The sequence below is a fragment of the Paenibacillus sp. GYB006 genome, assembly GCF_036577645.1.
Lineage (GTDB): Bacteria > Bacillota > Bacilli > Paenibacillales > Paenibacillaceae > Paenibacillus.
This window is the reverse complement of record NZ_JARBDA010000012.1, coordinates 57672-106116: the sequence shown is the minus strand read 5'-3', so window position 1 is coordinate 106116 and position 48445 is coordinate 57672. Positions and strand designations below refer to the sequence as shown.

At 39.4% G+C, this 48445-nt stretch carries 35 protein-coding genes and 3 pseudogenes; 21 read left to right on the top strand and 17 right to left on the bottom strand.

Going from position 1 to position 48445, the window contains the following annotated elements; all coding sequences use genetic code 11:
• The first annotated feature begins 220 nt into the window (after positions 1 to 220).
• Entirely contained in the window at positions 221 to 520 is a 300-nt protein-coding gene (locus PV403_RS20085) for a hypothetical protein (RefSeq protein ID WP_332085765.1), read from the top strand.
• Between the two features lie 75 nt (positions 521 to 595).
• Positions 596 to 1225 (top strand): histidine phosphatase family protein, encoded by a 630-nt coding sequence (locus PV403_RS20080; RefSeq protein ID WP_213536193.1) that lies wholly within the window; start codon positions 596 to 598, stop codon positions 1223 to 1225.
• A gap of 208 nt (positions 1226 to 1433) precedes the next feature.
• Here the strand turns inward: PV403_RS20080 and PV403_RS20075 are convergent, their stop codons facing one another.
• Complete coding sequence (locus PV403_RS20075) at positions 1434 to 2237, bottom strand: hypothetical protein (RefSeq protein WP_213536191.1); 804 nt, start codon at positions 2235 to 2237, stop codon at positions 1434 to 1436.
• Positions 2238 to 2530: 293 nt separating this feature from the next.
• Here PV403_RS20075 and PV403_RS20070 point away from each other — a divergent pair, with 293 nt between their 5' ends.
• Entirely contained in the window at positions 2531 to 6379 is a 3849-nt protein-coding gene (locus tag PV403_RS20070) for an S-layer homology domain-containing protein (protein WP_332085763.1), read from the top strand.
• Positions 6380 to 6921: 542 nt separating this feature from the next.
• On the opposite strand, the gene PV403_RS20065 is transcribed toward PV403_RS20070, so the two are convergent.
• Positions 6922 to 7482 (bottom strand): DUF6241 domain-containing protein, encoded by a 561-nt coding sequence (locus PV403_RS20065; RefSeq protein ID WP_332085762.1) that lies wholly within the window; start codon positions 7480 to 7482, stop codon positions 6922 to 6924.
• 1657 nt (positions 7483 to 9139) lie between these two features.
• Here PV403_RS20065 and PV403_RS20060 point away from each other — a divergent pair.
• From PV403_RS20060 to PV403_RS20040, 5 genes are all read left to right on the top strand, one after another.
• The gene (locus tag PV403_RS20060) at positions 9140 to 9592 is read left to right on the top strand and encodes a hypothetical protein (protein ID WP_332085761.1); all 453 of its coding nucleotides are present in this window, start codon (positions 9140 to 9142) and stop codon (positions 9590 to 9592) included.
• 168 nt (positions 9593 to 9760) lie between these two features.
• On the top strand, positions 9761 to 9886 hold the full coding sequence (locus PV403_RS20055) for a hypothetical protein (protein WP_332085760.1): 126 nt from the start codon (positions 9761 to 9763) through the stop codon (positions 9884 to 9886).
• Positions 9887 to 10051: 165 nt separating this feature from the next.
• Positions 10052 to 11212 carry a hypothetical protein gene (locus PV403_RS20050; protein ID WP_332085759.1) on the top strand — a complete coding sequence of 387 codons (1161 nt, stop codon included), beginning with the start codon at positions 10052 to 10054 and terminating at the stop codon, positions 11210 to 11212.
• Positions 11196 to 11435 (top strand): hypothetical protein, encoded by a 240-nt coding sequence (locus tag PV403_RS20045; protein WP_332085757.1) that lies wholly within the window; start codon positions 11196 to 11198, stop codon positions 11433 to 11435. Before PV403_RS20050 ends, PV403_RS20045 begins: the two co-directional genes overlap by 17 nt.
• A gap of 103 nt (positions 11436 to 11538) precedes the next feature.
• Complete coding sequence (locus PV403_RS20040; RefSeq protein WP_160036752.1) at positions 11539 to 11694, top strand: hypothetical protein; 156 nt, start codon at positions 11539 to 11541, stop codon at positions 11692 to 11694.
• 226 nt (positions 11695 to 11920) lie between these two features.
• On the opposite strand, the gene PV403_RS20035 is transcribed toward PV403_RS20040, so the two are convergent.
• Positions 11921 to 12646 (bottom strand): DNA/RNA helicase domain-containing protein, encoded by a 726-nt coding sequence (locus PV403_RS20035; protein WP_332085756.1) that lies wholly within the window; start codon positions 12644 to 12646, stop codon positions 11921 to 11923.
• Between PV403_RS20035 and PV403_RS20030 the strand changes: the two genes are divergently transcribed.
• The gene (locus PV403_RS20030; RefSeq protein ID WP_332085755.1) at positions 12635 to 14557 is read left to right on the top strand and encodes a non-ribosomal peptide synthetase family protein; all 1923 of its coding nucleotides are present in this window, start codon (positions 12635 to 12637) and stop codon (positions 14555 to 14557) included. The genes PV403_RS20035 and PV403_RS20030 overlap by 12 nt on opposite strands.
• Positions 14558 to 14883: 326 nt before the next feature.
• Here the strand turns inward: PV403_RS20030 and PV403_RS25355 are convergent.
• The 5 genes and pseudogenes from PV403_RS25355 to PV403_RS25335 all read right to left on the bottom strand — a co-directional run bounded on the left by PV403_RS25355 (position 14884) and on the right by PV403_RS25335 (position 17016).
• Positions 14884 to 15240, bottom strand: a pseudogene (locus PV403_RS25355) (Tn3 family transposase).
• 17 nt (positions 15241 to 15257) lie between these two features.
• Positions 15258 to 15769: pseudogene (locus PV403_RS25350) on the bottom strand (Tn3 family transposase).
• A gap of 111 nt (positions 15770 to 15880) precedes the next feature.
• A complete protein-coding gene (locus tag PV403_RS25345; RefSeq protein ID WP_442951782.1) occupies positions 15881 to 16204 on the bottom strand; it encodes a hypothetical protein in 324 nt (107 codons plus the stop codon).
• Between the two features lie 357 nt (positions 16205 to 16561).
• A complete protein-coding gene (locus tag PV403_RS25340) occupies positions 16562 to 16786 on the bottom strand; it encodes a DUF4158 domain-containing protein (protein ID WP_442951783.1) in 225 nt (74 codons plus the stop codon).
• A 95-nt stretch (positions 16787 to 16881) separates the two neighbouring features.
• On the bottom strand, positions 16882 to 17016 hold the full coding sequence (locus tag PV403_RS25335; RefSeq protein WP_442951781.1) for a hypothetical protein: 135 nt from the start codon (positions 17014 to 17016) through the stop codon (positions 16882 to 16884).
• Positions 17017 to 17610: 594 nt separating this feature from the next.
• Between PV403_RS25335 and PV403_RS20020 the strand changes: the two genes are divergently transcribed.
• Complete coding sequence (locus PV403_RS20020; RefSeq protein WP_332085753.1) at positions 17611 to 17775, top strand: hypothetical protein; 165 nt, start codon at positions 17611 to 17613, stop codon at positions 17773 to 17775.
• A gap of 153 nt (positions 17776 to 17928) precedes the next feature.
• On the opposite strand, the gene PV403_RS20015 is transcribed toward PV403_RS20020, so the two are convergent.
• On the bottom strand, positions 17929 to 18792 hold the full coding sequence (locus PV403_RS20015; RefSeq protein ID WP_332085752.1) for a hypothetical protein: 864 nt from the start codon (positions 18790 to 18792) through the stop codon (positions 17929 to 17931).
• Positions 18793 to 19080: 288 nt separating this feature from the next.
• Between PV403_RS20015 and PV403_RS20010 the strand changes: the two genes are divergently transcribed.
• Complete coding sequence (locus PV403_RS20010; RefSeq protein WP_332085751.1) at positions 19081 to 20079, top strand: site-specific integrase; 999 nt, start codon at positions 19081 to 19083, stop codon at positions 20077 to 20079.
• Positions 20080 to 20346: 267 nt separating this feature from the next.
• Here PV403_RS20010 and PV403_RS20005 read toward each other — a convergent pair whose 3' ends face one another.
• The 3 genes from PV403_RS20005 to PV403_RS19995 all read right to left on the bottom strand — a co-directional run bounded on the left by PV403_RS20005 (position 20347) and on the right by PV403_RS19995 (position 24716).
• A complete protein-coding gene (locus PV403_RS20005) occupies positions 20347 to 20712 on the bottom strand; it encodes a hypothetical protein (protein WP_332085750.1) in 366 nt (121 codons plus the stop codon).
• Between the two features lie 102 nt (positions 20713 to 20814).
• On the bottom strand, positions 20815 to 22812 hold the full coding sequence (locus tag PV403_RS20000) for a nuclease domain-containing protein (RefSeq protein WP_332085749.1): 1998 nt from the start codon (positions 22810 to 22812) through the stop codon (positions 20815 to 20817).
• 5 nt (positions 22813 to 22817) lie between these two features.
• A complete protein-coding gene (locus tag PV403_RS19995; RefSeq protein WP_332085748.1) occupies positions 22818 to 24716 on the bottom strand; it encodes an McrB family protein in 1899 nt (632 codons plus the stop codon).
• 559 nt (positions 24717 to 25275) lie between these two features.
• On the opposite strand from PV403_RS19995, the gene biuH reads away from it, so the two are divergent.
• Genes biuH through atzF form a run of 4 tightly spaced genes read left to right on the top strand, consistent with a single transcriptional unit; the run spans position 25276 to position 30823 of the window.
• Positions 25276 to 25977 carry a biuret amidohydrolase gene (gene biuH / locus PV403_RS19990; RefSeq protein WP_332085747.1) on the top strand — a complete coding sequence of 234 codons (702 nt, stop codon included), beginning with the start codon at positions 25276 to 25278 and terminating at the stop codon, positions 25975 to 25977.
• Between the two features lie 33 nt (positions 25978 to 26010).
• Entirely contained in the window at positions 26011 to 27312 is a 1302-nt protein-coding gene (locus tag PV403_RS19985; protein WP_332085746.1) for a cytosine permease, read from the top strand.
• Positions 27313 to 27328: 16 nt separating this feature from the next.
• A complete protein-coding gene (locus tag PV403_RS19980; protein ID WP_332085745.1) occupies positions 27329 to 28990 on the top strand; it encodes a PucR family transcriptional regulator in 1662 nt (553 codons plus the stop codon).
• Between the two features lie 36 nt (positions 28991 to 29026).
• Positions 29027 to 30823 (top strand): allophanate hydrolase, encoded by a 1797-nt coding sequence (gene atzF / locus PV403_RS19975; RefSeq protein ID WP_332085744.1) that lies wholly within the window; start codon positions 29027 to 29029, stop codon positions 30821 to 30823.
• Positions 30824 to 31084: 261 nt separating this feature from the next.
• On the opposite strand, the gene PV403_RS19970 is transcribed toward atzF, so the two are convergent.
• Complete coding sequence (locus PV403_RS19970; protein WP_332085742.1) at positions 31085 to 32428, bottom strand: jacalin-like lectin; 1344 nt, start codon at positions 32426 to 32428, stop codon at positions 31085 to 31087.
• A gap of 361 nt (positions 32429 to 32789) precedes the next feature.
• Here PV403_RS19970 and PV403_RS19965 point away from each other — a divergent pair, with 361 nt between their 5' ends.
• The 4 genes from PV403_RS19965 (at position 32790) to PV403_RS19950 (ending at position 40632) form a co-directional block, all read left to right on the top strand.
• On the top strand, positions 32790 to 35132 hold the full coding sequence (locus PV403_RS19965; protein WP_332085741.1) for an AraC family transcriptional regulator: 2343 nt from the start codon (positions 32790 to 32792) through the stop codon (positions 35130 to 35132).
• Positions 35133 to 35221: 89 nt separating this feature from the next.
• Positions 35222 to 36103, top strand: coding sequence for an ATP-dependent DNA ligase (locus PV403_RS19960; RefSeq protein ID WP_332085740.1), 882 nt, complete (start codon positions 35222 to 35224; stop codon positions 36101 to 36103).
• A 474-nt stretch (positions 36104 to 36577) separates the two neighbouring features.
• Positions 36578 to 39298, top strand: coding sequence for an S-layer homology domain-containing protein (locus tag PV403_RS19955; protein ID WP_332085739.1), 2721 nt, complete (start codon positions 36578 to 36580; stop codon positions 39296 to 39298).
• A 602-nt stretch (positions 39299 to 39900) separates the two neighbouring features.
• Complete coding sequence (locus PV403_RS19950; protein ID WP_332085738.1) at positions 39901 to 40632, top strand: Fic family protein; 732 nt, start codon at positions 39901 to 39903, stop codon at positions 40630 to 40632.
• A 569-nt stretch (positions 40633 to 41201) separates the two neighbouring features.
• Here the strand turns inward: PV403_RS19950 and PV403_RS19945 are convergent.
• The gene (locus PV403_RS19945) at positions 41202 to 41504 is read right to left on the bottom strand and encodes a hypothetical protein (RefSeq protein ID WP_332085736.1); all 303 of its coding nucleotides are present in this window, start codon (positions 41502 to 41504) and stop codon (positions 41202 to 41204) included.
• Between the two features lie 284 nt (positions 41505 to 41788).
• Here PV403_RS19945 and PV403_RS19940 point away from each other — a divergent pair, with 284 nt between their 5' ends.
• Both PV403_RS19940 and PV403_RS19935 read left to right on the top strand, forming a co-directional pair.
• Positions 41789 to 42445: a hypothetical protein gene (locus PV403_RS19940; RefSeq protein WP_332085735.1), complete on the top strand. Its 657-nt coding sequence runs from the start codon at positions 41789 to 41791 to the stop codon at positions 42443 to 42445.
• A 139-nt stretch (positions 42446 to 42584) separates the two neighbouring features.
• Positions 42585 to 44171: a hypothetical protein gene (locus PV403_RS19935; protein WP_332085734.1), complete on the top strand. Its 1587-nt coding sequence runs from the start codon at positions 42585 to 42587 to the stop codon at positions 44169 to 44171.
• A gap of 391 nt (positions 44172 to 44562) precedes the next feature.
• Here the strand turns inward: PV403_RS19935 and PV403_RS19930 are convergent.
• From PV403_RS19930 to PV403_RS19920, 3 genes and pseudogenes are all read right to left on the bottom strand, one after another.
• Positions 44563 to 45101: pseudogene (locus PV403_RS19930) on the bottom strand (GNAT family N-acetyltransferase).
• Positions 45102 to 45400: 299 nt separating this feature from the next.
• A complete protein-coding gene (locus tag PV403_RS19925; RefSeq protein WP_332085733.1) occupies positions 45401 to 46792 on the bottom strand; it encodes an allantoinase in 1392 nt (463 codons plus the stop codon).
• Between the two features lie 48 nt (positions 46793 to 46840).
• Positions 46841 to 48238: an NCS1 family transporter gene (locus tag PV403_RS19920; RefSeq protein ID WP_332085732.1), complete on the bottom strand. Its 1398-nt coding sequence runs from the start codon at positions 48236 to 48238 to the stop codon at positions 46841 to 46843.
• Positions 48239 to 48445: the final 207 nt, after the last annotated feature.

The following is a 48445-nucleotide window of genomic DNA, read 5'->3' as shown; positions in this document are numbered from 1 at the left end:
TAAACTTCATGTTAGAGCGACCTCCTGATGTGGATTTTAAGGGCTTTTGACCCGTTGCGTACTCCCATCGTACAGAGGCGCTCTTTTTTATTCAAACTCCAAATTTTTCGTTTTACAGGAATTCTAACGGAAAAACGATAGTTCAAGAAGAACAAGTAAGCAACCGATCAACAGCCCAGTTGCTTTTTTTAAACTATTGGAGCAGAAACCTGCTAAATATATGTGGTATTTATGGGGAGAGAATTTAAGTCGTAAACCATTTAAAGTAATTGGAATAAATACAGATACAAAACAAGAGGTAGTTATCTTTAATGATAAAGTTTTAGGTTCAGAGTTAAATGATGCTGATGCCCATACTCCCAGTACAATGGAATTTCCTACTGCTGGTATATGGAACTTAGATGCGTATGTTGGTGAAGAACTGTTTGGAAATATTGTTGTGGAATTAAATAAATTCACTCTTCTTGCACTAACGAGTGCTTTAGTGAAATGTAGGGCTGATAATACAGCTCACTTTTAAGAAGCACGTTACTACAATAAGGAAATAGACTTTAAAGTAGTAATGTAGTAATACCATTGTAAAGGGGAAAAGCGAATGCGTAACATAATCTTGATACAGCATTGTCAATCAGAGCATCATATAAATAATATGTCAGGTGGATGGACAGATACACCATTAACAGAGTTAGGTAGAAAACAAGCACAAACTGTGAGTGAAAAATTAACAAGAATGGTGGGTAATACTGACTTTACATTGTATTCATCTGACTTGTTGAGAGCGTCACAAACAGCAGATATAGTTGGTACACAATTAGATTTAGATGTGATTCAAGATAAAGGTTTACGTGAGATTAATACTGGAGTTGCCGCAGGAAAAACCAAGGATTGGGCAAGAGCTAATAGAAACCCACGATCAAAAAGTAGATTTGATATAGATTATCAGGAATTTCAAGATGGCGAGAGTTGGAGGGAATTTTATATTCGAGTTTGTAATTGTATGGATAGAATATATGATGCAGAAAAAGACAATAATTTATTGATTGTAACGCACGGGGGAACTTTAGGTTACATAATTGCTTGGTGGATGAAGTTTAAACCAGAGATGATAGAAAATGCGTACTTTTCATCGTCAGTAGGTGGAGTTACAGTTCTAAGTCAAAATATTTTTGAGCAAAATGTTATAAAGAAATTTAATGATACATCTCATTTTGACTTATTAAACTAACGAGAAAACGATAATTTAATTAGAAAAAGTAAGCAACCGATCAATAGTCTGGAATACTGTTATTTTCCTCCAGACGCTCTGCGAACGAACCGCTGCTCCGTGCTGAAGCACCCCACTGGAGATCAAGAAAAGGCATAGATTCTTCAATAGATGAGAATCTATGCCCTGCTATTCTTTTAAATGACGAAACAATCAATAAAGAGCGAATTCAGCTGTCCACGGGCTGATAAGGAATCTCTCTGTACAAGTCAAATTTCTCCATAATCTGATTATAGTCGTACACAACTTCGCCTTCATCTACCCTTCCGGAAGCAACTAAGCATGAGGCAGAGGCCCGGCATATCTTATAGAGATTGTTCTCTTCATCTTCTTTTCTGGTTTGCTCAATAATCTCAAATTCATCAGGACTCATGTAGTAGAAAGCGATCATTACATCCTCTATCCCTTTTTGCAGCAAGCTTCTCTGGATTAGGTCAATGTTTTTTGCCTCAGCCATTTTATCTATGCTCTTCGTTTGCTTCACATATACGTTAACAAGAGCAGAGTAATCATAATCCCCGGTTAATGTAGCGGGAGTGTATTTAGTATCCGGCATATTTCCCCAGGCCCCATTATCATATCCGGCGTCGATTTTAATGTCCCTGCCCAAAATGGGAGATATGAGCTCCGATAATTCGCTTTTCAATTTCTCAGCCATAAGGTGATTTATGTAGTCATCCTCAATGATGTCCTTTTCTTCCCAATACTCTATCTTAAACGTTTTTTCGGGCGCATCTACCGGATAAGCCTGTGTTTCAAAGCCCACTACATCTCCAGTGAGTTCTCCAGGAACGTGTATAAAGAGATCATCAGCTGTTTCCACTGTAAATTCCTTTTCATACTTTTCTACAAGGTGTTTTTCGATCTTCGCGGTTGCTGCTTTTTTTTCTGATGTCGAATGTCTGTCACAGGCTGTTAATACTACTGTAAATATCAATGTGATTACAGCCAGAAACCAAATTCTCCGGTTCAAAACCATCCCTCCGCGTATTCGTTATCCCATGTGCGATGTGCTCAAAAATACAGTCAAGTTATAAGGTGTATCTTTTACCATTATATACTACATCCTTAAATGATTTACAGTACTCGATATCTATAATGATAGTCGCAGCAACTTTAAAAATAGTACTGGGGATATGCTCTTTTAATGCATGCATAAATATGGAATTAATTGCATTTACAATATTTATTAATACTGGTAACCTGATCCGGTGTCATTTTTTAAATGATTACAATATTTTATATTTATTGGGAGGTAATGCGTAGGTGGGAAATTTAGGATTAAGAATTCAAAGAAACATGGCAGCTCTATTAGTATTCATCTTATTTGTAGGGTTGTTGCCAGCACAAGTTTTTGCTGCAGAATCAAATGATTTTGGTGACATTAAAGGTCACTGGGCAGAAGAATCTATTTCAAAGGTAGTACAAGCGGGGCTATTTAAAGGAAGTTCAGAAAGTAAATTTGAGCCACAGGGTTCAATGACAAGAGCAATGTTTATTACTGTTTTACATCGGTTATCGGAAAAGTTAGATGGTCCTGATGTTGTACTAAAAGATCAGAGCTTTACTGATGTTCCTCCGAATGCTTGGTACGCGAATGCAATAACTTGGGCTAAAGGGGCAGGGCTTACTGAAGGGTATGGCAATGGAACTTTTGGTCCAAATGATCTACTGAATCGTGAGCAAATTACAGTATTAATGATTAGATTTCTTACTACATATATGGGTTATGATCTAAGTAACTATCAATCTAGCGATTTATTTGCTGATAATGAACAAATTAGTTCTTGGGCTAAGGAAGCAGTATATCAAGCAGTGGCATTAGGACTTATTAAAGGTGAAACAGAAAATACGTTTAATCCTACAGGAAAAGCAAGTCGGGCAGTTGTAGCAGTAATTACTGAGCGTTTTCTAGAAAAGTCTGCTGAACTTAAAGTTGATAAACCAGCACCAACACCACCATCAACACCAACGACACCGCCATCAACACCATCAACACCATCAACACCATCAACACCATCAACACCATCAACACCAACGACACCATCAACACCAGCACCTACACCACCAAGCGGTGAAAGTAACGGAGACGATGAAGGTAGTTCCACGATTAAAGTAACAAATGCAACAATTCAACGTAACGATAAGGAAGTAACAGGTGCAGTTATTCGTTCTGGTGATGAGTTAACGGTTGCTGTAACACCATCTGATGCAACAAAAACTGTGAAATGGTTTGTTAGTGATAAACTTAAAAAAGAAGCAGACACGTATACTGTTGAATCTCTTGATGTAGGCTCAGTCATTACTGCAGAGGTGACTGGTACGGGAGCATATAGTGATACAGTAACTAGTTTGGCGACGGGTACAGTTATAGCGTCCGTATATCTTACTAATAAGGATGTAAATAGTACACCGGTTGTTGTTTCCGATGATGTGATTTATATGGATAAGGAAGGAAATGAGATTACTCTAAATGATACAGATCCTGTTTCTTTCTCCATAACAGCTTCTGAGACTGAAGTTCCTCAAGAGGAAAAAGAAAATGTAGCAGCAACTCTTGAAAATGAATTTGCAGATGCAAATGCCGCTGATCTTGCTATTAATTATTTTGCAATAGATGCTAAATTATTAGTAGAGTCAGAAGACAATACATCTACTGAAATTCATCCGGTTGGAAAAACGACATTAACGCTTTCTAAAGCGAATCTAGGATTGAAGTCAGACGAAGATATTAGTCAGCACGTATTCCTAATCGGACATACAAACAAAAAAGGTGAGCAGGAGAATTCGCTTGGAGAGGTTGTTGAGATTAACGGTGAACAATTTGTTCGAGTTGAGCTTAATGGTCTAAGCACAGTGTATATTGGAAATATTCCTCCATTGACACTTACTTTCGATACAGATGGCGGAAGTTTAATTGAACCTAAAAAAGTAAAGCTTGGCGAGATAACTCCAGCAGTTGACGCTCCTACAAAAGATGGCTATTTCTTTAACGGTTGGAATGTTGATTTGAATAAAACTCCAATCTATATGGATATGACGATTAAAGCTTTATGGCTTGAGGGAGCATATGTTCCAGAAAATCGCTTATCACTTGTAGATGCCAAAGGGGATAAGGTTAAAGATTACAGCTTTGGTGCAAATGGTATAGTTAAGGTTCTTTTATCTGAATCAGTTTCTTATGATGCTGATCTTAATTATATGCTAAACATTACGGCTGCTGATAATGCAGCGAAGTATGCACTTCGGGATTCAGCCGAGGCTGCTACTAGTGCAAAGGTTGAAGATGCTGTTGATGTAAATGGATATATTATTGTTCCAATAACAATTACGGATAAAGATGCTAAAGTAATTACAGGTAATCATTCTTCATTTGTAAAGTGGTTCAATGAAGATGGACAAGTAATTAATTTAGAGTCTGTAACTGTTGCTGTAGAAACAGACGAACGCGCAGCTACTAGAGAACAAACTTTTGCTGTGAATCGCGGAGTTGGAACGGTAGAGGCAGTATTACTAGCTACAAGTGATGAAACCGAGGATTATTATTCCTATTTAAATGGCTACTTAAGCGGAGATGCAGTATATAATAACTATGCTCTTTCTTTAAATGCTTCATTTGAGAAGAATATTTATGGGCAATCCGAAAAACCTGTACAAATTGATTATAATAATTATTCTGGCTTAAAACTGACCTTTACTCCTTTTAAAGATGAATCATATGAGAATGAAGGAGTTAAAGCTAGCGGATACTATTGGGATGAAAATGGTAAACAACAATATATTGATTTAGACGCGAAAATAAGTAATGAAGGCCTTCTAGAAGTGACAACGAAGGCTGATCAAAATCTTAAAGAGATGGCCGGAACATCAAATTATTTATATCTATATATAACGGCTGAGGCTAATGGTCGTAAGCAACAAGTGAATATTAATATTCAAGTATTATCTGAAAATGTAGGAGCAAATCAGGAATATATTAGTACAGACGAGTGGACTGAAGTAGTTGCAGCATTGGAAGAAAACTCACCTATTTATATTTCATACTACGGAGAAGCTATAACCTTAAACAATTTGTTAGAGCTGAAAAAAAATCAATACCTTTCTATTACAAATTCTAACTTTACGATTGGTTCAGGAGGAGAGCTCCAATTAGTTGGAACTGATAACGGAGGATCATATGTTAGTGTCAATAAAGATATCATAGTAGCTAACGGTGGGAAGATTACAACTAACTCGCAGCTAGATTCACAAAAAACTTATTACGGGACTTCTGTATACTCGGATAGCACAATAAGAGTAGAACAAGGTGGAGAAATTTCTGTTCCAGAGCGCGGATTTTTATCTATTCAAGGTAAATCCGGCTTACTTGTACAGCAGGATGGTGCCATTAATGTAAAAGGTAATCTTAGCATTAGAAATAATGCAGAACTTAATGGTGCGCTGAACATCATTGGTTCAAATGAGAATTATACGACCTCTCTTAAAGGTTATGTTAATGTTTATGGAGATCTTACAATTAATAAAATGCTGGACTTAAGTAATAATGGATATGTATCAGTTTCTGGAATGACAACTATCCAAGAAAACAGTGAGCTTCGTTTAAGTAAGGGTAACATGAGTTTAAACGGAAAAACGTATAACCATGGAAAGATTGCTGTACAAGAGGGAGATTTAACGTTATCAAACGTTGGGTACGCAGTTAATAATGATGGTATCATTGATCTTGCAGCAAGCGCTAGATTAATAGTGCCAGGTACTACACTTGTGAATAATAAAACCATTTCAGGCTCTGGTACAGTTATTTTGAAAGAAGAAATTAATGCAGCTGCAAATTATAAAAATGGTATTGAGTATGTGACAATACAAGGAGCTCAGTCTCCAAGTAAATATAGTCGCTATCAGTTTGTGAGTGACCCAGCTGCAACGGTAACAGGTATTATTTATGAAAGTAAAATTTCTGGAACAGGGATTGTAGCTCAGGAAGTAAACATTAATGAAATTAAAATTCCTGAAAATGGCCAAACGGGTATAGCACTTAGTTATGAAGATGATATTTCTACAACAGACATTGAGGATCAACAAATACATGTTATTGAGGTTAAAATTCCTGAATAGTATTGAAGTATGAATAAGGCACGAGCTCTGTATGAAGAGCTCGTGCCTTATTTTATATATGTTTGTAATTGTGGACTACGACCCATTTCTAGATAACCTCTAGTAAACGGAGGTGAAGCCTCCTATCGTACTTGTTTAATTCTCATCTTTCTTATGAATAGACTAGCTAAGCTAGGTAGAGTGTTTGACTAGGTAAAAAGGCCGGGTGTTCAAATCTCTCACGGCGTGGGCATTTATATAACGGGATGTAGCTTTGTATATCAACTGGTTTAAGACCAGGGGGGGAACGCTCATCACGGATTTTCTTAGCTTTCCGGAACGCGTGCCTATCGAGCTCTTTGTCTGGATGCTCACCAGTTCGTACGATACAATCCCATTGTTGTATAAGTCTTTTACTGCTGGGAGATATCTAGCGTTCTTCGGCTTGGTATTACGCTTATTTTGCTGTCTGGCTACACACCTTCAGTCTACAATCAATCTAAAGCAACGAAAGTGGAGTGTGATAGGGCATGTTAAAGGTGGCTTACTCTTGTATAGATGGTTCACCCCCATGTTTTCTTAATAAATTCCTTTTCTTGTTCTGGCGTCGCTACTGCTACCGCTTCAACGTGGTTACTGCTCTCTAATTCACATAAATAATTATGATCTTCGTTAATCTTCAAAAAATCTCCGGCTCTCCATTTCGATGCAATCTCCATTAGTTCACTATAATGGTCCCATTCGACTGTACCTTCTGATTCTAGAATACTGATTAGTTGTTTAATACGTTCTGGTGTCATTTGAACTGAGTTGAGTTTATCGTTAGAGATAACTTTTTGGTGTGTCATAGCATGCATTAAGCTGATCACGTCTTTTTGCGTTGCTTTTGTACTCCCTGCTAACGCGCGTTCCATTACTCTATCAATTTCCTTATCGTTTGATTCTGTCTTGATCTCTTTAATCGTATTTGGCTTTTCTGTATCTATCCGTCCGTGAAGTTCTCCGGCATCACCGCGAATGGTTTGGGTCATGTTGAAATTAATAAGGTTATATGCGGTAAGTGATCCAATCGTGACTACGGAAATGGAAGCAACGATAATCATAATTTTTCTTGTAATCGACATTTTAGATTCCTCCGTAAAGTTCTGGTTGTTGTCTACTTTGTAATAGAGCCAATTTACTATCAGACTATGTGCTGTCAATAATCTAGATAGAGAATGAGAAAAAGCTAATCCTGAAGGATAAGCTTTTGTGAAATTTATTGCACACTGCGGTTTTTATAGCTTAAACAGGAGGTGATAGATCAAACCCATATACAGGGATTTCTCCCTTATTTCAAAGGTTATTACCTGGTAGTTCATTACCAATTGTATATGGGACTTGATCAATACTACATGAAAGTGCCGCTATGGTAAGCTACTGGCATCCTGTTTTCTTCATTTTTGTTGTGTTAAGGTAACGAGCACTTCGTTTCATGTAAATCTCTTTCCTCGTTTATAATATCTCATCCTTTTAACGTATAGCAGGATAGAAATGTTTCATATTTACAAAAATCTGTTTCATAGGAATGAATCTATCCTGCAAAGTAAGATACCATACCTGAACTGTTTGTATTAAATATTACTGGATTAAAAATAATTACATCTATAGATCTATGAATGAGATGATGCTTAGCATCTTTTTACACTAGATATATGATTAATACACTATATGAATATTTCATAATAGAAAGCATACATATATCGCATACGAATTGAACTTACCCATACTTTTGAAGTCTCACCATACATTAGAGTGGAAAAAGGATCGTAAATAAGCTCCGGTATTAGTTTATCTATTCTACATATTAAGGCAAAGATATAGACAGTATTGGTTATGGGAGAGACTTGTTAAGTAGCCGGGGATATTAAATATATAGAGATTTGATATATAAGGGAAGTAAAAAGAGTTAGCAGCTTTAAGATCATCTCTACATAAAGAGTGTGAATTATTAAGAGGGAGTGGAATAAAGCAGCTAGTGGTAGTTTTTCTCTTTTGATCTTTTGAAGAAAATCAGTCAAGATAATAAACTGCGTTTATTTCATTAAGTAATTAGTGAAGTGGGCTGATACTACCCGCTCTAAAACGGCTACGCCGCTAAAGAGCGGATACGCACCGCTGGCGGGTTACTTCAGTCGATAACAAGAGCGCCTAAGCCGGAAAAGTCGTCTTGGCTAAAGCGCTCTAGGTTCCTGTCTGTCGCTTAACACCGCGCCACGGGGCCAAAAAGCTAAGGGATTTTGAGGGTAGTTCATAGAAGGCATGGCTGCATCATGAATGTTCCGCGCTGCTCCACTTATCATCAAGCCGCCACGCAAGATGAAGCACCATGATCCGCTGCGCTCCTTCATCGTGCAAAGGATAAGAGATATAGAGAAGGAAAAGGGGAGAACCGGCAGCTGCCGGTTCTTTTTTAATCTAGCGTTTTACGCCTTTTGCCTTCCGCATGGTAACAAGGGCAAAGCGACTAACCTTCCAGGAGGCCGAGCCTCTGGCTTCACCTCTCCACCTCCTGAAAGCTAAGTCGCTAAAGCGGCATGTTCAAGGGGCCGAAAAGTTTTTTCTTCTTCTAGCAAGAAAATGCAGATGAAAAAATTTTTCGGCTGAAACCCTTGATCATACCGCTATGCCCTTGTTTCCAAGCTACGCGTTAAAAGGCGAAAAAACGCCCTTTCGGGACCTGATCCCATGCGGTAGGCAAAAGAGTGAGTGCTACGTAGCACAAGAAAAGGAGAGGTGAAAATGATATTTAATAAAGACTTCATGAAATTTTCTAGTTTGTATCAAACAGTTGAACGCACCTGTGAATGTAATTCAGCAGAAGACTGTGCGATCTGTGAGGGAGAGGGAAAGGTTACAGTACTGGATGGGAGGGACGAGTCTCAGTACTGGCACAGGATGCAAGAGGAATTGGTATACCGATTAGAGGCTGATTTTTATGAATCCAATTTTGTAACGGACATTTACCGAAAAGAAGACAAGTTATGTATTACTTATGTAGGCGGAAAATTTCATCCAGCCCAAACGTTCTGGTTTGATATTAAGTTTTTAAATAAACTAGCATGCCACAGTGAAAGTCAAGTACATTTATGGACGGTATCGATTGGTGAAATACATGCTTTGTCTTCTGATGTGTATAACGAGGTCATCGTTCCTTTTTTTAAAGATGAGTTAGCAGGAATAGGACATTTATAGAGTTTTTATATTTCACGATGGATGAGCTAAATGAATCCGCTTGGAAGATAATAGCTACTGTTAAGCAAGGCATTGTGATTTTTCGTCTAATAACGAGCCGTAGGTAAAACTTTGACTTTAGTGCATTTAAATAGATTATCCAAATAAATGAAGAGAGGGAGATTAGAGATGAAGGAAAGACAAAAAGCTTATGCACGAAAAGCGCTGGATAAAAAGTTTGTTCAATTAGTGCCAGATGAAGAAGAGCAGCTAGATATCGGGTATTTCAAGTATGTTCAATTACAGAGATCCTAAGAGAAGTAGACCACTTATCTTTTCTATTAAACAGCCCATTACAAAAGTTAAATCTCCATGGAGGATCTTTGTTATCTGTGTAATGAGTAGAGTTCAAAAAATAAGCTGTGATTTATAAGTATATGCTACAATATGGTAGATTTTAGATTAAGGGAGGTACTATCTTTGCCTGGTGAAGATAAAGATCCAGAAAAACGAAGCGAGATGCTTTTTTGGCTAAATTTAATCGAGAGAAACTTTGATGCTCCTCTTTTAAAGGGCCGTAATCGTTTTAGTGAAGCCCAGGGATGGGTTGGAATTTGGCTGATTCGATCACTAATCGGAACAAGCTATAAAAAGGTTCCGGAGGATAGTGTAAATACAGTATTCTCTTTCTTCTCGAACCAATGGCAAACATGGATTACATATTTGGGTTTAATCGGTGTATGGGGTATTTCCGGAACGTTAAATCTGCAATTACCCGCTTGGCAGCCCGCAATAGCTTATGGAGTTATCGCCATTTCTTTGTTAATGTCGATGGTCGCAAATTTGATGCGTATGCTAAACCTTAACGATCCCTATTTTAACTCAAATGCATACAAGCTATTTAAGCGTCAGGAATACAACATGTTTCTTCCTTACTTCAAAGAACATAAGTTAACTTTTAAAGATGCTCAAGAATGGGTAAAGCTCATGTACAAAGAGAATAACCTTGATGCAGTGGTCGCTGAACACAAAGATATGAACAGACGATATCGAGGTATTATAGAAGATCTCAAGGTTTCCGTACAATCAAGTGATGATAATTTAAAAGAAATGGAAGAGCGGATAAATGAGCTTGACCAGCAAATCAAGCTTCTGCAGCGGCTTGCTAAGGTCAACGAAGATGGTTTTAATAACGCGATTAGCACGATATACCGCCTTCGCACTGAGGACCGATTATTCAACACTTCTGACCTTAGAGTGGTGACAGACTTTTCTTTATTTGAGTTAGAAGGGACTTTATTACGTAGACTTTGCGAGCTGGGGACAACCGAGACCCCAAGAGAAATAGACATATATGATTCAGATTATGAACATTACTCTTCTATTAAATTGGTACAAGGAGAAAACACAATTGAATATGCAACCAGTGATCGTGAAGGCAGGACTGTTGCTAGTTATTGGATTGAGTTGCCATCAAAAAGAATACTGATATATAATTTTCACTATGAGTCTACAAATATGAATATGAATGATATAATAGAGACAAAAGAGATGTATCGCTATATTAAAGGAATTTGTATGCATCTAGATGAAAGAGGACTTATAAATAAGGAGGGACGCCGCCATGTTGCAACAAACTAATGTTTCAACTAAACGCTCGACTCAAGGACTCAAAGCAAGTAATGAACGATTGCAAGCCATTACTAAAAATATTAACCGAATCCAAAAACAGAGCGCGCGGGCATGGACTTCCGCAGAAATGAATATGATCCGTACAAAAGAACTGCGGGAAGACTTGGATAAATTACTAATTGAACAAGAAGAGAGTCTTATTAGACTTACAACTCTTGCAGGTAGATCATAAATAGTACCATTTAAACAAAAAAGGAGCCTAGTAGGGCTCCTTTTTTGTTTAGTTTTCATAAATTCGTAAATACTGATCCTATTACCATAAAGGGGTAGAGATCATGAGGACGAAAAATAATAAGGTAATTCGTGGTAAGTTTCGATTAGGTGAAAATGCCTTTCCTTCCTCAAAAGAGAAAAGGGAGAAAATCGAAAGTGAAATCGCAAGTATTAATAAAAAGATAGCATCCATTAGAAAACAAAAAAGTAAGGAATAACAACAAGCTATATCTAATGAACAACTTTACTTTGAGGCTCTTGAGTTCTAACTATGTTGATCCGCTGCCACTCTTCTATTCATGGGTCAATATTTACTTAGAGGGAGCAGCTACATCTCATTTTGAGGGCGTATGAGTTCGATAACGAACACCATTTGGCAACTCAAATTCATTATATGATTTTTCAATTGTATCAAGAGTATAAGTCATATGGTTACCCTTCTAGTTATAGAATGGGTAATTCTAATACTTCTTTCAGCAATGTCCAAGTTTGAGCGAGCTGTGGTTTCGGTGGAATATAAATAATTGTTGTATCGCGTCCACGCGTTAAGAGGACACGGTATGTATTTAATTTCATTTGTACCGGGCTTTTTGCGCCATTTTTAGTATGAGTGGCTATCCAGTTTTGACCGTTCCAGCACAAATCTTCATCCCAATGAACAATTGCACAATCGAGCTCTAATCCTTGTGTTTGAAATTCTGTAGCTGCATATTGCAAATTCTTACAGTAGTAAGGGCTAGCAGGATAATTAAAATAGGCTGTGGCTGGTTTAGGTAATTCATTTCGATTCCCAAAAGGTATAACGGGTACTTTTTTTAACCCATCTGCACCTGAAGCACAAATCAAACCAAATGTTTTATGATCCTCTGCATAGAGCCCTCTAATGTGAGCTGTCGCTTTTCTTAAACTATCTGTTATGAGTACAGGGTAACGCTGCTTTTCTAATGGTTTCTTGTAGTAGTTCGCTTGATGAATATCACCATCCAGCAAAGTATTTACAAACGCATAGTGATTCAGCGCGGCATGTGAACGTAGAGAACAGTTTAAATGAAGATGTTCATGTTGTTCATAATGTTCAGCGTTCCTAAATAACTTGTTTTCATGTTTTGCATGTATGTCATTTACACATCCGGAACCACAGGGAAGCCGAAGGGCGTAATGGTCGAGCATAAAGGGCTACCTAATGTAATTCTGCATTGCCAGAAACTTTTGAAATTGTCCATTGAAGACCGTGTAGGTCAGTTCGCTAGTATTTCTTTTGATGCTTCAGTATGGAATATTTGCTTGGGCTTACTAACAGGTTCAACTTTAGTTTTAATTCCTGAAAAGGTCATCAAGGACAAGCCATCTTTTGAGGACTACATCGATAAAAAGAAAGTCTCTATTCTTATGCTTCCCCCTTCTTATTTGGGACATTTAAGTATTAATAACATGATTACATTACGACATGTGATATGTGGAGGAGAGGTAAGTTCTACAAAATTGGTGCAAAAATGGAAAAATATATATATCAATGCTTACGGTCCCACAGAAGCAACGATTATGAGCACACTATGGATGGCTGATAAAGAAGAGGATATACAATTGAGTGTCCCAATTGGCAAATCAATTGATAACACTCAATTGTATATCCTAAACAATAATCTACAACTGCAACCTATAGGAGTGCCGGGTGAACTTTATATCAGTGGTGTCGGGGTAGCAAGAGGATATCTAAACCGTCCAGAGCTGACTGCAGAAAAATTTGTTTCAAACCCATTTGTTCCAGACGAACGCATGTACCGAACGGGAGATTTGGCAAGATGGTTACCGGATGGAAACCTTGAATACCTTGGGCGTATAGACCATCAAATTAAAATCCGCGGATACCGCATTGAGCTAGGGGAAATTGAAAATGTCCTCCTAGGTCACAAGCAAGTAAAAGATACCTTGGTACTGGCGAAGTATGATCCGGAGGGGGAAGCTTACTTATGTGGGTATGTTGTGACGGAAACACCGGCAGATATACATGAGATTAAGACGTATCTTGAAAAGCAGCTGCCCAGATACATGGTGCCCGCTTTTATTATCCCAGTTGTCGAAATGCCGCTGACCGCTAATGGAAAAGTAGATCGTAACGCTTTGCCGGATCCCGTAGTGTCTAACCTTGGATTAGACGAATATCAGGCACCCGAGACAGCATTTGAAATTGCCCTTACTGAGATTTGGCAAAAGGTCCTGGGGATGGAGCATATCGGAGTCACTCAAAACTTTTTTGACTTGGGCGGCAACTCGTTAAAAGTAATTGATTTGATTAGCAAGGTACAAACGAAATTAGAAATTAATGTACAATTACAATCAATCTTTATTCATCCTACTATACGGTCATTCTCTAATTATATTCAATTACAATCAGATTCTCGAATTCAGCCTTTGTTACTAAATAAAGAAAATGAATTCTCTGTATTCTGTTTTCCACCTATAATAGGCGATACTACAATTTTTAGAAATTTGACTAACCATATTGACTCACATTCATTTTGGGGATTAGATTTTATTGAAGATGAAAATCGTTTAGATTGGTATGTAGATTGGATTTATGAGAAACAGAAAACCGGACCCTATAAGCTTCTAGGCTATTCAGCCGGGGGACTATTAGCTTATGAAGTTGCAAAAAGGTTAGAGGAAGAAGGTTCTTCAGTAACTGATGTCATCATATTAGACACTAATCCAACTACATCAGATATATATGAAACTGATAAAGAACTGCTAAAAGATGCGAATGATCAAATTGAGTATTTTTTATCTGAGCAAGGTTACGCTGAATACTTTGATGAAAAATTAAAAAAACAATATACAGAGAAGGTAGTTAATTATCTGCGATATATAAATAAACTTGAAACTAGCAAACGTATAAAAGCTAATATCCACCATATAAGCTCTGTAACAAGTTCATTAAGTAAAGAGAAGTGGGCTTCCATATCTGATAAGTGTATGTTTTATCAAGGATATGGAACCCACAACGAGATGTTGTCGGAATCAAATTTGTATCACAACGCCAGACTAATAAATAGTGTACTGGAATCATGTCTTAAAGTATAAGTTTAGACCTATAACAACCAAACTAATTAATAAATAGCCGGTGGTTAAAAATCATCGGTTATTTATATTGGAAGAGAGAGGGATTGTGTTTTTATGAATGATTTAATGAAAATATTAAAGATTAATGATGCAATTTAAAAAACTTAATATTCATCCCTTTTACAGGAGGATATTCCCTATTTTTAAGGGAACTGAAAAGTTATTTACAAGGTGAATTTGTACTGTATGAGGTCCGGTTTACAACGTTAAGGGATTTTTCCTGACGGAAACGCCTATTTTAACAACATTACGGAATTCGTAATGGTCGAAGTTCTTTTGGATTATTGCTACTTTCCTCTAAAATGGTATTCACCTAAGAAATTAATATGCTCCCAACCGAGTGGGGAAATATGAGGTAATAGTTCTCCTTTGAAATGTCCTTGGCTCTTTTGGCGCTTAAGTGCCTCTGTTAAATAAATCGTATTCCATACGTTAATCGCGTTGATAATGATATTTAGGACGCTGGCACGTTATAATTGATGCTGCATTGTTCGTTCTCGCATCTCGCCTTGTTTCCCAAAGAAAATTGCACGTGCTAAAGCATTCATAGCTTCACCTTTGTTCAAGCCCTTCTGAATTTTCCTTCTTAGTGACTCATCTGAAATATAATTTAAAACAAAAATTGTTTTTTCAATCCGTCCCATTTCTCTTAAAGCTGTGGCTAAACTATTTGTCTTGAATAAGATCCTAGCTTGCCCATGATGAGGGAGGCAGACACCATTCCTTCATGTAAAGAATGTGCTAAACGTAGGCATTCTGTGTAATAGGATGAGAACTGGTCACTTGTAAAGCGATAAATTGTTGTGCCTTTCCTGTGCCATAATGTGGATTGGCTTCTGCGTGTAAGGAAGAAACGCTTACTTGCATAGTATACTACGGATGCAGATGTCGTACCGTCTCCCCAATACGAAGCCATTTTTAACCTGTGTTGATAATTCAATAAGGTCGCTTGTGCGCGATTCATTGTATCTTCGCGCATGCGCCAATGAGCGATAATGGCCAACTGTTTATAGTTACACCCGGCGTTGCATCAGCCATTTTACTTAAGCCAATATTTGTTCCCATGCCAATTAAAGCAGCCATGAGTAACACCGTTTCCTCTTTATTGGGCTTTCGATTTGACGAAGCATGTGTAAATTGCTCATGAAATCCTGTTAAATGTGCAACGTCCATTAAGAGATCGGTTAATTTAATACGTGGTAACGGCTTATATAAACTCACGCTATACGTCTGTGCCTCTGTTGAAAAATCTTTTCTAATCGAGCCAACGATAATCGCCCTTTTTCAAGTGAAACGCTGTCTCTCTAAGCTTGCCATTTGCTCTTGCAAGTACTCTTCATAAGCAATGGGGACAGCGAGTCGTGTTTGTTGTTTATCAGCCTGCCACTGTTCAGCTGTATACAAATACTCCTCGAAATCTCTGTATTGCTTACTTCCCTCAATAGAAATATCACCAGCTCGCACGTGTTCACGTAATTCGATTAAAACAACCATTTCATAATAGTGACGATTAATGTACCCATCTTCATATAAATGCTTTTTCCAACGTGCAGAAATAAAATTGATGGGTGCATCGATCGGTACTTTTCGTTTTCCAGAATCGTTCATCTCACGTAATAGCTCAACAGCTTCTAATAGAGGCTCGTTTGCTTTTGTTGAACGAAAGTCCAGTACACGTAGTAGCGTTGGCGTATATATTCGAAGGGCGTAAAATCATTTTTGTAGTAAATCAAAATAATCGTAATCCGGGTCGTGCTAAGCTCCTTTGCTTCTTCAATGGATGTAACAAATGTATCCCCCACTAACACGGATTCTAATACATCAAAAACGTTCAGATTCTCTTGTCTTGCCTTAATAAGTGCCTGCCCAATGTTTGTGAAGTGAATAATTTTTTCATTTAATTTCTCGTGTTTCCCATACAACCCGTTAAAGCGTTGTTAAGGCAGGAAAAATGATTTTCTGTTGTCATAAATATTCAAAACATGTATTTAATAAATACAGCAAATCCCCATTCTCTAAGGCAAGGGGCAGCAGATACTTTAAAAGTTGCAGATATCCCTTACTTGTGAATTCCTGATAACTGTACACTTTGCGAATTTCTTTTAAGTGATCCCATAATGTATTTTCTTTTTGCCCATAAGAATGAATGGCTGCTGCGGGGACATGGATTTGTTGAGCAATATACTGGATAACGCTATGTGGTATGCTTTTAAGATGCGTGTAAGACCAACCTGGATAGCGTAAAACCGCTGTACGGCAAAGCTTAAGCGATTGTCCTCACTTCTTCATTTTAAAATGATGGCTAAATCCTGCTCTGAAAACGTATAGTATGATCCTAAAATCCATTCGTCAGCAGGTATTTGCATCAACTCATTTCGTTGATTTTCTGTTAATAGTTCCCGTTCTCTTGAAGTTTTCATGATTCACCAACCTTATTATTAATAATAAGAACAGTAAGTCCACTGTCATTTTAAATGATAGTGGACTACTTAGGGTCCTGCCGACAAAACGTGGGTATTGTACGCTATGGTATTTTTAGAAGGATAAATTCCAATTTCTTTTACTTTAAGAGGAATATAAGCATACAAAACATATGAACGTCACTTGCATTTGTAATATAAAAATCCCCCTACTTTTTATGAAGTGCACCCCTTAGAATAAACATTGGAAAAACCCCTGGGTTTAACCGATGAAATTATAGGGGGTGTATTTTTCATGGCAATGAAAGGTCAAAAGTTTAAGACATATTCTAAGGAACTCAAGATGGAGGCAATTCGTTTGCACGTAGAGGGTTTGTAGTTCTATTCATCTTCCAAAATAATTTCTCCTGCTTCAATTCCTTTTAGAACTTCTTTCCAACTTTCCTTTGAAAACTTATTCTTATCCGACAATTTAACTGCAGAAATCTCTGAATATCCGTTTGGACTTTCTGTTTTATTTTCTTTTTCTGAGACTAATGTTGCAATCTTATTTTTTCCTGATCCACTTCTTTTGATACAGATGGTGTATTTTCTTTGGCTAATGCAGAACCTACTACTCCAATGCTTCCAAGCGTCGATAATGCAACAGAGGAATCAACTTATATTAATCTGAACAACGTCAGTGAAATTGTTGAAATGAATGGAATTAGTCGAGCTACGATTTATCGCTATTTAAAACAAGAGCAGCACAACATTTAGAGTTGAGCATTCTCTTATTTTGTATCCAATTTTCCTTAACGTTGTAAATCCGCATTTTTCTGACGGGACCCATGTATGGACACTATTCTCGCTTTAAAGATTCGATAACAAATCATTGTGTGGATTAGATCTAATGGAACAACTCATTAAGCCTCATTTGTTTGTTTCTTTCTTCTCTGTTATTGCTTCATTGCTATTTTCCTGTTTCTTTACATTATTTAATTCATATATTTTTTGAATCTTTTCTTGCCAATTCATTTTTTCTTCTAATATGGCTTCTTTCAAAGATAAAGCATGCTCTCGCTTTAAGTTTTCCATAACTTGTGTGAATTCAGATTTCTTCCGGTCTAGTTTTTCTTCAGCCTCTCTGATCTTCATCTCATTCTCTTTTTGAATTTGAGTAAATTCCTCTTTTTGCTTACTAAGTGTTTCCTCTACAGAGTTTATATCTTCTATATGTTTATCCTTCAGCTTCTGTATTTCAATTTTCAATTGTTCATTCTCTGATGTTAAACCATCGTACGCCTTCATCTCTTTTTGCAGCAGTTGATTTTTATCAGTTAAGAGCCGGTTCATTTCTTCCAAGGTTTCTGCTGCTTTAACATGCTGATTCATTTTAACCTGAAGATCTTTATTCTCTAAAGTAACTCTCTCTAACTCTTCGGCATATTTCTTGTTTTCTTTTGTCAGTTCTGCTACCTGATCTTTAAGATCATTCAATTCATTTTTTGAAGCATCAACTAACTTCTTAGCTTCCTCTTTACTCTCACTTACCGCCGTATCTCCACGCTGATAAACCCTAATAAACAAATTAAAAATAATATTCATGTGTTTCTCCAGATCTTTTAAATCGTACTCCAACTCTGGATTCGTTTCACGGATATTATGTAATGTTTCTAAAGTCATGAGAGACCTAAGCCACTCAGCGCCTTCCATACCTGATTCTGCAATCTTCTCATTTACTAATTTTTTTAAATCACTATCCATTTTGAATGATTTCACATCATCTTTAGCCATCCCTAATTCTCCTTTTTGGTAAACCCGTAAACCCTTGATATGTTGTATAGTTTACCGGTTTACCGTAATATATAGTATAACTATAACATAAAAATACGAGGTAAATATAGCATGAAATGTGCCTGGAAAGGTGGTATAATAACGATAGATTTCTAAGTTCCGATAAGATAAACGTATCGGAACTTAGAAATGGAAAGAAAAAGAGGGAGAAGAGAGAATGATGAAGAAGTAAGAGAAGTAATAATAGTAAAGTAAAAGATGAAAGAGAGAATTAAGAGGTGATAAATAATGAACGACAATATACATAGTAATGGTTTTTCCTTAGCCAGAGATCAGGATAGCAGAATACAAGAAGCAAGCGAGATATTGCACGCTCTTATGGATGAGGCAAATACATATGTCTCTAATGCAAAAGCGAAAAACACCGTGCGTTCCTACCAATCTGATTGGAGACATTTTACATCATGGTGCGAAAACTTTGGATTATCTTCGTTACCTACTACCGAGGAGACTTATGCGCTCTATCTAACGAGTCTTGCTAAAGAAGGAAAGAAAGCAAGTACAATCCAAAGGAGGATAAGTGCAATTAGCCAGGCGCATACGGCTGCAGGATATGAGTCGCCTAATACCAATAAGATTCGTATGGTTTGGGCTGGTATTAAACGTACGATCGGAACAGAAGAGAAGGGGAAAGATCCTATAATCCTAGATACACTTAAGCAGATTCTGGATGTCATCCCTGATCGACTTCTCGGAATAAGAGATCGTGCGTTACTTTTACTTGGATTTGCAGGTGCTTTTAGGAGAAGCGAACTTGTTGGCATTGATGTAGAGGATATTAAACCGGTTAAAGAAGGAATTGTAATTTCTTTAAAGACTTCAAAAACGAATCAAGAAGGGAAGAAGGAAGTAGTTGCTATTCCATACGGAGAGAATCAAGATACCTGTCCTGTTCATGCGATTAATAAGTGGTTAGATGCAGCGAATATATCCGAGGGAGCAGTATTTAGATCCATTAATAGGCATGGACAGGTTTCTGGAAAAAGGTTATCTGATAAAGCGGTGGCTATTACAGTGAAGCGATATATTGAAGCTGTAGGCCTTAATGAAGAAAATTATTCGGGGCATAGCTTACGATCTGGATTTGCGACAACTGCTGCTATGCTAGGAAAGAGTGAGAGATCTATTATGAAGCAATCTCGTCACAAATCTGATTATATGGTTCGTAAGTATATTAGGCATACCTCGCTGTTTGAAGAAAATGCAGCAACAGATATAGGGCTATAGAAGTAAGTACCCATCTTGATACTCAAATATAAGCTCGTTGATTCGAATGTACGTCCAATCTTTTTCTAACGGCTAACAAAAAGTGTTTTTCTTTCTTCGTTTCTTCATTATATCGATTAGATGTTTGATTTTTCATTGTCGGCGTAAAAAAAGAGCCCCTCAGGTTCTCCAGTGTTTGAGTTCAGTTCATGTAACATGTTCTCTTTTTTCACTGTTTACCATGAGGGGATAATACCACATGCACTACGGGCTGCCTGTCTTTCTAATTTAATTGTTCAACATATATGATTCCATGTTAGCTCCCTTAAATTCACATGATATAGATACCATTTTTCTATCTCCAAAAGCAGTAGCGACGGAGAAGCCTACAGTCATATCATAATTTTTTTCTTGCAATTCCGATACAGTCACATCTGATATATCATCGAACTCAGCTAGTTCAGGTTCCGTAGCATACGATTTTCCTGCAGCCACACAAATGTTATATGCCGACTGCTTATCGAACTCTTGTTCTCTTAATACAATGCTAGGATCCCTAAGGAGATTTAGCGATTGTACAAGATGTGGCCCTTTAAAAACTACGACTATCACAATGATCCCTATAATAAGTGATAAATTAATGGATTTTCTCATATTTTCTGGTTTCATCCCTTGTTATTTATTATCGGGTCGATTGTTTTTCGTGTTTTTCTACACTGATATTTTAGATTTTGATCTGCTTAGAACAATTCTTATTTAGTTGATATTATCAATAGTTCTACCAAAAATATCTAAATTAATCACCTGACCATTAGCGTCCCTTGAACAAGCCGGACAATAAACATTCCATTCATTTCCGACTCGAATATTAAAATTACCTGAAGCATATTTTAACAAACTGACATTTTCACTTGAATTAGGATGATATTTTTTTTTACAAGTGTTATTAACCCATACTTCATTGCATGCTTCGCAAATATATGTTTGTTTATAAAATTTCTGGTCTATACAAGTTGCGTCTTCCCCACAACTAGGACACTTGTTTAAACGTTTGCCAAAGTAGTGAAAGATTCGTTTTATATAAATCTTCAGACCATCTGTATTCCCGGGTACGACATGAAAATGACTAAGAGAATATAGCACCTTTTTTTCAATATTCCAGTTACACGTTCGTTGATCCATGTGGACTAATGCAGCACTCTTCATAATGATTTTATCTTTTACAATGTTAAGATATCGCCGACAAGACCGCTCAATATCTTTCTCAAGTACTTTTTTATCCATATTAAAGTAAGGTTTATATTTGGCATCTAAAGTATGAGCGTGCCAAGTACCGGTGCTATTCTTTACAAGCAGCAGATAATCGGGTTTTACAAGTTTCCCGTCGGCGAGCATCAACTCGGGCTCATAATAAAGACCAACAACCTCGTCTCTGTTTTTAAATCTTCCGCTCCAACCGCTTAAGCTATGGGTCATATGAAAGTGTGATACGAGAGATCCAATTATATCCTCGCATACGAACTGTAGCCGCTCTAACTCACGTATCAACTGAAGGAGCATCCATACTTCGAACAAATGCGGAGAATTGGTAAGTGCTTGTTCAAATTCACGCTCTCTCGGTGTTAGTGTCGGTACCAATTCCGACATTTTTTCATGGATTTCAAATACGGCGTAATACTTAGGATCACTTGAAAAAAGATGTGTCCATTCGGGTTCTAGTTCGACGGTATCAAATAGATCGCTGTTCAGATAAGTTTCAATGAGTTTTTCTAAATGTAGCCAAATCCCGTTTCTCTCTGTAAGAAGAACCATGTCTTTTTCTACTCGCCTAATGCGTTTATCCAATGTTTCTGAAATTCTTTTGTTTTCTCCTATACTGGAAAACGAATCTATGAGTTCCTTTCGATTCTCAATGAGTTGCTGAAGGGCAAAAGCTTCTGTTGACCGCTCCTGCACAATTCGCTCAATTGTACGTTCAAGCATCCATTTAATCATACCATGTTCAGGCACATGGTTCTCCTTGATTGTTACTTTAGCAGATAACCTTTCTCTCTCCGGAAACATTGCATGCTCAATTATCGCTTTCCTGTCCCACTTTTTCATTTGGCGGATAGTTTTTCTCTCACGCAATGAAAAAAGAATTTCTGCTGGATTGGCTTCAATTTGATTAAGCCACTGTATCCAGTCATTGATCAGACTTTGAATTTTCTCGATTGGAAACAAGGGCATTTGCAACTCACGGACGACAACACGATTATCCTTCTGTCCAGGTCGATAAGAAAGATCCTCTATTATTTTTTTGATTTCTAACTGCATAACACGATACTGCCCATCTGATAGCAAGCTCGGAATGATTCTAACCTTTACTGAGTCGAGAAAACTCCCATCTATCCTATAAGCTACAATCTCCCATTCTCCGCATGAATTTGAGCCAAATATCGTTTCCTTTGTCGTCTCGTATCCATTCTCCATCCAACTTTGGGAAGAATCGTACCATAAATTTGAGTCATGGTCAGAAGGGGTCAAATTAATTTTATTCCCCCAAGCATCTTTAGCAATGACTTGACCGGCTCCACTTAACTTTACACCAATTCGTAGTAAAGTTTTTCGTTCACGGCTATATTCTTGCATTATGTAAGTATTGCTAACAAAATCTAACAAATCATAAATACGGACCTCCACTTCGTTATATTGGAACTCTCCGGTTGATAAGAGTTGTTTATTTTCTTTTACTTCTATTTTATGTAATTTCATGCTCATCACCAAAATCGAACAATTCGTTTATTTTCAAGCATCCGGGCAAGTTTTTTTGCAGAACGAGGATACTTATTAATCTCTTCATGAAAGCCACGCAAGATATTCATTCCTTGTTCGTCACGGATAGACAACTCAATCCTAGGAAGTATTTTAGTCATAATTAACTGATCGTAATATCTTTCTAGAAATTGTTTAGTCAATTTTTTCTTTGGGACAAAGTCCAAATACTTTGTGAGTTGTTTGAATCCACGGCTATTTAATGGCGCGTTGGAAATCAACTCAAGTCTACGTGATAATTCTATTAAGACAAGTGCTTCATTCAGAAAAGCATTTTCCACAGTATAAACAGAGCTTAATTGTTCCACAGAAACGTCTATGTTTCCGGAAATATTTCTTTGTTTTACTTTATTCTCTAATTTTACTTTTTCCTTTGTATCCAGATGATCAATTTCAATAACAAAGCTTCTATCAATAACTTTAGGACTAAGTGACTTAACTGTATGATCCATATTAAGAGTTCCTATAAATCGTACGTTTTTAGGAATCTCAAACCGATATGGAAAACGTTCGATTAATTCTAGAGCAGCAAGTTGTTGATCTCTAGGTAGGCTATCATCACTGTTTTCAATTAATTCCTTAGCCTGCTGATAGAATCGTTTATTATAAAGAGAAATATATTGCTTTTTTTGTTCCCTAATACTGAGAAACTCGGAAAAATAATGCTCAATATGCGCAAGGTTCATTTCATCTAGGCAAATCAGATGTAAATGTTCCTTTTCCTCGTCCAGAGAGGCATCTGCTAAAGCCTCCATAAAAGGAGAAGCAACAAATGATTTATCAACGGGGTTAAAATAACCGATCAAATCCTGGGTGTCCGTCCACCCCGACTGAATCGGAACAATTTTGACTTTAGCTCCTTTTATAGCATTAGCCATTTCCGTAACTAGAGTTGATTTCCCGGTTCCTGATGGTCCGCTTAATATGACAAGCGTGTTGGTCTGCAAAGCTCTGAAGAACATTTCAATGGTCATTTCATCATATAAGAGATCGTCCTCAGAATTGTGGTAAATAATAGACTGCAGCATCTCTACAGCTTTTTCTGGTTCCCACTTATGCACCTGGAGAGGAACATCCTCTTCACTATCATCTTCAAGTCGCATATTCCGGTCGATTCTATCAAGAATACGATTCCATTGTAACTGCTTCTCATTCAATTGCTGTAGTCTCTCTTTATAACGAACCTCGTCCATTTCGAGTTGTTCATATTGGTTTGTTAACTGGGCATATTCAGTCTCGTATTTTTGTTCCATTATACCGTAGTTCTCTAGAAATTTGGCTACAATGGCTGTTTCTACATCTGTACCAAAAAGCTCTGTTGCGGCACGAGCCAATAACTTATTCCCTCTTCGATTTAACTGTTCTACTAATATTTCCTGTACCCCGTTATAAGTCTCTAGTTTAAACTTCAGTAAATTATCTATATGTTTAAAATGACGTTGCACTTCATACTCTGCTTCAAACAGGTTTCCTTTGATGAGTGGGATATGAAATCGTTCTGAAGAAATAATAGAAGAAACCGTCCAAATATTGGTTGGATCTACGGGATTCATACAAGCTCGGTAGCTACCATTTTCCGTAGGTTCCATAACAATTGCAGTTACAATAAGCACATCGCTCTTTTTCTGGCTCTTTGTAATTCCATATGAATCGACAGCCAATGTAATTGTATCTCCAAACATCTCAGTTTTTAATTTCCGGATTAAGATCTCCATGCTAGCAAAATAATCATTCTCCTCATTACTTTCATATAAAGCCTTTTGCATTATGACATCTTCTATAGTCTCTTTAGCTTCTGTACGTAGCCATTCTTCAAAAGTCTTCGTAGTATTTATTGTGGTCATTATTCTCGCTCCTAACACGATCAAGGAAGACTTAACCTCTCCCTATCTTAAGTTTGTTTTTAATTCAATTTTTATAGAATGCCTACCAACGCGGCGACTATCTCTACTAACTATATCGGTTAAACCCTTATAAATTTGTTGGTTTTTCCTGAGCTTGAAATATTTAAAGATTAACTTATCCAATTGGAACATAACAAATTTGAAAGATAAAACAATCTGCATTTGACCTATGCTGCCCTCTACTTAGATTCATAGTTGAATTTCCTTGTTGGCATCCGATGAAGATGATGTCATGTTTTATTACATTCTAGTTTGACTTAGATAACTTCATACTACTATCAGTGCCACTAAAAAGTGTGATTAGATAAGGTTTCGTTCCTGAATATTTAGTTTTCCGCTGGTTTTGTGAATAAATCACACAACAAAATAAAATCTTTTATGAATAGCTTACAATGACATTCTTATACATATGTAATATAATTTAACAAATAGTAAAGGTAAGATAACATGATATGTTAAGTAATTAATTCTTTTATTTTATATTAAGGAGTGGATTTTAATGCATATGATCTCGAGGCCGTATTCCTTTCCATTTGATGGAGATCTAAGAGCTGAAAATACGGCGCTTATTATTATTGATATGCAGATTGATTTTTGCGGAAAAGGCGGTTACATCGACCAAATGGGCTATGATCTGTCTTTGACGCGGCGGGCAATCGAGCCGATTCAGCGGATGCTCACCTGCGCTCGCAGTATTGATGGGCTTACCGTTATCCATACGCGAGAAGGGCACCGCGAAGATCTTTCTGACCTTCCGGCTAACAAAAGATGGCGCAGCAAGCAAGTCGGTGCCGAGATTGGCTCAGAAGGACCTACAGGACGAATTCTTGTTCGCAATCAGCCAGGTTGGAACATTATTGAAGAATTGACCCCACTACCAAGCGAAATCATCCTCGATAAACCTGGAAAAGGATGCTTCTACGCCACGGATCTCGATATGATTCTTCGGACTAAAGGTATCAGGAATCTCATTTTGACGGGAATTACGACAGATGTTTGCGTACACACAACGATGCGGGAAGCAAATGACCGCGGATATGAGTGCGTTATTCTTGAGGACTGCACTGGAGCGACCGATCCAGCTAATTATCAAGCGGCACTGAATATGATCACAATGCAGGGCGGCATTTTCGGTGCCGTCTCCGACTCCGAGGAGGGAATATCCACTCTCAGGCAGCTTCAAAAGAAGACCGTGAAATAAAATCTACTTATTTCATATTAGGGGATGATTTCAATGAGAGAACAGAAAAATCAGATACTAGAAGAAGAGTATGAAAACTCCGCTGTTCCTGCCAAGGCACGTAAAAGTCTTTTCTCCGTATCTATGATCTGGATCGGATTTCCTATGATTATGACCAGTGCAGTTACGGGGGCAACCATCGTTGGCGGTCTTGGGTTCTGGACGGGGATGCTATCCATTCTGATCGGAAATCTCATTCTGTTTGGTTATGTGGGTACTCTAGCAATGCTATCGGCGAACAAAGGATATAACTTTTCACTTCAATCGGCCATTACCTTTGGTAGCAAAGGGGCCCGCGTTGTGTCAGGCCTGTTGTCTACGCTCGTTATCGGCTGGTTTGCAGTCCAAACCGGCATGACTGGCAGCAGTATGCATGATGCTTTTGGCAGTAACGCATTCCTCATCACATTAATTGCCAGTGTACTATTTATAGTACTAACTCTCTTCGGCGTAAAAGCACTCACCTATATTGGAGCAGTATCAGCTCCATTTTTCTTCCTCATTGGACTGTGGGCTGTCCACGATGCAACCAAGAACATTGGATTCTCCTCCATCACCGGTTTTCAAGGGACGGGTATGATCAGTATGGGTCTTGCCGTAACGATGGTTATCTCACTATTTGCTGATTCTGGAACGATGACCGCTGACTTTAATCGCTGGTCTAAAAATAAAAAGCAGGCGCTGGCATCTACGTTTACAGCATTTCCGCTTGCCTGTATGATCGCCATGGTTTTCGGTGGCCTCATTGCAGCTACCGCTAGCCAAAACTCTGATCTATTTCTATATATAGCCGGCAAAGGCGGTATGATTGCCTACATTTCGATACTCCTCCTATTCCTGAATTTGGGCAGCGTCTGTGCCCACTGCCTCTACAACGCGTCTGTCGGCTGGTCCAGCCTGACGGGTCGTAAAATGCGGGAAACAGCTGTTGTCCTTGGCGTAATCGGCACAATCTTTGCCTTATCCGGAGCATGGAACCATTTCTTTGACTGGCTTAATTTGCTCGGCATTATCGTGCCTCCAATCGGCGCTGTTATCCTTTGTGATCAACTCTTTCTTCGCAGGAAAGCCGATATCAGCCAAACGGTGCGAATTTCCGCTTTTGCCGCTTGGGTGATCGGTGCTTTTATTGGTCTGATCGTTGACCAGTTTGCCCCGTTCTTGTCCACTGCTGTCATGTCCATGCTTACCGGCGGTTTAGCATATTTAGCCATTATGCTAACAACCGCAAGCTTCTTCACAACTGCAGAACCCGTGAAAAACCTTGCCATAGAGCCAGGACAAAAACAAAGTTAGTAAAGGAAAATGTGATATGAACAATCATGGACTGCTGCAATCTGCAGATACCGAATTTACTTGCGCTGATATTCTGAGGCTCCCGAATCTAGTAGGCATACGCCTGCGGGCAGGGGAGGCTGGACTTTGCCATCCGGTAACCCATGCCAATGTTATGGAGGTTCCAGATATAACTGACTGGGCCCAAGCAGGCGAGTTTTTGATGACAACGGGATATCCTTTTCGGGATAATCCTTCAATGTTGTCCGGCATGATCCCTAGATTAGTTGAAAAGGGCGTAGCCGCTCTTGGGGTGAAGACCAAACGCTTTATGTCTGAAATCCCCGAAGATGCAATTGAACTGGCAGAACAGTATGGCTTTCCGATTTTCGAATTACCTCCCCATACCGTGTTCTCGGAAGTGCAGCGGGAAACGATGGAAAGAGTGCTTGCTAAGGAGACTGGAATGCTAAGCGCACTGCATCAGCACGTGCAGCAGTTGTCACAGTTGATGTTAGAAGGAAAGCCGCTGGATGAATTTATGGCTTGTCTTGAAGCCATCATGAAACGACCTGTCGCGCTTTTTGATGACAGTGGTCAGCTCTATGCATCTGAAACAGGGACTGACTTAAAAGAAATTCTAGAAGGAAAACCGTTTGGTCAGTGGATAGATCTTGGGGTTGGTAAGGCTTCAAAAACTACTGTAATTCATAAGGATTTACCCATTCGGGCAACGCCTATCCATGCGAGTGGAGGTAAGCAATCTGCCGTGCTGTTTACGGCGGATTGTCCTATTCTGCATTCAAAGATGGATATCCTTCTTCTAGAAAGAGTCAGTGTTTTAATTGGGATGGAGCTTTCAGCCATACGTATGCGCAGGGAGATTGAATCTAAATATGTGGATCAGTTTTTACAAGATTGGCTTCTTGGCCGTATTCCTACAGAAAAGGACATTCACATGAGAGCAGAAACTAGTGGCTTTTGTTTACCGAATATAGTACCTATTTTCGTTATACTCGCTAGGCCGCTAGATCAGCGGCTACACCCGGGCAGACTTAAACAAGCAGTGATAGATCTGCGTTCCATAAATGTCGCGGAGAACACCCAAAGACATCATATCCATGGAGTTGTTATTCGGGATCAGCTTGTGTTCATCGCGGCCGGTGCAGATGCTGATTTTACTGTCCGTTCCGTGAGGGAAGAGCTTGCTTTGATATTTACTCATCCCGATGAGCCTTCTTTTTCTCTATGTACCGGGAAAGGTGCTCTATCGCTTGATCAGGTTCAAGACAGCTACCAGGAAGCAGTGAAGGTGGCTTTGATATCTGAAATTACAGGAGTCAGGCAGCCGCAAGTTACCATGGAACAGCTTGGCATCTACCGCCTGCTGTATTTACTCTCTGACGATGAGGAAGCCAGCTCGTTTCGGGATCAATATATTGAACCTCTCACCGTTTATGATAGCAGGCATGGAGCTTCCTTGCTCCTTACTGCCAGAACCTATCTTGAGCACAATTTAAACGCGAAAAAAACCGCGGCTGCGTTATTTACTCACTACAACACAGTCATGCACCGGCTAGAACGGATTGAAGAGCTGCTTCAGATCAGTTTTGACCTCGCAGACGACCGCCTGCAGCTGGAAATGGCAATAAAGCTGTATGCCATGCAGGCTAAAATTAGCAAACATAAGGAGAATTGAGTTAAACACGTTAAACAAGAATGGAGCGGAAGCGTCATGGAAAACATATGCACCTTCTCAGAAAAAGCAAGCCTGCCCAAGTTATTAACCATTACCTGTTTAAAAGACCTTTATCAAGAACAGAAAATTACCCCAATCCAGGTCATTGAGGAGATTATAGAGCGTGCTAATGCGGATCATGAGATGAACATATGGATTGAAGCTCCCACCATGGAAAGGATTGCACCTTATCTTAAGCGACTAGAAGCCATAGACCCAGCAAATTGTCCATTATGGGGCATTCCTTTTGCGGTCAAAGATAACATAGATGTAGCGGGCTATCCAACAACTGCTGCCTGCCCGGATTTTCAATACGTACCGAAAGAGCACGCTTTTGTCGTCCAAAAATTGATTGATGCGGGGGCTATTCCTGTTGGGAAAACCAATTTGGATCAATTCGCAACAGGTCTCGTCGGCACCCGAAGCCCCTATGGTGAAGCGCATAATGCCTTGAAACCAGAGCTCATCAGCGGTGGTTCGAGTTCCGGATCCTCTGTCGCCGTGGCACGAGGCCAAGCGGCCTTTTCCCTCGGAACGGATACGGCTGGTTCAGGAAGGGTGCCGGCTGCATTGAACCGGCTGGTTGGCTTTAAACCAAGTCTTGGTGCATGGTCGGTCGGCGGGGTTGTTCCTGCTTCGGCAAGTCTAGATTGTGTCACAGTATTTACAAACCAGCTTCAGGATGCCCTAACTGTGGACCGAATTGTTCGCTTTGTAGATGAAGAGGACTGCTGGTCGAAGGTAGTTCCGCTAAAGCCTAGGCAGGCACCGCTAAAACTGCTGATTCCCGAACAAACCGATCTGTTTTTTGGACCATTCGAGGCAGAGTATGAGAAGGCATGGAAAGAGTCACTGCAGCGGATCGAGTCCTTAGGTATCTCGATTGAACGAATTGATATCTCTTTGTTCGAGGAAGCAGCCAAGTTATTATACGGTAGCGCCTGGGTGTCGGAACGCTGGGCTTCTCTCGGCGATTATGTAGAAAATCATCCCGGCAGTGTTCTTCCGGTAACAGAGCAAATACTCAGGACTGGTGCTGATAAAAACTATGACGCAAGTTCAGTATTTCAGGCTTTGCACCTGCTGCAGCAATATAAAAAGAAGACTGCTGCTGTGCTGGATAGCGCCGTGTTAGTTCTCCCAACCTGCGGAGGAACTTGGCGTAGGGAAGATGTGGCTCTGGATCCATTAAACACGAACCGTGAACTGGGGCGTTACACCAATCATTGCAATCTGCTGGATTTGTGCGCTATTGCGATGCCTGGGGATGATGCGGCAGAGGACTTGCCTTTCGGACTAACGTTCTTCGCTCTTTCGGGACAGGAACATCTGGCTGAGTTTATAGCGGGGAAATTTGAAGGTGAAAGTAGCCCGGCTCTAGAGTCTGAGCTCTCCGTAAAGACTGAAACTACACTGGTTGCCGTATGCGGCTTGCATATGCGGGGCTTTCCGCTTGAGAAGCAAATGCATGCTTCATGTGCACGCTTTGTAATGGAGACATTAACCGCTCCAAAATATCGCCTTTTCAAGCTGGACAGCATGCCTGCCAAGCCGGGGCTGATTAAAGTTTCGGAAGGAGGAGCACAGCTTCAGCTGGAGATATGGGAAATGCCTTTGTCGGCCTTCGGCAAATTCGCAGCTTCTATTCCTGCTCCGCTGGGAATCGGGAAAGTTGAGCTCGAGGATGGGCGAGAGATTCCTGGATTCTTGTGCGAAGCTTATGTCGCTAAAAGCTTATGTGATATTACTGCATTAGGGGGATGGAAGAATGCAGTATCAGTGACCGGACAATAGAAAGGAATGCATTCAAGGACATTTGATAGGAGCGCATATGATGACAGAAGTTCGGGTCATAGTTCATTTATCCTGAGCATCTGAAACCGGATGGGGCAACCTATTTAGATAATCTAGCTATGCATTAATCCCTACAAAAGTCCGTAACTTCTATACCTGAAGAAAAAGTGAAAAGAGAAGATATACACTCCAGAAACGGAGCGAATATCTTCTTTTTCAATTACGAAAAGCATTCGAGGGGAGCGCTTATTAATCCAATACTTATTTTAATGGTTTATATATGACACCTAGCTGATCCATTTCATCACCTGCTTTACCATAGAAACCCGCAATATACCAGCCATTCGGAGCTTGGATAACCATCTGCTCTGTAGTCGCTTGCCCGCCTGTCACTGTGTTCCCCAGATTTGTGATAAGCTGCAAATAAAAAATCCGTTGTCCTCCGTTACGGCTACCTTCTCCAATGACAGCTTTAGTCAAATATTCATTTGATGCCAAACTTATCGTCTTCGCCGTGGCTGATCCGCCATGTGTAAGCTTTGTTCCATCTCCATATGTTGTTGATATACCATTTACTCTGCTTCCACTTTGAATGGTAACCGACTTAATGCCTGCGTCTGGAATCTGTTCTAAATCATTAAATCCCTTTCCACCAGATCCACCTATGCTAGAGCTGATTTGTACGCTTGGAGAAGTGGTATAGGTAAATTCAGCAGTAATCGGGTAATGATCAGACAACTGCTCTCCAGTATCCGTTAAAAAGTAGGTGTCTTCAATTCGAAAGGATTCTGCGTTTAATTGAAGCGCGCTGCTTCCGCGGTACAATATTTTGTCTACTATCTCAAAGCCAGGACCGTTCACATCAGACTCATCCGTCAGTGCTTCCCCGTCTGGCGGAATTTGACCGCTTCGCACGATATCCACCCACGGATCTCTCAGCCCGTTATGTGTCATCAGTATCTCAATATTATCTGCTGTACGGGTGTACCTTGTATTGGTATCGCCAAATACAATCACTGCATTTCCTTCCGAATGCTGCTCAATATAATTTGATAGCTGCTTAATATTGCTGCGACGTGCGGCAAGGGACTGTTCATCTGAGCCAGCATCGGCGTGCAAATTATACACATCAATTTTGACACCGAGCTCAATTTCATATGTCATGAAAGTGAATCCCTTAGGTGTCAGTTCATCATTTCCGCTGTCAAAAAGCCCATGCCGATCATTCCAAGTAATACGCTGTAAATCCCGATAAGGATATATAGATAAACTGTTAAGCCCGCTCCCGAAGCCTGCAATGCCGCTGCTTGGGGTGAGGTATGGATGGTTTGCCATTGAGATCAACTCTGCATGATAATTGAAATCTTCCTGCACGTTAATGATGTCATAAGCATTTAGCTTTGGTGAGATTTGCACTGTGTATTCCTCGGGATTGGAACTTGAGAAAATATCGGGCAGACCTCCTACATTGTAACTGAGCACATTAAAGGAACCGGACTTTACCATTTCGCTTGCCGCTGCGGCTCGTTGTGAACTAAAAGGAATGGCCAAGATTAATACTAGTGCTAGCAGAAAGTTACGCAGTACTCTGGATTTATAATTCATTTTATCCTCCTCATAGTAAAAGGTTGAACATGGATACTTTACTTAGGTGCTAGCTTCACTACATGTGCATTAATAGCTGTCAGTAAATATTATTGACGTTATCAAGTCCCATCCTTCTTTCTTCATTAACTGAATTCTCTTATTTCACACCATCCTTCTCCTGTTAAAGTATGAATCGATCTCAATCTAGCATTTCAGCATAGCAACCATCAATATGATAATTTCCACTTTTTATAAAAATGGGATGGTCCTCGGCCTTTTAAAGCTATGATTTTACAATCATTTAATCAAAATCGCGATTGAATCGGTCGAATCTCGTCTGGGGTATAGGGTATGCTCGAGAATGAGAGGAGGGTCAATTGTGAAAAAGTGGAATTCCGTCTTAGCTAATTTGGCTATTTCTCATGTGACTGCTGTTTTTGTTGTTGTCATGTTATTAAGCTCTGCCTTCTATATTATTCTCACGAAAAATTACAAAGAAGAGCTGCTTAGTAAAAATCAGATTAGGATGAAAAACACTGTCCAAACGATTGAATCTGCTGTTTTAAAGAGAGTTCAGCAGATTCATCTCGATATCTCACTTGATAAAAACGTAAACCTTCGTTTATTTACGGATTCTTCTTATGCTAATCATCGTAGCGAAGTAATTGAACTTAAGGAGTTAATCCAATCAAAAGTGACGAATAACTCTGATCTTATACATGCGGTGCACCTCTACTACCCAAAACAGCGGATCATGTTATCTTCCAGCCAGGGGCTCCGTTTCAATGCTGATGAAGGGAGTGAATTTGTGTATTTTGAAGAATGGGTTAGTGGCATGCGGACAAGCAACAAGAGCAGTTTATGGACTAAGGCCCGGTTAGTACCTCAGGACATCTACTCCAATCTGCATGATACTTATGCCAGTGAAATAGTTACATATGTACACAGCTATCCTTTTCAGTCCTCCGGTCAGCTAAGTGAACTCTTGATTGCTATAGATGTAAAAGAGAGTGCAATCAGCTCCATAGTTAAGGACATTTTACCTGCAGATTACCAAAATACCCTTATTTTAAATTCATCAGGTACTACGATAAGTGATACAAGCAAGGGGAATATCGGTGTTCTTTGGGATCATGACACTGGTATACAAAAGGTGCTAATGTCAAAAAACGAATCAGGAAGTTTCCTAGAAACCATTCATCATACCGATTATATCGCTTCGTATCATACTTTTATGACTACCGGCTGGAAGATCTACAGTGCAGAGCCTGCAAGCACCTTTTATAAATTGTCTAATTCCAATCTGAAGCTCATAATTGGAATTAGTTTATTTGCCACCCTAATAGGATTCGTTTTATCTGGAATTCTGGCTTTTGTCAGCTACCATCCGATCAAACGAACCGTTATGAAGATCAAGCATTTCACAGATCATTCGCCTAATCTTTTGATGACAGATGAACTCGGCCTAATTGATTATGCCTTTGATGAGCTGACTAATAAGGTCAGTAGCTTGGAAGATACGATACTTACGAACAGCCCAGTAATTAAGCATAATGTGGTGTTGAATATGTTACGGAATTCTTATTCCTCTGAGGAGTTGGCAAAAGAAATCTCATTACTCTTTATTCCCCCTCTATGCGCACATTACTGCTGCCTGCTCGTAAGTATAGATGAAACTGTCACGGCACAGAATTCACCTCTTTTCAGTCATCTAATGAATTCGCTTAATATAGAAGCATTGCAGGAGCCTTTACATAAGTATCACGTAATATCAGCGATGCTCACAAATAACAAAATAGCGATTATTATATGTACGGATAAACAAAACAACCAAATACTAGATAGAGTATCTAGTAGAATTATTTCAGGAAGAGAAGATCAGTGGAATCAAAATTCGAAGGTATCTTGGGGAAGCTGGGTTACAGAATTAAAAGATATCCACATTAGCTACAACGAAGCAGAAGTGTTGATGAAATATGGATATTTTTTGCCGGGACAGTCCATTTTGAAGGATCATAAAATTTTGGATAGGGAAAATAATCATGATGAAATTTCGCAGTCTCTTTTCAGTCAATTTAGAGATAAGTTGCAAGCTCGTCAGGCAGCCCTTGCAATAGAATCTGTTGATCGGTTGATACAAGTTTTGCATGAAGGAAATTATTCGGCTCATCATTGCCATTTTGCGCTGGCAAATATTTTGTTCATTTACTGTGATTATCTCAAGTGTACCCGGTATAAACCTTTTACTGATGAAAAAACCGATTTATATCAGCAACAGTATCTTCAGATAAAGAATGTACAGGATTTTCGAGATTGGCTCGCGGACTCTATTGCTGTGTTTATGAACAAAATAGAAAAAAGGGCAAGTGAACGATCCGTTGCTAGTATAGAACTCGCCAAGCAGTATATAGAAGTTCATCTGTCTGAAGATTTGTCGCTTGATATTGTAGCTGCAAAAGTATTTATAAGTCCAAAGTACATGAGTAGACTTTTTAAGGAAGAGCTTGGAGTTACCTTTACGGAGTATGTCACCAGCAAGCGGCTAGAAAAAGCAAAGACAATGATCGAGAGAGACAATATGACGATTGAGCAAATCGCAAGCACTGTAGGCTATGGAACTTCAGCTTATTTCATAAAAAAATTCAAGGAGACGTATGGGTGTACACCAGGCAATTACATGCGTAGCATGGCTGAATATAGCAGTGAAACCAAACTAGCTTAAAAATTATTTTGAATAAAAAAAGAGTATTCCATGACTTACCTCAGCTAAACCGATTTTTAATCGGTATAATTGATTTGAGGTGTTTATTTATGTTCATTAACTCGATGTTATTGGAAACGGCTCAATTGCCGTTCTCAGACAATCAATATATATTTGAACCAAAGATTGACGGTCACCGCTTGATTTATTCGAACCAGGCAGGAAAGATCAAACTATATACAAGGCACCGTACTGAATGCCTAAGACAGTATCCAGAACTTCTAGAGAGCCCATTTGATAAGGATATTGTTTTAGATGGTGAGCTAGCATGTGTGGATTCAGAGACAGGAAGGGTAGACTTCGAACTTATTATGAAGAGATTTCTAGCGAGAAAAGAGGATAAGATCAACCTATATACCCGCACCTTACCCGTAACTTACGTTGTATTTGATATCCTTCACTATGATGGACAGGATACTCGTAAGCTTCCACTACATGAACGCAAGGCACTGCTGCAGGAGATTCCACTTAAGAATCCAAGGATGGGAAAGACTCCATATGTACAAGGAGCAGGTGAATCCTTATTCAAACAAATGGAGGTTAACCAGATGGAGGGCATGGTTGCGAAGCGACTGGATAGTACCTATGTAGGAAGACGCTCTGCTGACTGGCTAAAAGTCATTAACTGGACTTACGTGGATGTCGTCATTATGGGATATCGCAAAAGCGAGTTTGGCTGGATAGCTGGAGTAAAGCAGCCAGGCGGTGAAGTTAAACCTGTAGGAATGATAAGATTCGGGGTATCCCCCAAAGCAAAACAAGAGTTATACAAGATCAGCAGCAAGCTTAAAACCGGAGAAACAGATGATTATGTTTACCTAGAACCGATTATAGGAGCTCAGGTAAAGATACGAAACTGGACTAGAGCTAAAAAGCTTCGTGATCCCGTGTTTGTAAAATTTAATAATGTAGTGCAAAAAGTTGCCCTATGATTGGCAACTTTTTTGGGTTTATGTGAAAAACTATTAGATCTATTGACACCAACATGATAAATACTAAAACAGATGAACACGATATTCTTAAGGCGGCAACGAATCTGCTAAGTCAGTTATTAATTATGACTAACATCGGAAGATCAGCGTCAGAAATGGGATCACTAAGTACAGCTATTAAAGTATGGAACAAAGCCTCAACAATTGTTTACTTGAAGGGGTCAGCAACTTATATAGAGTACTATTAGTCGTACCTTTTAAGCAGTATGATTTCACAAAACAATGGAGTTCATTTTACATATACTGAGATTAACTTTATTTTCTCTTGCTATATCGTACAGAAATGCTATAAAGCGGAATTTGTTCTATAGATGCCCCCAAGTCAAAGTGCTAAATTAACGACATATCAGACAACTGAAATTGAGATTTCTCTTCATTTGCTGGTGTAGTTAGAACATTCACTAGGGGAGCGTGTTGTTACAGGTTATGAATAAACAATCAAAAAGATCTCTAGCATTTCTTCTAATGTTATCTATGGCAAGTTCGTCGGTTGCAGGTCAAAGCTTCGCATCAAATGAGAAGGTTCTATTTTACGATATTAAGGGACACTCGGTAGAAAGCAAAATCCAAGCTTGGATTGATCTAGGAATCGCTCGTGGGTATTCGGACCATACCTTCAAACCGAACAAATCGATAAGTAGAGCTGAGTTCATGAGTTTGGTGAATGCTGCTTTTGGATATTCAGAACAAGAAAAAGTAAACTTTACAGACGTTTCTATGAATGCCTGGTACTACAAGGACGTAGCAGCAGCTGTTGCTGCTGGATATATGAATGGCTTTACAGATGAAACAATCAAGCCGCAAAAATCTATAACCCGTGAAGAAGCGGCACGGATAATCTCTAGTATTTTAAACCTTACAGAGGATAAGGCATCTGCAGATGCCTTTAGCGATTCATCGTCTATATCGGCAGAAAGTAAAGGATCTGTTGGTGCAGTAGTATCAGCAAAAATTATTTCCGGCTATACAGATGGAAGTTTTAAACCTCTTCATTCCATTACGCGGGCAGAGGCAGTCGATGTACTGGTAAATGCGCTAGAAAGAAATACTAAGGCAGGTTCTAAACCATCAAAACCTCTAGGAACCACAAATAAACTAAACGTTACACCGCCCAAGACCTCTTTATCTCCAGTTCACCATGGTGAAAATGCGGCAGATAACACTTTGAAAAGCATTGCCACGACGAATCCATTCATTCAGATATTGGATGGTTTTGACCAAGTATGGTCCATGACCCAACCGGAATGGAGAAATGGAACGGCACTAACTAAGAAGGGAGTAAGCGGAAAAGCCGTAAAGTATGAAGACGGGCCGACCGTATACTTTGACGGATATAAAAACGATGCAACCGCTATAGTTAAAAATAAGAAAACATATGCGAATGAAGAGATTAGAAATAAAGCAACCTGGGTTGCGAATATAAAATATGTAGAAGAAGTTACGCAAAATCGCACGAAAGAAGAAGCACTCGCAGCCTACTACGATGACCAAAGAGATAAGGTTTATAGTATGATGGATGGTTTTGGGCCTCTGGCTAACACTTATGTAGATATAATCAAGCCAATGACTAGTGTGGAAAGAGATATTCATGAAATGGATGTCGTATTGACAGAAATGACTGTGGAAGACGAAAGCCAGGGAATCGGAAGTGACTGGGCCAATACCGAACTTGCGGATATGATTGCTTTATTTGATTCAGTTCGTTTTAAAACTCCTGCCTCATCTAATCCTGCGAAATACTTCTTCTCTTCTCCTAGACCATGGAGAATGAATTCAAACGGAGAGGTTAAAGAGATCGTTGATCGTAATGGATTACCTGTTTGGGAAAAGCTTGGTGAAGGAGAAGAAAAAACTGAGCCTTTACCTTCAGGCGGAAAGAAAGAAACTGGGGAGAAACATTTTCAAAAGTATGAAACAAACGTTGAGGTTATACCTGCACTTAGCTATGTAAGAAGAGTGGCTGAGGATGGAAGAGGTAAAGATGGTGGTTTCCCAAGCGGTCATACAAGTGCATCATACTTATCTGTTTTCCCATTTGCACATGCTACACCTGAGCGATACTCCGAATTTTTAACGAGAGCTGCTCAAATGGGTGAAAACCGAATTGTCGCCGGGATGCACTCACCTCTTGATGTGATTGGTGCAAGAATACAAGCTACAGCTATGGCAGCATACGCATTTAATAAAAAAGAGAATCAAGAATTGTTAGAAAAAGCGTATGAGAATGCAGAGGACGTATTTGGAGCAGCCGCTGCGGCAAATAATATGAGTCTGTACGAGTATGCTCATACGGTAACCGAGGATTATAATTTTGACAGCGCATATGATGAAACAAGATGGGAGAATCATGAAGCAAATAAAGCTTTCTATAGAGAAAAGCTCACTTACGGTTTACCGCAAACTGGAATAAAGGGTTTAGCTCCCGTTGTACCGGAAGGTGCAGAAGCTCTATTGAAAACTCGTCAACCGTATTTATCGGATGAACAGCGTAGAGAAGTGTTATATACTACATCAATTGACTCTGGTTACCCTGTACTAGACGAGTCAAATGGTTGGGGACGATTGGATTTAGTCACAGCAGCTGATGGATATGGTGCGTTTTTAGACAATGTAACGGTAGATATGGATGCTTTAAGAGGCCGGTTTAATGCACAAGACTGGTGGAGAAACGATATTTCAGGTAGCGGTATGCTTACGAAAAAAGGAACAGGGACACTTACATTGACAGGGAAAAACACATACACAGGCGGTACAATTTTGCAGGAAGGTATACTGGAGGCTACATCTGCATCGTCTTTTGGTGCAGGTGACTTATACCAAGAGGATGGTACGATTGTAGTCAACGTTCATGGAGCGGCACTGAATTTAAGTAGGAACTTTACAATGGATAGCGGAACTTTAGAAATGGTAATGAACTCTGATAACAGTCAAGTTAATGTCGGTAAAATGTTGTATCTTGATGGTGGGAGTCTGCATCTAGATTTTTCTAACTATAAGATTAATGGCTCTAAAGATATTACTATAATCACTGCAGGTGCAGTTAAGGGGAAATTTGATCATGTATCTGCTGATGGTTATGATGTAACTGTCACTTACGGAGAGGATCGCATCATCGCACATGTTGTAGCAAAATAAGAAAAGTTTTATGTGATTCTCCTGTGAATGTGACAGTGATCAATCTGATTTGCCTTCTTGTACACTTTAAGTATAAGAAGGCTTTTTGCCTTGTTAAATTACATTACCAAGGCAGATTATCTTTCCAATAATAAAGAAGGTGTGAAGATGGGGGTGAAAACCTATATTACAAGTGAAACCTTACCAGTAACTTTTATGAATGATGGGTAAATAGTAAGTGTTCTTTATATCAAAAATTCAGAAGAAAAATATTACTTAGACCTTGCAAATAATCAACTATCAAGGATCAAAGAAGAAAAATACATATATGAAGATAATGCCGTTATAAAAATTCTTGGATTCGATTATAGTGCTTGTGAAGATACATTATTGGACAATGGCAGGAAAGCTCGTGACCCCGTTTTTGTACAATTCTCATTCGTACGTTTAAAGCTGGATTAAAGCCAACTTCTTATATCTATCTAATACCCCTTCTTCAGCAAAACGAGAACATTTAGTTCTTAAGCAGTTCATAATTTCATAGGAAAGATGCTCGCAGTAGTATTGATAGGAGTTTATTTTGATATAATGCTAGTAATACGAAGTAGGAAGGAAAATGGCTAATGTTTAATCAAATTGATGCTCTTCGAATAGAGGTCGATAAAAAACGCCCGATCAATCCCAAGCTTATGAACACCATTGCTCAAAAATTCCGTGAAGAGTGGACTTATCATACGAATGCAATTGAAGGCAATACATTCACTTATCGTGAAACAGCATTCTTCTTAAGAGAAGGACTGACCGTAAAAGGGAAATCATTAAGAGAACATTTAGAAATAATAAACCATGCAGAAGCTATAGATTACCTAAATGACGCAATCAAACAGAGAGATCTAAACGAAAGCAATATTAAAGATTTTCATGCCATTCTATTTCAGGGAGTAAGGGACATTGACTTTTCTCCTGGAGTTTATAAGAAGATGGATAATCATGTGCTGATTATGTCCGGTAATATCCATCAATATACTCCTGCAGTACAAGTGCCGTATGAAATGGAACAGCTCATTGTATGGTACAATAAAAACTTAGACATGCATCCTGTCAAACTAGCAGCAGTACTGCATCATAAACTCGTTGCTATCCATCCATTTACAGATGGAAACGGTAGGGTCAGTCGGCTTGCTATGAACTTTATACTACTTAAAAACGGTTATCCTCCTGCTATCATTCGTAATGAGAAACGTGAAGATTACTATGTCGCCTTGGAGCAAGCCGATAATGGAGATTTAGAGCCAATTATTAATCTAATTGCATTGGAAGTTAAGTCCAGTCTTGAGATGATGCTATCTGTATAATAGCAAGTAGCGTCATTTATTACACAAATTAAGAAAATAAAAAAAGAAAACCCTAGTCCAAAAAGACTGGTGGGGGGTTGGGGTAGGTTGTTAGCATAATGCTCTCTTAGGGTTACTTAAAGACATATGTACAAAATCCTAATTTTGTGTAAATGATGTCAAGGTCAGCAAGCAGCTCTTACTTATGCGGCGTACTTTGCCACGTTAGAGCTGCTAGCATCAGCCCTGATCTTATAAAGTGCTTGCCCTTTTTATTCATCCTTCTGCAGTACAAGATGAACTTCCCTCTACAGCACGTTTACAGTAAACACAATTCCCTATAAATACTGGTTTTCGAGTTTTCGATCTTATAAAATAGCTCAAGCCTAATCCGAACACGCTCATTAAATGATCTTACTAGTAACTCCTCTGTTAATTGCAGCTCTTGGTAATCGAGCTGCGGGACTCTTCTCTTCCTTTTCGAAACTCTCTTTCCATAAATGCTTCTCTGTGCTCCGGAAGAATTATACGTAATCCTTCAAATACCCCGTTGCCTTGTTACTTACCACTCATAATACTCCCTCCTAATACTATGTCCAGTAATTCATATCCTGGTGTACATCCTTTCTTCGGATCTGGCCACTCGGCTGGTCAAAGTCACTGGGCTTAACAGGCTGCCGTTCCCATCCCTCTAAAATAAGGATAGAATTCGTGTCCGTCTTGTCGGACCAGGATATGTAATGCTCATTCTCAAGATAAAGTAGGGCTTCACGGATCCGCTGCTTATTGTGTCCTGTCTTGATAATCAATTCATCAATCGTTGGAAGCCTTCTACGCTGTCCAGCATAATTATAAAGAATACGGAGGACTTTCCGTTCAAAATCCGGTAACATAACAATACCTCCTTTGACTACTTTGCCATCATTGTATTCCAAACATACGTTCCTATCAATATGAATTTTATCCTTATAGCATAGTCGTAGGAGCCCTTCTATCTCCTACTTTCAAGGCAAAAAGCATTAGTAAAACAAAAAGATACATAGATATGAAGCTTCGAATATTTTATCAGGTGAAACAAACAGGAAAAAAGTACCATTAATATATTTTTTTTATTTTGGTATAGTAGAAATATATTTCCAGTAGGGAAGTAAAATTTTGTGGAGAAAAGGAGAATCATGTGAAAAAGTATCTTATTACAATACTAGTTGCTGTAATGTTTTTAAGTGCTGTTTTACCTGTTCAAAATGCTTTTGCAATTCAACAATCGCTCGAGCAAAATGAGAAACCACAATCTAATGTAGCTGTAGAGAGTATTGAGCCACAGGCTAATGAAGAGTCACAAGCTAATTTAGCCGAAGAGAGTATAGAGCCACAAGCTAATGAAGATGAACTGATTCAGCCAACAGCTGTACCTTTAATCGTTGGCGCTATTATTGGCTATGCGGTTCGATATGGAGCACAAAAAGCTATCGTTAAGTATGGTCAAAAAGCTGTAGATGATGCACTAAAACACTCTTACAAATCATTTGATACATTAAAAAGAAACATCGGCGCTGCTGGTACTAATAAGCATTGGCATCATATAGTAGAACAATCTCAAATTACTCGTTCAGGTTTTAACCCATTTGATATTCACTTTGCTAGAAATGTAATTGACCTTGATGCTTCGACCCATTCAAAAATAACAGGGTTTTACAACAGTCTACAACAAGGCTATGCACCGTACAGAACAGTAAGACATTGGATGGATGCTCAGCCATATGATGTACAGTATAAAGAAGGACTTAAGATTATGAAGAGTTTTGGTGTTGATGCTGTTGGACTACTTAAATAGGATATAATATAGACAGTTGTTCTTCTAAAGAATAGGTTCTTAGAAACCCATCTTTTAATTGAAGGACACACTGTCTTTTTTATTATGAGTTAGTATTAGAATAATAAAACTTAGCTTGGCCTAAAAAGGAGCTGAACAAATGCTGAAAGAACAAACAACGTCAGAAATTATTCGTTTAGTCGATTTGTATAAGCAGTTAAATCAAGAAGAACACTTTAAGCAAGCTGGGGATGTATATAAAAAACTAACAAATCATGTATTTAAAAAGCTCACTAGAGATATTCAGGTCTTTAAAAGTGTCGTAGATGATCTGCTATTCTATAAACAAAATCCATCCGTGCAAATTGAGATTGCTACGGAAGCGATTGGAATGGGTTATCGTAAAGAAGAAGCTATTAAAATTCTAGAAGACTATGCACAATGGACATCTGAAATGACCTTTCAAAATGAGAAAGGCATGCTATGTAACATCGCACAGAAGAGATTGCATAATTTACTTGGTTACAAATTAAACTACGACGAAAACAATACATGGGTTAGATCTAATAATCAGGAAATCACGCCCATTTATAAGCAATTCTTTGAACAACGCTCTAACAACAGCATAGATGTAACAAGCAAATCGGTTGGATATACAAACAAAGAAGGACAGCAATTTATTGTAAGTGAAATATTAAACATCTATCCTGATGATGCGGATTGTTTTTTATTATTTTGTTCAACGAAAGATGCAACAAATAGTTATATTTTGATTTCAAGTGATGGGGAGCTACTACATGTATATGATGAATTCTTACATATGGAGACGTTCCATAATGATCGTTCAATAGTTTCTATTCAAACTACGACTGATGAAAGAGGAATGTACGGAGTCGTAAAGCGAGATGGAGAAATTTATATTCCGATAAAATACAACGAAGTTAGGAGGTTGAGTGACTTTTTCTTTATGTGTATACGTTCATCAGATCAAGGGGACTTGTACCATCAATCAGGACAATTGATTCTTGAGAATATAAGTATTTATGAACTGGTTGTAAATAAGGGAGCTTCTTTTATTTATCAGAATATACTATATGACGAAACTGGGCAAACAATAGTAGATTTAATTTCTGTAGGAAGTAATTGGGAAGCTTCAGATAGTTTAGGTGAATATGTCGGCTTTGATTCAGCTAATGATGTTATTTACATTAATGATAATGGACGTGTTCTACCCGTTAAAGAAATTGATTTTGAAACGCATTTTATGCTAGATAAGGAAGGAGAAGTCTATATCCTGCATCATGATGGTATTTCAACGCTTCGGATGGATGGGAAAGATTATATTTTGTCAGGCAATTATTATTCAATTATAAAAAGATTCTCAAATGATCATTTCATTCTTAGAGATGGATCTGCAGACGGATCGTTCCTGTGGGTTGATCGCAAGAAGAGGAAACTGCAACTTTTTAGTGCTGTTCAGTGTACAAACTACGGTTATTGGTTCGCAAAAGAGAGTTATACGGACAGCAATTTATCATCCTTTTGGCTTATTATGAACAGTAAGGGAGATAGATGCATAACAGAAAAGCATCAAATAATAAATATATATGAAGATCATGAAAATGACGCTTGGATAATCGAGAATGTAGAGCTGGAGGAATTTTTCTTCCTAGCCTTAAAGAAAAAAGTAATAAAAAAAGAAATCGTAGTGAAAAATTTCATTAAAAAAAATGTAATTAAAAAGTAAGCTCGGAATATAAAAACGTTTCATAGTAAGCTTTTGGTTTTATGCTGCAGCTACCGGTAACGGGGACTGCAGCATTTTTGATTTTCTAACCAAATGAGAACCTTCAAAATATCCTGTTACCACTTTTCATCATAATTCTCCCTCCTAATTTTGAGTCCAGCAACTAATATTACATCTTTTCTTAGGATCATGCTAAAGTCACCAGGATTAAAATTAGTAGTGTAAACTCACAATACAATCAAAACTAAAACTAAAAACCACCTTTTTTGAAGTGACCCCTAAATGTTAGACATCAACTAACATTTAGGGTGGCTAATTTCGTACATAAAGGGCTTTCACAGATTTAATTTTCGTTTTCTTTTATGTTCCAGTTCGAACTATGAGTACTGCATTAAACAAAGATGGCCACGACCTTGGATCCTCCAATTTCTTTATAGAAGAAAAGCGTCGCATCCAGGTCTCCGCTTGCGGATTTTGCATAACGGGGAATCATCCCGGCCTCCACATATCCTTCTGACCGGTACAGTATATTAGAGGGATCACCGTAACGAGTATCCAGCACCAGCAGGCTTCGCCCTTCTGCTATAGCCCTGGACTCCACAGCCCTCATAAGTTCTCTGCCTATACCTCTCTGGCGCATGTCAGGATGAACCATCAGTTTGGCCACCTCCGCTCTGTGCAGTCCATTCTCCTTCAATGACAAGTGCAGCTGGATGGTCCCGCAGATCACTTCCCGTTCCTTGGCCACCCACAGGAGAACACCTTCATCTAGACCCCCCCGCCAATAGGCTCGCGCACTCTCTGGCTGAGCGGGGGTAAGAATCCAATTGAAGCTCCGTCTTCCACTACTGCAATCAACAAATTACTCAGGTTCTGTAAAAGTGCCTCATCTATTACTTCTACCTCTACACACTGTAGATTGCTTATCATGATTGCTAGCCCCTTCTACCTTGATTTTTCCAGCTCCTTAAGCTATCATCATTCTCTTTTTCCTCAGCCTCTTTCAGCTCCGAGAGTGCTTCTTAAACTACTTGGAAAAACCGCAGACCGTCATGCTTATATCGTATTTGAGGAAAGTTTGGTATACGTTGATCCGCATGTCTCATATAACCGGAGAGCTGCTGGCTAACCTCGCTCAAATCGAAGCAGCATTGGTGAATATTTTCATTTCGTCTCTACTATTGAAGCACTCTCACTAGCGTTCCTAAATGTTTGGAACAGATATATTCCTAAGAAAATGATCCCTGCTTTCCTAGTATTTGCTGATACGGTTTCTGCCAGGAGCCCTCTGGATCCTCCGTGGACACTTCGCCTTCATGAACGACGATATGTCCACGAACGATGGCACCTGTTACGCTGCACGGGAATGTATGGCCAATGTATAGGCTTTGTTTATGCTTCGCATAATAGTTTTCTTCTGTTACAGTAAACGTTTTGCTCAAATCGACAATTGCCAGATCCGCATCCATTCCGATGGCGATACTGCCTTTACTGCCGGCAAGACCGAAGCGTTCGGCCGGATTTGACGCTGTCCAAGCAGCGACCTGCGTGAGCGGAATGTCGTGAGCTATTGCGAGTTCCAGTGCCGATAGCAACGTGAACTGACCACCGCTAATGCCGCCCCATGCTTGGAAGAGGTTATAATCTTTCGGGTCCTTCATATCGTACGGACACGGAGAATGGTCCGACGACAGCATATCGAATTTGCCATCCACCAGCAAGGCGATCAGCCGCTGCTGCTCGCGCGCTTCGCGCAGTGGAGGTGCACATTTGGCTATGCTGCCTCTTTCCCGCAGACTGTTGTGATTAAAAAGCAGATAATGCGGGCACGTCTCGACAGAAACATTCATACCGCGATTCTTCGCCGCCTCGATTTTGGCCACGGCTGCTGCCGAGCTGATGTGCACGAAGTGCAGCGCACAGCCGGTTATTTCAGAATAATGCAGTGCTCGTTCTACCGCTTCAACTTCGGCTAGAATTGGGCGCGTCTCCAGATAATCGTCAGCACTGACAAGTCCCGCTGCTTCTTTTTCTGTTTTTAGCCAGTCGGTGATCGCCGCGCTCTCGGAATGCAAAGCCAGCACCTTGCCAAGTGCCGCAATCTTTTTCATGCCGTTCAGCAGCGTTATATCATCCACTGCTTCGAATTCCTTGTTGCCTGTCGTGGACAAGAATGCTTTGAACCCGATAACACCGGACTCTGCCAGTGCCTGAAGATCATCGTCGTTACCCGGTACGAGTCCGCCCCAAAGACCGAAATCGACGAGCGACTTTTCGTTTCCGAGACGAGCTTTATCCAGCAACGCCTCCTCTTTTATAGTAGACGGAATGCCGTTTAGCGGCATATCGAAGAAAGTGGTGCAGCCGCCGGCAGCCATCATAGCCGATCCGGTCGTAAATCCTTCCCAGTGTTCTCGGCCTGGTTCGCTGAAATGAACGTGTACGTCAATCATGCCTGGAAGTACATAACTGCCCGATACGTCCCACTTAGACTTTGCTTCACCCTCTAGATTCGCAGCAATCGCCGCGATTTTTCCATCCTTTATTCCAATATCGACTTTATCAACGCCGCTCGGCAGTACCACACTACCGCCAAGAATCATTAGATCATAATGTTCCATACTCGTCTCTCCTTATAGGTGATTTCTAAATGTAAGGATTTAGCTCGATTATTCAAAAATCGTATCTTTTTTGAATGATGAACCTTTGAAAGCAAATTTGCTTAGCAAAAGATATGCAGTGCCGGCTACGGTAAATCCAATAATCCAGCCCATCTCGACGAGTAAAAAGGCAGCTCCTGCACCAATAAGCATGGCAAGTATGGCGCTTGGATTATAGCCTTGAAAAGCACCATCTTCCAGGTACAACTCTTTCGTATTCACCTCTTGTTTGCGAAGAATATAGTATTCCACTAACATAATGGCGACGATCGGTCCGAGAAATGCAGAGTACATCAGGATGAACATATTTAGGCCTTTGGCAGAAGAGTCCTGCACGAGTATCCAAGGGAAGGAGCAGAGTGCTAGTAATCCGGTGATAATGACGGAAGGTTTGTATTTCAGCTTGGTAACGAGTGAAATAACGTAAGCGGGCGGTACAATGTTAGCTACCATGTTGACAGCAACCGCACCGATGACGATGAATGCAGATACTCCAACTGTAATATACGGATTGTCGACAATCACAGCGAATGCTTTAACTGGGTTTGAGATGCCTGTTGCCGCAGCCATCATCGCCCCGATCGTTAGAACAAATCCGTAGGCGATAAAGATAGGCAAGAAATACAGCATACTTCGTTTTTTATCGCTGATGCCGCTTTTAAGTTCTCGGGAATAGTCCGCTGCGCTTAAGAAAATTGCTGCATAGTTGCCGAGGAATACCATAATAAAAGCGAAGAAGGGGAGTCCCCATGTACCCTTTGCGTTGACCCAGTGTTCTGAAATCGCCGTACTGTGGGAGTTGAGCAAGATGCCAAACACGTAGATGAGGGCCAGCAAGATGACGACGGAGGCAAGCATTTCTACCCACTTGATTGCATGAAATCCGTAAAGTGAGAGGACAATCTGAACTGCCTGCAAGATTACAAAACAAATCGGGATGCTGTCGAAGCTGCCGCTGCTAAGTACCTTTACTATCTCATTTAGCGCCGTAGCCCCCACCCAGCTCTGAAAACCATACCAGACAATGGCGGGCACTCCGCGCAGGAATGAGGAGATAATAGATCCCTTGATGCCAAATGACATCCGCAGCTGAACTACATAAGGGATGCCCGTCCGGTATCCGAACCGATCGTTCAGGGCAAAAACCACGGAAATGATGCCAATTGCAAGGATCGCAGCTACAAACGTTTGGAACAGATTGAGCGTTGCCACTCCAGCAGCAATCAGACTCGCCCCAAGCGTCATATTGCCGAGGTTCACGCCGTCGCCGATCCACATAAACATGTAAGAGACTGGTCCAATCTTTCTGTCGCTCCCCAGCTTTGGTTTCAAAGACTCATCCACAGGGGTAGTTTCCTGCTGGTGCTGCGACCCTTCTAACACTAAATCTGCCACATTCGTAGACATACTCGGTCAACTCCCTCGTTTAATGGGTGCACAAGGCGAATTTGATGAAAAACCGCCTTGTGCATTTATCCCAAATGATAAATGTAAGAAAACATAACCTGTTATGTATCTTGTAATTCTCTTTTTCGTTTCTGCTTCTTATTTTATCAATTTGTCTTCATAAATCATTGACAAAAACGTAGATTATTGCCGAGTCATATGTGGAAT

Bases quoted from the DNA above. Each gene is read 5' to 3' on its own strand.
- PV403_RS20085 (WP_332085765.1), top strand. From the start codon at position 221: ATGTGGTATTTATGGGGAGAGAATTTAAGTCGTAAACCATTTAAAGTA.
- PV403_RS20080 (WP_213536193.1), top strand. From the start codon at position 596: ATGCGTAACATAATCTTGATACAGCATTGTCAATCAGAGCATCATATA.
- PV403_RS20065 (WP_332085762.1), bottom strand. From the start codon at position 7,482: ATGTCGATTACAAGAAAAATTATGATTATCGTTGCTTCCATTTCCGTA.
- PV403_RS20060 (WP_332085761.1), top strand. From the start codon at position 9,140: ATGATATTTAATAAAGACTTCATGAAATTTTCTAGTTTGTATCAAACA.
- PV403_RS20055 (WP_332085760.1), top strand. From the start codon at position 9,761: ATGAAGGAAAGACAAAAAGCTTATGCACGAAAAGCGCTGGATAAAAAG.
- PV403_RS20045 (WP_332085757.1), top strand. From the start codon at position 11,196: ATGTTGCAACAAACTAATGTTTCAACTAAACGCTCGACTCAAGGACTC.
- PV403_RS20040 (WP_160036752.1), top strand. From the start codon at position 11,539: ATGAGGACGAAAAATAATAAGGTAATTCGTGGTAAGTTTCGATTAGGT.
- PV403_RS20030 (WP_332085755.1), top strand. From the start codon at position 12,635: ATGGTCGAGCATAAAGGGCTACCTAATGTAATTCTGCATTGCCAGAAA.
- PV403_RS20035 (WP_332085756.1), bottom strand. From the start codon at position 12,646: ATGCTCGACCATTACGCCCTTCGGCTTCCCTGTGGTTCCGGATGTGTA.
- PV403_RS25345 (WP_442951782.1), bottom strand. From the start codon at position 16,204: ATGAACGATTCTGGAAAACGAAAAGTACCGATCGATGCACCCATCAAT.
- PV403_RS25335 (WP_442951781.1), bottom strand. From the start codon at position 17,016: ATGAAAACTTCAAGAGAACGGGAACTATTAACAGAAAATCAACGAAAT.
- PV403_RS20015 (WP_332085752.1), bottom strand. From the start codon at position 18,792: ATGGCTAAAGATGATGTGAAATCATTCAAAATGGATAGTGATTTAAAA.
- PV403_RS20010 (WP_332085751.1), top strand. From the start codon at position 19,081: ATGAACGACAATATACATAGTAATGGTTTTTCCTTAGCCAGAGATCAG.
- PV403_RS20005 (WP_332085750.1), bottom strand. From the start codon at position 20,712: ATGAGAAAATCCATTAATTTATCACTTATTATAGGGATCATTGTGATA.
- PV403_RS20000 (WP_332085749.1), bottom strand. From the start codon at position 22,812: ATGAAATTACATAAAATAGAAGTAAAAGAAAATAAACAACTCTTATCA.
- PV403_RS19995 (WP_332085748.1), bottom strand. From the start codon at position 24,716: ATGACCACAATAAATACTACGAAGACTTTTGAAGAATGGCTACGTACA.
- biuH (WP_332085747.1), top strand. From the start codon at position 25,276: ATGCATATGATCTCGAGGCCGTATTCCTTTCCATTTGATGGAGATCTA.
- PV403_RS19985 (WP_332085746.1), top strand. From the start codon at position 26,011: ATGAGAGAACAGAAAAATCAGATACTAGAAGAAGAGTATGAAAACTCC.
- PV403_RS19980 (WP_332085745.1), top strand. From the start codon at position 27,329: ATGAACAATCATGGACTGCTGCAATCTGCAGATACCGAATTTACTTGC.
- atzF (WP_332085744.1), top strand. From the start codon at position 29,027: ATGGAAAACATATGCACCTTCTCAGAAAAAGCAAGCCTGCCCAAGTTA.
- PV403_RS19970 (WP_332085742.1), bottom strand. From the start codon at position 32,428: ATGAATTATAAATCCAGAGTACTGCGTAACTTTCTGCTAGCACTAGTA.
- PV403_RS19960 (WP_332085740.1), top strand. From the start codon at position 35,222: ATGTTCATTAACTCGATGTTATTGGAAACGGCTCAATTGCCGTTCTCA.
- PV403_RS19950 (WP_332085738.1), top strand. From the start codon at position 39,901: ATGTTTAATCAAATTGATGCTCTTCGAATAGAGGTCGATAAAAAACGC.
- PV403_RS19945 (WP_332085736.1), bottom strand. From the start codon at position 41,504: ATGTTACCGGATTTTGAACGGAAAGTCCTCCGTATTCTTTATAATTAT.
- PV403_RS19935 (WP_332085734.1), top strand. From the start codon at position 42,585: ATGCTGAAAGAACAAACAACGTCAGAAATTATTCGTTTAGTCGATTTG.
- PV403_RS19925 (WP_332085733.1), bottom strand. From the start codon at position 46,792: ATGGAACATTATGATCTAATGATTCTTGGCGGTAGTGTGGTACTGCCG.
- PV403_RS19920 (WP_332085732.1), bottom strand. From the start codon at position 48,238: ATGTCTACGAATGTGGCAGATTTAGTGTTAGAAGGGTCGCAGCACCAG.